51 protein-coding genes and 4 pseudogenes (1 of these 55 only partly in view) are annotated in these 56,124 nt (G+C 62.9%); 16 read left to right on the top strand and 39 right to left on the bottom strand.

Annotated elements, in window-relative coordinates; all coding sequences use genetic code 11:
• Positions 1 to 754: the 5' portion of a tetratricopeptide repeat protein gene (locus AC1DW0_RS25320; protein ID WP_477948746.1), read on the bottom strand. Its footprint begins 1,196 nt before the window's first position; only the first 754 of its 1,950 coding nucleotides appear in the window; its start codon is at positions 752 to 754; its stop codon lies off the left edge, out of view.
• A gap of 288 nt (positions 755 to 1,042) precedes the next feature.
• On the opposite strand from AC1DW0_RS25320, the gene AC1DW0_RS25315 reads away from it, so the two are divergent.
• On the top strand, positions 1,043 to 1,258 hold the full coding sequence (locus AC1DW0_RS25315; RefSeq protein ID WP_477948744.1) for a hypothetical protein: 216 nt from the start codon (positions 1,043 to 1,045) through the stop codon (positions 1,256 to 1,258).
• Between the two features lie 47 nt (positions 1,259 to 1,305).
• Here the strand turns inward: AC1DW0_RS25315 and AC1DW0_RS25310 are convergent, their stop codons facing one another.
• Positions 1,306 to 1,638: a hypothetical protein gene (locus AC1DW0_RS25310; protein WP_477948742.1), complete on the bottom strand. Its 333-nt coding sequence runs from the start codon at positions 1,636 to 1,638 to the stop codon at positions 1,306 to 1,308.
• 22 nt (positions 1,639 to 1,660) lie between these two features.
• Positions 1,661 to 1,930 carry a hypothetical protein gene (locus AC1DW0_RS25305; protein WP_477948740.1) on the bottom strand — a complete coding sequence of 90 codons (270 nt, stop codon included), beginning with the start codon at positions 1,928 to 1,930 and terminating at the stop codon, positions 1,661 to 1,663.
• 139 nt (positions 1,931 to 2,069) lie between these two features.
• Here AC1DW0_RS25305 and AC1DW0_RS25300 point away from each other — a divergent pair, with 139 nt between their 5' ends.
• The gene (locus AC1DW0_RS25300; RefSeq protein ID WP_477948738.1) at positions 2,070 to 3,383 is read left to right on the top strand and encodes a hypothetical protein; all 1,314 of its coding nucleotides are present in this window, start codon (positions 2,070 to 2,072) and stop codon (positions 3,381 to 3,383) included.
• Between the two features lies 1 nt (position 3,384).
• On the opposite strand, the pseudogene AC1DW0_RS25295 reads toward AC1DW0_RS25300, so the two are convergent.
• From AC1DW0_RS25295 to imuA, 4 genes and pseudogenes are all read right to left on the bottom strand, one after another.
• Positions 3,385 to 3,885: pseudogene (locus tag AC1DW0_RS25295) on the bottom strand (restriction endonuclease); the annotation flags it as partial.
• Positions 3,886 to 3,966: 81 nt separating this feature from the next.
• Positions 3,967 to 7,050 (bottom strand): error-prone DNA polymerase, encoded by a 3,084-nt coding sequence (locus AC1DW0_RS25290; protein ID WP_477948736.1) that lies wholly within the window; start codon positions 7,048 to 7,050, stop codon positions 3,967 to 3,969.
• A gap of 9 nt (positions 7,051 to 7,059) precedes the next feature.
• A complete protein-coding gene (locus AC1DW0_RS25285; protein WP_477948734.1) occupies positions 7,060 to 8,292 on the bottom strand; it encodes a Y-family DNA polymerase in 1,233 nt (410 codons plus the stop codon).
• 19 nt (positions 8,293 to 8,311) lie between these two features.
• Positions 8,312 to 9,148, bottom strand: coding sequence for a translesion DNA synthesis-associated protein ImuA (gene imuA, locus AC1DW0_RS25280; RefSeq protein ID WP_477948732.1), 837 nt, complete (start codon positions 9,146 to 9,148; stop codon positions 8,312 to 8,314).
• A gap of 163 nt (positions 9,149 to 9,311) precedes the next feature.
• On the opposite strand from imuA, the gene AC1DW0_RS25275 reads away from it, so the two are divergent.
• Both AC1DW0_RS25275 and AC1DW0_RS25270 read left to right on the top strand, forming a co-directional pair.
• Positions 9,312 to 9,602 carry a hypothetical protein gene (locus AC1DW0_RS25275; protein ID WP_477948730.1) on the top strand — a complete coding sequence of 97 codons (291 nt, stop codon included), beginning with the start codon at positions 9,312 to 9,314 and terminating at the stop codon, positions 9,600 to 9,602.
• A 2-nt stretch (positions 9,603 to 9,604) separates the two neighbouring features.
• Positions 9,605 to 10,585 (top strand): DUF72 domain-containing protein, encoded by a 981-nt coding sequence (locus tag AC1DW0_RS25270; protein WP_477948728.1) that lies wholly within the window; start codon positions 9,605 to 9,607, stop codon positions 10,583 to 10,585.
• Between the two features lie 59 nt (positions 10,586 to 10,644).
• Here AC1DW0_RS25270 and AC1DW0_RS25265 read toward each other — a convergent pair whose 3' ends face one another.
• The 8 genes and pseudogenes from AC1DW0_RS25265 to AC1DW0_RS25230 form a co-directional block, all read right to left on the bottom strand.
• A complete protein-coding gene (locus tag AC1DW0_RS25265; protein ID WP_477948827.1) occupies positions 10,645 to 10,986 on the bottom strand; it encodes a thermonuclease family protein in 342 nt (113 codons plus the stop codon).
• A 155-nt stretch (positions 10,987 to 11,141) separates the two neighbouring features.
• Positions 11,142 to 12,335: a hypothetical protein gene (locus AC1DW0_RS25260; protein ID WP_477948726.1), complete on the bottom strand. Its 1,194-nt coding sequence runs from the start codon at positions 12,333 to 12,335 to the stop codon at positions 11,142 to 11,144.
• 69 nt (positions 12,336 to 12,404) lie between these two features.
• Positions 12,405 to 14,198 carry a methyl-accepting chemotaxis protein gene (locus AC1DW0_RS25255; protein WP_477948725.1) on the bottom strand — a complete coding sequence of 598 codons (1,794 nt, stop codon included), beginning with the start codon at positions 14,196 to 14,198 and terminating at the stop codon, positions 12,405 to 12,407.
• A gap of 2 nt (positions 14,199 to 14,200) precedes the next feature.
• Complete coding sequence (locus AC1DW0_RS25250; RefSeq protein WP_477948724.1) at positions 14,201 to 15,007, bottom strand: hypothetical protein; 807 nt, start codon at positions 15,005 to 15,007, stop codon at positions 14,201 to 14,203.
• Entirely contained in the window at positions 15,007 to 16,503 is a 1,497-nt protein-coding gene (locus tag AC1DW0_RS25245; protein WP_477948722.1) for a hypothetical protein, read from the bottom strand. The genes AC1DW0_RS25250 and AC1DW0_RS25245 overlap by 1 nt, the downstream gene beginning before the upstream one ends.
• Positions 16,504 to 16,696: 193 nt before the next feature.
• Positions 16,697 to 16,933 (bottom strand): hypothetical protein, encoded by a 237-nt coding sequence (locus tag AC1DW0_RS25240; RefSeq protein ID WP_477948721.1) that lies wholly within the window; start codon positions 16,931 to 16,933, stop codon positions 16,697 to 16,699.
• A gap of 98 nt (positions 16,934 to 17,031) precedes the next feature.
• Positions 17,032 to 17,388 carry a hypothetical protein gene (locus tag AC1DW0_RS25235; protein ID WP_477948835.1) on the bottom strand — a complete coding sequence of 119 codons (357 nt, stop codon included), beginning with the start codon at positions 17,386 to 17,388 and terminating at the stop codon, positions 17,032 to 17,034.
• Positions 17,349 to 17,534 (bottom strand): annotated as a pseudogene (locus tag AC1DW0_RS25230) (transposase domain-containing protein); the annotation flags it as partial. The pseudogene AC1DW0_RS25230 and the gene AC1DW0_RS25235, both read right to left, overlap by 40 nt.
• Before the next feature lie 9 nt (positions 17,535 to 17,543).
• On the opposite strand from AC1DW0_RS25230, the pseudogene AC1DW0_RS25225 reads away from it, so the two are divergent.
• Positions 17,544 to 17,654 (top strand): annotated as a pseudogene (locus tag AC1DW0_RS25225) (transposase domain-containing protein); the annotation flags it as partial.
• 24 nt (positions 17,655 to 17,678) lie between these two features.
• On the opposite strand, the gene AC1DW0_RS25220 reads toward AC1DW0_RS25225, so the two are convergent.
• From AC1DW0_RS25220 to AC1DW0_RS25200, 5 genes are all read right to left on the bottom strand, one after another.
• On the bottom strand, positions 17,679 to 18,386 hold the full coding sequence (locus AC1DW0_RS25220; RefSeq protein ID WP_477948720.1) for a hypothetical protein: 708 nt from the start codon (positions 18,384 to 18,386) through the stop codon (positions 17,679 to 17,681).
• A gap of 390 nt (positions 18,387 to 18,776) precedes the next feature.
• Positions 18,777 to 19,499 (bottom strand): hypothetical protein, encoded by a 723-nt coding sequence (locus AC1DW0_RS25215; protein WP_477948719.1) that lies wholly within the window; start codon positions 19,497 to 19,499, stop codon positions 18,777 to 18,779.
• A gap of 298 nt (positions 19,500 to 19,797) precedes the next feature.
• Complete coding sequence (locus AC1DW0_RS25210) at positions 19,798 to 21,222, bottom strand: UvrD-helicase domain-containing protein (RefSeq protein ID WP_477948718.1); 1,425 nt, start codon at positions 21,220 to 21,222, stop codon at positions 19,798 to 19,800.
• The gene (locus AC1DW0_RS25205; protein WP_477948717.1) at positions 21,215 to 22,969 is read right to left on the bottom strand and encodes an ATP-dependent nuclease; all 1,755 of its coding nucleotides are present in this window, start codon (positions 22,967 to 22,969) and stop codon (positions 21,215 to 21,217) included. The genes AC1DW0_RS25210 and AC1DW0_RS25205 overlap by 8 nt, the downstream gene beginning before the upstream one ends.
• A gap of 558 nt (positions 22,970 to 23,527) precedes the next feature.
• Entirely contained in the window at positions 23,528 to 24,046 is a 519-nt protein-coding gene (locus AC1DW0_RS25200; RefSeq protein WP_477948716.1) for an H-NS histone family protein, read from the bottom strand.
• Between the two features lie 236 nt (positions 24,047 to 24,282).
• Between AC1DW0_RS25200 and AC1DW0_RS25195 the strand changes: the two genes are divergently transcribed.
• The gene (locus tag AC1DW0_RS25195; RefSeq protein ID WP_477948714.1) at positions 24,283 to 27,810 is read left to right on the top strand and encodes a DEAD/DEAH box helicase; all 3,528 of its coding nucleotides are present in this window, start codon (positions 24,283 to 24,285) and stop codon (positions 27,808 to 27,810) included.
• Between the two features lie 16 nt (positions 27,811 to 27,826).
• Here AC1DW0_RS25195 and AC1DW0_RS25190 read toward each other — a convergent pair whose 3' ends face one another.
• Positions 27,827 to 29,347, bottom strand: coding sequence for an ApeA N-terminal domain 1-containing protein (locus tag AC1DW0_RS25190; RefSeq protein ID WP_477948712.1), 1,521 nt, complete (start codon positions 29,345 to 29,347; stop codon positions 27,827 to 27,829).
• An 81-nt stretch (positions 29,348 to 29,428) separates the two neighbouring features.
• Here AC1DW0_RS25190 and AC1DW0_RS25185 point away from each other — a divergent pair, with 81 nt between their 5' ends.
• Entirely contained in the window at positions 29,429 to 30,067 is a 639-nt protein-coding gene (locus AC1DW0_RS25185) for a hypothetical protein (protein WP_477948710.1), read from the top strand.
• A gap of 84 nt (positions 30,068 to 30,151) precedes the next feature.
• Here the strand turns inward: AC1DW0_RS25185 and AC1DW0_RS25180 are convergent, their stop codons facing one another.
• The 3 genes from AC1DW0_RS25180 to AC1DW0_RS25170 are packed head-to-tail and all read right to left on the bottom strand — an operon-like array spanning position 30,152 to position 33,857.
• Entirely contained in the window at positions 30,152 to 31,573 is a 1,422-nt protein-coding gene (locus AC1DW0_RS25180; RefSeq protein ID WP_477948708.1) for a hypothetical protein, read from the bottom strand.
• A 9-nt stretch (positions 31,574 to 31,582) separates the two neighbouring features.
• A complete protein-coding gene (locus tag AC1DW0_RS25175; RefSeq protein ID WP_477948706.1) occupies positions 31,583 to 32,719 on the bottom strand; it encodes a caspase family protein in 1,137 nt (378 codons plus the stop codon).
• 25 nt (positions 32,720 to 32,744) lie between these two features.
• Positions 32,745 to 33,857 carry a ComEC/Rec2 family competence protein gene (locus tag AC1DW0_RS25170; RefSeq protein WP_477948704.1) on the bottom strand — a complete coding sequence of 371 codons (1,113 nt, stop codon included), beginning with the start codon at positions 33,855 to 33,857 and terminating at the stop codon, positions 32,745 to 32,747.
• A 395-nt stretch (positions 33,858 to 34,252) separates the two neighbouring features.
• On the opposite strand from AC1DW0_RS25170, the gene AC1DW0_RS25165 reads away from it, so the two are divergent.
• Positions 34,253 to 35,083 (top strand): hypothetical protein, encoded by an 831-nt coding sequence (locus AC1DW0_RS25165; protein ID WP_477948702.1) that lies wholly within the window; start codon positions 34,253 to 34,255, stop codon positions 35,081 to 35,083.
• A gap of 398 nt (positions 35,084 to 35,481) precedes the next feature.
• Here the strand turns inward: AC1DW0_RS25165 and AC1DW0_RS25160 are convergent.
• From AC1DW0_RS25160 to AC1DW0_RS25135, 6 genes and pseudogenes are all read right to left on the bottom strand, one after another.
• Positions 35,482 to 35,625, bottom strand: a pseudogene (locus AC1DW0_RS25160) (HAD family hydrolase); the annotation flags it as partial.
• 41 nt (positions 35,626 to 35,666) lie between these two features.
• Positions 35,667 to 36,071 carry a BPSL0761 family protein gene (locus AC1DW0_RS25155; RefSeq protein ID WP_477948700.1) on the bottom strand — a complete coding sequence of 135 codons (405 nt, stop codon included), beginning with the start codon at positions 36,069 to 36,071 and terminating at the stop codon, positions 35,667 to 35,669.
• A gap of 120 nt (positions 36,072 to 36,191) precedes the next feature.
• Positions 36,192 to 36,866, bottom strand: coding sequence for a HigA family addiction module antitoxin (locus AC1DW0_RS25150; RefSeq protein WP_477948698.1), 675 nt, complete (start codon positions 36,864 to 36,866; stop codon positions 36,192 to 36,194).
• Positions 36,863 to 37,492, bottom strand: a complete 630-nt coding sequence (locus tag AC1DW0_RS25145) for an HAD domain-containing protein (RefSeq protein ID WP_477948696.1) — start codon at positions 37,490 to 37,492, stop codon at positions 36,863 to 36,865. The genes AC1DW0_RS25150 and AC1DW0_RS25145 overlap by 4 nt, the downstream gene beginning before the upstream one ends.
• 169 nt (positions 37,493 to 37,661) lie before the next feature.
• Positions 37,662 to 38,507, bottom strand: a complete 846-nt coding sequence (locus tag AC1DW0_RS25140) for a metallophosphoesterase (RefSeq protein WP_477948694.1) — start codon at positions 38,505 to 38,507, stop codon at positions 37,662 to 37,664.
• A gap of 36 nt (positions 38,508 to 38,543) precedes the next feature.
• Positions 38,544 to 39,800 carry an AAA family ATPase gene (locus AC1DW0_RS25135; protein ID WP_477948692.1) on the bottom strand — a complete coding sequence of 419 codons (1,257 nt, stop codon included), beginning with the start codon at positions 39,798 to 39,800 and terminating at the stop codon, positions 38,544 to 38,546.
• Positions 39,801 to 40,689: 889 nt separating this feature from the next.
• Between AC1DW0_RS25135 and AC1DW0_RS25130 the strand changes: the two genes are divergently transcribed.
• On the top strand, positions 40,690 to 40,950 hold the full coding sequence (locus AC1DW0_RS25130; RefSeq protein WP_477948690.1) for a hypothetical protein: 261 nt from the start codon (positions 40,690 to 40,692) through the stop codon (positions 40,948 to 40,950).
• A 379-nt stretch (positions 40,951 to 41,329) separates the two neighbouring features.
• Here the strand turns inward: AC1DW0_RS25130 and AC1DW0_RS25125 are convergent, their stop codons facing one another.
• On the bottom strand, positions 41,330 to 41,812 hold the full coding sequence (locus tag AC1DW0_RS25125; protein ID WP_477948688.1) for a hypothetical protein: 483 nt from the start codon (positions 41,810 to 41,812) through the stop codon (positions 41,330 to 41,332).
• A gap of 179 nt (positions 41,813 to 41,991) precedes the next feature.
• Between AC1DW0_RS25125 and AC1DW0_RS25120 the strand changes: the two genes are divergently transcribed.
• Together AC1DW0_RS25120 and AC1DW0_RS25115 are read left to right on the top strand one after the other, a co-directional pair.
• Positions 41,992 to 42,246, top strand: a complete 255-nt coding sequence (locus AC1DW0_RS25120) for a helix-turn-helix domain-containing protein (RefSeq protein WP_477948687.1) — start codon at positions 41,992 to 41,994, stop codon at positions 42,244 to 42,246.
• 78 nt (positions 42,247 to 42,324) lie between these two features.
• Complete coding sequence (locus tag AC1DW0_RS25115; RefSeq protein ID WP_477948833.1) at positions 42,325 to 42,462, top strand: hypothetical protein; 138 nt, start codon at positions 42,325 to 42,327, stop codon at positions 42,460 to 42,462.
• Between the two features lie 396 nt (positions 42,463 to 42,858).
• Here the strand turns inward: AC1DW0_RS25115 and glmS are convergent, their stop codons facing one another.
• Complete coding sequence (glmS, locus tag AC1DW0_RS25110; protein ID WP_477948685.1) at positions 42,859 to 44,718, bottom strand: glutamine--fructose-6-phosphate transaminase (isomerizing); 1,860 nt, start codon at positions 44,716 to 44,718, stop codon at positions 42,859 to 42,861.
• 132 nt (positions 44,719 to 44,850) lie between these two features.
• On the opposite strand from glmS, the gene AC1DW0_RS25105 reads away from it, so the two are divergent.
• Together AC1DW0_RS25105 and AC1DW0_RS25100 are read left to right on the top strand one after the other, a co-directional pair.
• Positions 44,851 to 45,321 carry an Lrp/AsnC family transcriptional regulator gene (locus AC1DW0_RS25105; RefSeq protein WP_056205325.1) on the top strand — a complete coding sequence of 157 codons (471 nt, stop codon included), beginning with the start codon at positions 44,851 to 44,853 and terminating at the stop codon, positions 45,319 to 45,321.
• Between the two features lie 86 nt (positions 45,322 to 45,407).
• A complete protein-coding gene (locus AC1DW0_RS25100; protein ID WP_457356623.1) occupies positions 45,408 to 46,478 on the top strand; it encodes an NF038122 family metalloprotease in 1,071 nt (356 codons plus the stop codon).
• A gap of 55 nt (positions 46,479 to 46,533) precedes the next feature.
• Here the strand turns inward: AC1DW0_RS25100 and AC1DW0_RS25095 are convergent, their stop codons facing one another.
• From AC1DW0_RS25095 to AC1DW0_RS25065, 7 genes are all read right to left on the bottom strand, one after another.
• Positions 46,534 to 47,715 carry a class I SAM-dependent rRNA methyltransferase gene (locus AC1DW0_RS25095; protein ID WP_477948682.1) on the bottom strand — a complete coding sequence of 394 codons (1,182 nt, stop codon included), beginning with the start codon at positions 47,713 to 47,715 and terminating at the stop codon, positions 46,534 to 46,536.
• Positions 47,716 to 47,788: 73 nt separating this feature from the next.
• Positions 47,789 to 49,312 (bottom strand): hypothetical protein, encoded by a 1,524-nt coding sequence (locus tag AC1DW0_RS25090; RefSeq protein WP_477948680.1) that lies wholly within the window; start codon positions 49,310 to 49,312, stop codon positions 47,789 to 47,791.
• Complete coding sequence (locus tag AC1DW0_RS25085; RefSeq protein WP_477948678.1) at positions 49,309 to 50,232, bottom strand: tyrosine recombinase XerC; 924 nt, start codon at positions 50,230 to 50,232, stop codon at positions 49,309 to 49,311. The genes AC1DW0_RS25090 and AC1DW0_RS25085 overlap by 4 nt, the downstream gene beginning before the upstream one ends.
• Positions 50,229 to 50,939 carry a DUF484 family protein gene (locus AC1DW0_RS25080; RefSeq protein ID WP_056205335.1) on the bottom strand — a complete coding sequence of 237 codons (711 nt, stop codon included), beginning with the start codon at positions 50,937 to 50,939 and terminating at the stop codon, positions 50,229 to 50,231. The genes AC1DW0_RS25085 and AC1DW0_RS25080 overlap by 4 nt, the downstream gene beginning before the upstream one ends.
• Complete coding sequence (gene dapF, locus AC1DW0_RS25075) at positions 50,936 to 51,775, bottom strand: diaminopimelate epimerase (RefSeq protein WP_457321386.1); 840 nt, start codon at positions 51,773 to 51,775, stop codon at positions 50,936 to 50,938. The genes AC1DW0_RS25080 and dapF overlap by 4 nt, the downstream gene beginning before the upstream one ends.
• A 7-nt stretch (positions 51,776 to 51,782) precedes the next feature.
• On the bottom strand, positions 51,783 to 52,910 hold the full coding sequence (locus AC1DW0_RS25070) for a cytochrome c biogenesis protein/redoxin (protein ID WP_477948675.1): 1,128 nt from the start codon (positions 52,908 to 52,910) through the stop codon (positions 51,783 to 51,785).
• Positions 52,907 to 53,353, bottom strand: coding sequence for a DUF2147 domain-containing protein (locus AC1DW0_RS25065; protein ID WP_477948673.1), 447 nt, complete (start codon positions 53,351 to 53,353; stop codon positions 52,907 to 52,909). The genes AC1DW0_RS25070 and AC1DW0_RS25065 overlap by 4 nt, the downstream gene beginning before the upstream one ends.
• 146 nt (positions 53,354 to 53,499) lie before the next feature.
• Here AC1DW0_RS25065 and AC1DW0_RS25060 point away from each other — a divergent pair, with 146 nt between their 5' ends.
• The 3 genes from AC1DW0_RS25060 to AC1DW0_RS25050 all read left to right on the top strand — a co-directional run.
• On the top strand, positions 53,500 to 54,234 hold the full coding sequence (locus AC1DW0_RS25060; RefSeq protein ID WP_457321392.1) for a response regulator: 735 nt from the start codon (positions 53,500 to 53,502) through the stop codon (positions 54,232 to 54,234).
• Positions 54,231 to 55,511 (top strand): ATP-binding protein, encoded by a 1,281-nt coding sequence (locus AC1DW0_RS25055; RefSeq protein WP_477948671.1) that lies wholly within the window; start codon positions 54,231 to 54,233, stop codon positions 55,509 to 55,511. Before AC1DW0_RS25060 ends, AC1DW0_RS25055 begins: the two co-directional genes overlap by 4 nt.
• A gap of 52 nt (positions 55,512 to 55,563) precedes the next feature.
• The coding region (locus AC1DW0_RS25050) for an ATP-binding protein (RefSeq protein ID WP_477859367.1) at positions 55,564 to 56,124 on the top strand (561 nt) is incomplete at its 3' end.

Raw genomic sequence — 56,124 nt, 5'->3', positions numbered from 1 at the left:
CTGTAGAAAAATCACACGGCGGCATCTGTGTGCAGCGGTACCGCTCTGCAGTCAACTCGTGCCGGACCAGGGCTTGCGGGTTGACTTCATAGGCGACGAATCGAGCGACACCTTCGGCGAGACTGTCAGCAGACATGCCGGTCTCCACGCTGGCCTTGCCTTGAGAGCTACCGTCGACCCTGTTCACTTGGATCTTGACTCTCAGGCCTTCTGAAGTCTCCAGCACACTGCCTGACACTTCGAAGCGACGCCTTGCGAATCCAGCCTGCACGGCCCGAATCAGATCCTTGAAGCCAAAGCCGGCACCAGGAATCTGGATGTCTACGCTGTTGCCGCCGTTTACTAGTGCGAATGCAGCTGCCTGCATTTCTGGTTTCGCAGCCCGGCGCCCGTCGTGCACAGGACGAGACATCGCTCGCAGACTAGTCGCGACTTCCGCGGCTAATGCGGCGCCGGTAGCGCCTCGCTTGACCTGGTCTTCCCCCATTTCAAAAGGCAGGATTTCGACCACATCTGCATCAATCGCGCCTCGAATCTGCTGCCACCCCAGAAGGACGAACAGAAGCGCTGCCAGCGCTGCTGCGAAGTTCACAAGGAGCTTGCGAGCTTGTTCCGCCCAGGTGCCGCAGCGTTCCAGCGCGGTCTCCTTCTGAGCTCCTGACGGGTGGTACCCGACTCTCCCGGTCACGCCGTTTCGCCGAAGCGTTTTCGCATTCGGTAGGTTGGCTTTGCTACGCCTTCGTAGGATGGACATGTCGACTCCGCAAAGAGGCAGAGCGCTCGCCTCGCCGTGATGCGAGTCAAAGTGTCTTGGCCGACCGGTGACTTCGCATCCTCCTTTTTGGGGATTTACTCGATTCGAATGAAATTTCTCGATCTGTGGTCTACAACTTCGATGGGTTCAAGAGAAGTAACGTTTCTTTGCAGCTGACGACCCGTTGACGCGTCCGGTTCCGTTCCCCTCCTCAAGCTGCAGATCGCAATGGTGGAGTAGTGGCTCTCCGGCTTCTCAACGCTGTCTTTGATTGAAGGATGAAAGCCAATGATCCACCCATTGATCGCGCGCTTCGAAGCGGGCGCAGAAGTACTTGAGCTTCAAGGAGACAGATCAACTCCCGACGATGCCATGACTCGTTTGGCAGCTTGGATGAAGTTGGCTGCAGATCACCTGACCGAGGATGACGAAACGGTGTTGGTCGCGATCGGTGCCATGCTGTACCGAGACGGTCTAAAGCGTCGTATCGCTGGCGGAGTCTGAGCGATGAGACAGGCCTCCTATGGGTCTAGGCGCAACTGGGCCTGTGCCTACGTCGAGCCCTTTCGCATCGACCAGTCGTTGAAGCCGAACTCGTTCCAGCGCGCCTTGGCCTGACGACCGAGTAGAGACCAGAACTTGGTAAACGGTTCATCTCCCATCTCCGCGCGCAATTCATCCAGACGGCTCGCAGAAATGTCGTCGTCCCAAAGCACCCATCCCCAATTGCCTTCCTCGTCGATCTGCTCGAATTCGAAAAAGAAGCACAGGCCGCTGCGGTGCCAAGCTTGCGGCATGGGCTTGCTGTGCTCCTTAATCTCCCAGTCGTTGCGCCAATCAGCAGGCCATCTCTCGAGGTCTGCCAGCAGTTGAGTGTGCGACATGGTGTGACTTCAACCGTCGTAGTCAGGCGACTGCGAACTCTGCTCGCGTCACTTCTTGCCCTGGCAGATGTCCGTTCGTTGAGCCAGTTTCGGCCTGGCGGCGCTGATGCTCGGTCTGGACCAGGAGGTCGCGCAACTCAGGGTCATCGGCGATTCGCCGCTGCGCTTCCAGGATAGCGGGCGCGAACTCGGGGCTGGCGCGGAGCTTGTAGGTCAGAAAGCTGTCATGCCGTTCAGGAAGTACCTTCCACCACGCCAAGATGCTTGCGGGATCGTTCAGGTTCAACAGCATCTCTACCCTCCTTGATTCGGTGCGCCGCACATGGGATTGCGTGCAATTACTGTATGCGTGTACAGTATTGTTTGCAAGCTGGGTTTGAGCGCCGTTAGAGGCCTGCCTAGACTTCAACTGCACGCAGCAAGGTGGCCTCATGAACTCGCAAACATCCTGGCGTCAGGACTGGGAGATCGACGACACGGGCGACGACCTACCGACTGCATGGCACCGGTCCGGCCTGAGTTTCGAGCTCGAGTACGACGACATCTTGTGGGTCTCTTGGTCCGCCGAAGTGTCCAAAAGCCGAGAGAAGGAACTCCTTCTCGAGATGGGGGAAGCCGGCTTCGCCGAGTTCCAGGGCGAGTTGCGTCGTCAGCTTTTGCAGTTGTGGCGTGAGCTGGGCTACACAGACTTCTCTTCTTGCAAGAGCGACCTTAGAGCGCCATGGCGCGCAAACTGGGCCATGAATACCGATGAAGGCGCGTCGGCTCAGGCGGTGCACTCGTCCGGCCTAGGTCTGACTCTCCACCCCGACATCGACATGGGTTGCGTGCCCGTGTGGGAGGCGGTCGAGTCATCCAGCTTTGCTGACGAGTGCGCGCGCCTGAAGCGCGAGATGGGCGAACAGCACTACGCAGAGTTCCTGGCGGATCGGCGTCGCGAGGCACTGGAGATCTGGTACGGCCTCGGCCGCGGAAATGGCAACGCCTTGCGGCCGGCCGCTCGCACCGAACTCGCTGCACCGCGCTCGATGGAATCACCCACGCCGTACGCCCTTTGGTTTGAGCTAAGCCCCTTTAGTGTCGAGAACGAGGCTGCTGCTCGCGAGGTCGCAAGGAAGGTCTTGGACCGCCACTTCGGAGCGGACAACGTGGTCGCGGCCCACCAGGCCGCGCTGGCCACGGGGAAGCGTTACGTCTCCGATGCGGGCGCCATGCCTGCGGCCGTGCAAGCCTGGTTGGCCGCGATCGGCGAAGCCTACTGGACGGCATGGAAAGCAGCAGGTCTGCCTGCCTTGACGTCAGAGCTGTCTCGAGACAACCCACAGCTCGACGACAGCTGCGTCATGGTCGGTCCAAGCGGCTCTCCAGAGGCTGAGCAGAAGCCGTTTGGGCTGACCTTGAGGATCTTCGATGTCTGGATCGAATCGAGCATTTTCGAGCCGGACGAGGAACTCGCCGTCGCGGACCAGGTGCGTAGCTCGCTTTGGACCAGGTTTGGCAGCCAAGAGGCGGTGCTTGAGGCCAAGGCAGCGTGCGACGCCGCGGGCGGTATCCGGGCTCAAGAGCCCCAACCCGCTCCGGTCCTCGAGTGGCGATCAGCTGCGAGAGCGGCCTTGGCTGAAGCGATCGAGGACATCACGCAGTTTGACCACGAGGCAGCTGAACGCATCCGCGGCCACATGAACTTCGGGCGATGCCATATCGAAGTAAGTCGGCACCGTCCTCCGAAGTCCGTCGTCGCGTGATCTAGCTTTGCAGCCAGGCGCGTAGGCCCGCACTTCTGTCAAGGTCGACGCGCGTGAGCGTATAGCCTGTGTCAGTGGGCTGACAGAGCCAAGCCACGGCGTGACCAGGGGTCTGGTCCGGACGGCAGGCGTCCATGGAGCGCGTCATGTATCCACTGCCTGCGTCTGAAACCCAGAGCGTGGCGATTCCATGTGTCTTCGCGAATTCGAGCGCGCCTGACTGAAAGCTACTCGTCGCGGCCACGATTCCTTTGTGCGCCTTTGTATCTCTGAGCTTCGATTCCAAGACCTGGATGGCCTCACGCTTGATGGGGTTGCGGTGATGCTTGCATTCCACCAAAACCACAAACTCGGCGTCGTGGAGGGCCGAGAACCTGGCGACCACGTCCATCTCGTACTCGCCTCCGTCGCCTACGACGGTTTCAAGCCTCGTGACGCGAAGGTCGATCAGCCCAGCGCCAGCGTTAGACAACCAATCGCGAACATGTTGCTCGAACTCAGCAGGGGTAAGGTTGGCGGGGTATGCATGGTCAGCGTGGCGCTTCGAAGGAGATTGGGCTTGATGTTGCCTTAAGGTTTCCGGTCATTTGAAATCTCGGCTCTCTATCGGCAGTTCGCCAAGCATCTTTGACAGGTCAACCACATCGTCAGCGATCAAGCTGCAGGCGTCGCCTTTGCGCTGCCACCTGCCAGTGACGCCGAGGAATCGTGACTTCAACAGGACTTCGCGATATTCATCTCTCACGCTGGGCCACACAATGATTTGCACCATGCCGGTCTCGTCTTCTAGGCTGACGAAGAGAACTCCCTTGGCGGTCGGCGGGCTCTGGCGCAGCGTCACCAAGCCGCAATAGCGAATGCGTGTGCCGTCGGGTACCTTGTCCAGCTTGCCTGCCGTGGCATATTTCTTGAGTTTGTGGCGCATCAGCGCCAGGGGATGACTGCGCAGCGTCAGGCCCGTCGTACGGTAATCCCACAGCACGGCTTCCTCTTCGGTAGCTTCGCGAAGCTCGATTTCGACCTCGTCGATTGCGGCGTCCTTCAGCAACTCGGGGGGCTTGCGCAACGCAGCGGCATCCCAGACCTGGTTCCGCCGATGGCCGGACAGGCTCAACAGCGCGTCCGCCGCTGCGAGTTGACGCACATCTAGCTGCTCCAGGTCGGCGCGTCTGGCCAACTCTTCCGCGTTGTTAAAGAACCCATTCGCGCGCGCCGCGACGATGCGCTCTGCTGACGCCTGCTTCAATCCGTCGACAAGCCGCATACCCAACCGCACGGCCGGCTGATGCGCGATGTCTTCCATCGTGCAGTCCCAATCGCTGTGCAGCACGTCGATGGGACGCACCTCCACCTCGTGGCGGCGCGCGTCCTGGACCAGCTGGCTAGGACTGTAGAAGCCCATTGGCTGAGAGTTCAGCAACGCGCACAGAAACTCCGCCGGGTAGTGGCGCTTGATCCAGCAAGACGCCCACACGATCAGCGCGAAGCTGGCTGCGTGGGACTCAGGAAACCCATAGGAGCTGAAGCCTTTCATCTGTTCGAAGACGCTTCGCGCAAACAGCTCCGTGTAGCCACGCTCCTGCATGCCGACGATGATCCGAGGTTCGAACTCGTCCAACGACCCGGTTCGCCGCCAGGCAGCCATACCGCGTCGCAGACGATCAGCCTCGCCGGGCGTGAATCCCGCGGCCAGGATGCTCAGCTGCATGGCCTGCTCCTGGAAGATGGGCACTCCATGCGTCCGGCCCAGTGCCAGCTTGATCTCTGGGGTCGGGTAGTCGACAGGCATGAGGCCGTTGCGGCGTTGGATATATCGCTTGGCCGTGCCGCCATCGATGGGCCCAGGCCGCACCAGCGCGACCTGCACGACCAGGTCGTAATAGCACCGCGGCAGGTGGATCGGCAGCATGGACATCTGCGCACGGCTCTCGATCTGGAAGACGCCGACCGTGTCTGCCTTGCAGATCATGTCGTAGGTCTCGGCGCAGTCAGCCGGGATGTCCTGCCATTCGAAGTCGTAGCCCAACCGATCGCCGATGCTCTTCAAAGCTTTGCGGACGGCGGTCAGCATGCCCAGAGCCAACACGTCAACCTTGAGAAGGTTCATCAGATCCAGGTCATCTTTGTCCCACTGGATCACGGTGCGGTCTTCCATCGCCGCGTTCTCGATGGGCACGATGCGGCTCAGTTGGCCGGCAGTCAGCACGAAGCCACCCGTGTGCTGCCCAAGATGCCGCGGAAAACCGAGCAGCTGCTCGGTGATCGTGCGGAGCTGCCTGACCAGCAGGCTGCCCGGATCCAGCCCGGCCTCCACCAGGACGTCGTCGGTCAACTCGAATTCCCAGCCACCGGCGCCCGCACTCAGGATCTTCAGCGTGGCCTCATCAAGTCCAAGCGCCTTGCCCACGTCGCGAAGCGCGCTGCGGGGGCGGTAGCTCGCGACGACAGCCGTCAGCGCAGCCCGGTCTCGGCCGTACTTTCGATACAAGTACTGGATGACCTCTTCACGCCTCTCATGCTCGAAGTCGACGTCGATATCCGGCGGCTCCCCACGCTCACGGGAGATGAACCGCTCAAAGAGCATCGAGCTGCGCAGCGGATCGACCTCCGTCACCCCGGTGCAGTAGCAGACCACGCTGTTGGCCGCAGAGCCGCGCCCCTGGCACAAGATGCCCTGCGACTTCGCAAAGGCCACGATGTCGTAGACGGTGAGGAAGTAGTGCTCGTAGCGAAGCTCCTCGATCAGAGCGAGCTCGTGCTCGATTTGGGCCTGCGCCTCCGCGGGGACGCCGCGTTTCCAGCGCCGGCCGGCGCCTTCGTAGACGATCTGGCGCAGGTAGCTAATCGGCGTGTGGCCCTCGGGCACGACTTCGTCTGGGTACTGGTACTTGATCTCGTCCAGGCTGAAATTGCACCGGTCAGCCACCCGTACTGTCTCTTCCATCAGTTCGGGCGGGCAGCGCTCGGCGATCACGCGACGCGTACGGAGGTACTGCTGAGCGTTCTGCCGGAGCTTCAGGCCGCATCCGGTGACAGGCATCCTGAGCCGAGTGGCGGTCAGCACGTCCTGCAGCGCTTTGCGCGAGCGCACATGCATGTGGACATCACCCACGGCAACGATGGGCACCGCCGTCAACTCGCTGCACTGCCGCAGCCTGTACAGCTGGACTTCATCGTCAATGCGACGAAGTTGCTCCCATCCCAACCAGCAATTGCCGGTCCAGTGCATCAACAGCCAGCGAGCGATGTTCTCCATCTGCGCCTGCGTGCATTTGCGATCCGGAACGGCAATGACGACGCAGTCGGCCAGCGTGCTGCTGTCGATCTCGGCCAGGTCCAGGTGATACGTGCCCTTCTCCGACCGACGGCGCAGGTGGGTGATGAATTCGCAGAGGTTGCCGTAGCCGTTCCGATTGGCGGCCAGCACAACGAAGCTGAAAGGCGTGTCGGAGCGCACCTCGAACTGACTGCCGACAAGCAGCTTGATGCCGGCTTCCTTCGCCGCGGTGTGGGCGCGGACGATGCCGGCCATGCTGCACTCGTCTGCGATGGCAACGGCCTCGTAGTCCAGCTCTTTGGCGCGCCGGACTAATTCTTCACCTGTGCTGGCTCCGCGCAGGAACGTGAAGTTCGAGATGCAGCGCAGTTCGGCGTATTTCGGAATCACCGCTGCACCTCAACCAAAAGCCCCATGCAGGTACCAGCCGATACCGTCGTCGAGCTGGGCTTTGAAGATCCAGAGCAGGCCGGCATGTTCGGATTCAGCCAACCAGTAGTCGCGCACGATGTTGCGGCCTTGGCCGGCCGCCTCGTCACGGTCCCACCATCCGCCTTCGACGCACTGCGGGCCGGCCAATAGCTGGAGTTCGCCCTGATAGCAGGGTCGCTCATTGCGCACAGTCAGCTTGAGTGGCTCTCGCAGCACCAAGGTGGGTTGTGGCAACGGGGTGGTCGGTGCGTTCTGTCGGGGTACCTCTTCATTCGCCGGCACCCAACGCGCCATCGATTCTTGCCGGTGATCCTCACGGATGACACACCGCTTCACTGCCTGCGGGCATAGCCGTGCCGCCACACGTTCCAGCACGATGTCCAGCGCTTCGCCGTCTTCCGCTGGGTCATGCAGCAACGATGCATTGACGCCCGCCTGGTCATGCACTTCGTCAGCGGTCAATTCCAGCTCGCCAGCAGGCGCGAGCAACGTCGTCTTGGCGAGGTGCTCTCCCAGCAGCTTGCACAGGTGTTGGACCGCGCGGCTCGGTTTGGCCGTCCCCACCGTCAACTCGCCGCCATCGCCGGCGTCGCGCGATCGCATGGCGTCATGCCGCCACTTCAATGTGAAGCGTGTCGTGCCGCTATGGCGGGCGCACAGCCAGCCGCACATTTGGATGATGAGCCGTTCAGCGCCATTCAGCAGCGCTGGCGCATGCTCGACCCGAAAGTCCAATTCGAGCCGTGCCTTGAAACTTTCCGGCAGAACCTCCCATGTGTAGGTCTCGTCGGCGTGACCTTGCCCATAGACCATGTCCAACGCGTGCAGCAGCTCCTTGCCGAACCGCCGGGTCAGGCCGCCTCGTGGCAAGCGGCGCACGTCGCCGAGCGTACGGCAGCCAGTCTGTGCGAGCGTGACTTCATGCGCGCGCACGGCACTGAGGCAACCCATCGGCCGTCGGTCCAACAGATCCTGCAGCGGCTTCTTGAAGCCGTTCTCTATACCGGACCGCGCCAGCACCAGCGCGCCCAGGCCGGTGACAGCCCAGGATACTTGGGCAACTCCGATTTGCTTGGCTTCGGCGACCACACGGTTCCTGAGGGCGCGCCGACCTCCGAAGAGTCGCACGCTGGCCTCCACCTCCATCAGGACGGCGTCTTCGAAGACGGTGACGCGAGGGCTGAACTGCAGTGCCCACACGGCGACGGCCCGGAGTGCGTCAATGCTCGGAGGCTTCGGGTGTTTCGGATCGCGCGTGCACGGCGGCAGCAGGAGTGCTGACCACAACATGGCTCGGCCTGTGGCGAAGGCGGCTGTAATGGCGCAGCCGCGGGGTCATGATGGCGCTGACACCACCGGGAAACGACTCCAGATGGAGTTGATCTTCGAGCGGGGGGCCTTTGCGCTTGAGGACCGTGACCGCAACTTGCCAGTCGGTCTCGTAGCGGGCCAACAGTCTCAATGGGGCGGCGGAAGCGTCACGTGCGGCAGATTCAGGGCGGCACAGAAAGACCGGCCCTGTGCACTGGCTCGCCAGCACCTGCAGCCGCCGGACGTTCTCAGCACGAACCAGGGGCAACCATGCCACTACAGCTCCGCACTTCTTTGACCTCACCAGTTGTTCGGTGGACCAGAGACGGTCCTTGGGCGTGTCGACGTCTAACCAAATCAGGTGTCGTTCGTTGATTCCATCGTGGCGCAAACCGGGAATGTGCGGATCCATCGCAGGCCCCACCAGTGCCGCGGTGCGGCCGGCGGTCGTCAACGAGCCCAACACCGGTAGTAGCAGCCGCAGTTCAACTACCGAAAATTGACTGACCAAGATCTCGGTCAGGGCGCCGCAGGGCCAGCCGCCGCCAGGCAGCACTGCATCCAGGGCCTCGAAGCCTGTCGAGATGGTCTGCGCGATTGCTCCGCCCAGCTCGTTGCCTCGCCAGAGAGCTGCTTCGACCTGTGCGGGCAGCGGCTCTTGAACGCCGCAAACGGCGTTCTGCAGGGGCGAGGACGGGCTGGACGACGGCGAAGCCGTATCCGACCCGGACGAAACGGGATGCATTGGGGGTAGGCGCATGTACTGTATGGCCATACAGTATAGGCAAGCCGGTTTGCTGTCCAGCAGGGAAGTGGCGCCGGCGCGCGGTAAGAGTTGGCGGCGAGGCCCAAGGCACCGCCATACTCAGGACCGCGTCCCCGACACCAACTTAATTGGGACTCGTCGCATGAATCCGATCGTCAACCGTGCTCTTGATCTAAGGCGAAAGCACCCCGACTGGAGCGGCCTGCAGATCTTGGATGTGGCCATGGATGGCCATGTCGAGACGCACCCCGATTTCGAAGTGCCGCCCAATGGCGGTGGCTATGCCGACTGGCTGAGCCCGCCGTCTCCATTCGCGCATATCCTCAAGAGCGCTTTCGGCCTCCAGCTCACTGTTGAGGAGTTCGAGCCCCGCTGCGCACACTGGCACGAGGTGATTGATGGCTTCGCGGCGCGATACCGCCTCTGTCAGTAGCCATGGACGACCTATTTGGAGAAGCGGAGGCAGCGCCGGCCATAGACGGAGCTGCTGTAAGGCCGACGGGCCCGCGCCAAAACATCATGGTTGGCATGGCTTCGTGGACGGACCCATCGCTCATCAAATCCAAGGCCTTCTATCCCAAGGGCCACTCGACGTCGGAAAAGATGCTGCGCTACTACTCAAGCCAGTTTCCGATGGTCGAGGTGGACAGCAGCTTCTTCGCGATGCCCAGCGCCAGCAATGCTGCGCTCTGGGCTGACCGCACGCCTAGCGACTTCAAGTTCAATATCAAAGCGTTCCGTCTTTTGACAGGGCACCAGACGCCACCCAACGTCTTCCCGCGCGACATCCAGGACGTGCTACCGCCTCTCACGGGTCGCAAGAAGAACTGGTACTACGCCGACGTGCCCCGGGAGGTCGTTGACGAGATCTGGCTGCGCTACAAAGCCGCCATCGAGCCTTTGAAGGCGGCCGGGAAGCTGCGCGCCGTGCACTTCCAGTTCGCACCTTGGGTGACCGGCGCGCCTGAGTGGCGGGCTCATGTCGAGGAATGTGTGGCTCGCATGGGCGACTACCGCCTGGCCGTCGAGTTCCGCAACAAGTCGTGGTTCGGTGATGGCCGTGCCGAGCAGACGCTGGCATGGGAACAAGCATTGGGAGTCACGCATGTCATCGTCGATGAGCCGCAAGGGGTGGGCAACTACGGCCATGGGGTGTGGGCGGTAACGACGCCCGATCTGGCCCTCGTGCGCCTGCACGGCAACAACGAAGACACGTGGAAGATCAATGCGGGCGCGGCGTCCGAGCGCTTCAACTATGAGTACAGCGACGCAGAGTTGGAGGAGATCGCGCGCCGTACTGCTGCAATCGCCGAGCAAGCTTTCGACGTCCAGGTGGTGGTGAACGTCAACTACGAGGATCAGGGAATCCGCGCTGGTCGGCGACTGGCGCAACACCTTCAACAAACAAGAATCTGACAACGTGTAGTTCAAATGGCGGCCCGTCGTGTAGCTCGCCGGGCACTCTTAGTCGTTTGCTACCTTCGTCGGTAGTCCCACGGCGCCGTTGGCGTGGCATCCCTCCACAAGCCCCGTCGAGCCCGGCGTGAGTCCACTTCCGCCGCCGCGTAGAGCCTTCGGTCCTCCGCCGATTGCTCGCTCGCGTAGCGACGGTAGTGCCAAGCCATTCCCCGCTTCACCTGCTCCAAGCAGACGTCTACATTCCCGACCGAGACTTTGCCAACGATCCTGCCGTACCGGTCGTGCTTGGTCCACTCCACGACAACCTGTCGTCTGAAAACCGCGGTAGCCAATGTGTCCTTCGATTGCGTCCCGAAAGGCTGACGCTTTTCCGGGGCATCGATGCCTGCGAGGCGCACTTTGTGCTGCACCCTGCCTTCGTCCAAAACAGTGATGGTGTCTCCGTCCGCTATGGCGACGACCTCTCCGCGAAGAGTTGAAGCATGCACATGGACGGAGGCGACGGAGATGCAAGCGAGCAACGCGACAGTGGCCGCCCATCTCGCAAGAGCTATCAACGCCGCACCTCAGACTTGTAGAAGTAGTCTTCCACCATCAGTCGAGCACGGTCCGACGATGTCGCGTCAGGAATGGAGTTGCGCAGAAACACATAGTGCCGGCATTGCGGATCGTGACGCCTGCTCCAATCGAATACCCCTTGAACCTTCGCTCTAAACTCCTGAAACGTCAGTGGAGCCGCCATCAGCTCGGAGAGCCCTGGCAACGACCTTGCATCGACATCCCTGACGGGCGGCCATGCCGCCGACACTGTGACCGAGTCCGGACGCAGATCCACATTGAACAAGAACTGGATAGTTCCTTGCTCGTCTGCCCAGCATGGGGGCCAATCTCGCCCCCCGCGCGCGTCGAGTCTGTTCTTTAGGTATGCGACTTGGCCGCGGAGGTCGGTGTTCTCCTTTTGGACGGAGTCGATCCCACGCCCTCCACGCCCAGCACCACCAAAGTCCTTCGCGACGCGAACGAGGTCTTTGATGATCTGCTCTTCGGTGCCAGGCTTGACGTCAACGCCAAGAAGCTCCTTGGCCTGTTGCACAAGAGTGGCTTGCGCCTTGAGCGCTTGTGGCACCTTGGTTGCGATTTCACGGTCAAGCCTTTCCTTGGCCTGAGTCGTCATAGGTCCGGAAGCGCCAGTCGCCGATGGCGCGGGCATCACTCGGCTCGCACTCGATGCCGCCCCGGCTGGCGCCGATGGTCGCGCATCCGTCGCGCCAAATTGACCTCCCTGTTCGGCCTTGGACGCAGCCGCAGACGCCGGCGGGGTAGGCCCGGCTGCAGCTTGACCGGCTTCTCGCGCTTCCTGAATTGCCTGACGGGCCCTTTGTTGCAAGACCAAAGCGCGCGCCACCTCTGACTTCATGCCTTCCTCTTTGGACCCGCCGCCTGCTGCGTTCGCCGCTTCTTGAAGCGCGGTGAGTGCGCGCAGCTGCTCGTCGAGGTTCTTCACCTCCTGCTTCAGCCGATCTCTCTCTGCCCTCGCGTCCTCACCGAGCAACATCGTCTTGATGACTTCGTCCGGGGCCTTCGCACCGCCGGCTCGCAGCGCGGCGTTGAACTCTCCCTTGGCTCTTTCGAAGGCTTCAGTCGCCCGGCCCATGCCCTGCAGCTGCTTGAGGGCCTCCTCTGCTTCCCTGCGGTCTGCCTGCTCCTTGAAAACCAGGTAACCCAGCAACAGCAGCAGGATGAACACAATGGTGAACGCAATCTCCGTTAGAGATAACTGAAAGACTTGGTCGTTTCGCTGCCCCACTCGAAGTCCTTAAGAAGTGCCGCCTTGACCAGGCTTGTCGCCGGCTTCGGGTGCGATCGAAGGCGCAGCACCTGTGCCTCGCCATACGGGAGCCGAGGCATCTGGCAACGGGAGAGAACTTGCCGAGCCCACAGCTCCCCCCGCACTCGGCTGAGGCGTCGCTGCCACAACGCGCGGAGCCGCCTGGAAGGCGCTGAGCAACGGCCCGCTACTCGGTACCGCTGCCGAGGTTTCTCCAGCTCGAAGGTTCGAATCGAGCGACGGGACGCGGGGGCCAGCGGGAATCTGGATGCCGGAAGGAGGCTGAGCGGCCCGCGGAAACTCTGCCCGCGCACGGCTCAACGTCTCAATCGACCGCAGCTGAGTTGCAACCGTTTGGAGTTGGCCGACGGCGGATTCCATGCGGTCGAAGAGCCGGCCGGCGCCACTTCCTAGGTCCTGCAGCAGAGCCGCCGAAGTACGCTCCGTCGCTGCCACCTCTTTCAACTGACTCGTCAGACTCTCTGTGGCGGCCGTACTGGCTTGCCAGCCTGCCACCATCGCCGCCGAAGTACCGGCACCCTGAGCAATCCTGTCTGCCACGAGCGCCGTTGCTTTGGCGTTGCTTTCCATCCGGTCGATCACCGCGCCAAGAGACGCGTGGAGTTCCTCACGAGTGGTCTGCGCTTCGCCTACCACCCGCTTTACTTGACCAAGAACGTCTGACGAAACAGTGGTGGACGCACGCAACTGAGCGGTCACGTGCTCGAGCAGCGCATCAAAGCGCGCCATGCTGTCTTCGATGCGCTCCAAGGTGGACAGCTGCCCCTTCGCAGCGTCGAGGACGGCGTACTGCTGAGCTGACAACCGCAGGACACTCTCCATTGCGCCATCGGTCGCCGCGGCCTTCTCGTTGAGCTTACGTAGGGCCGTCCCAAGCACCTTGGAGGCATCGCCGACTGCTCCTGATGCCTGCTTTACCTCTTCGGACAGCGCCGAAGCGTCGTGCCGAATTTGCTCCATGGGCGCGGCCAGATGCTGCACGAAGAAATCGTCCGGGAACGTGGTGTTGTTGAGCCGCTCCGACACGGCGGCGGCAAACGAATCGACCTTTGCATCAATGCTCGTCAGGTTCGCACGCATCCCCTCCGAATAGCCGTCCACCGCCTTCGAAAGTCGCATCGTTGCCGCTCTGACCTCGGTGAGCGCCTCCGTGAACGCCGCCTGATTTCGTGCTGTCAGGTCCGTGAAGAAATGCGTCAGCTTGTCCGCATGGTTCCTAGACATCGACTCGACCTGTGCATGAACGCGCTCGACCGTCTCCTTGGCGGCGGTATCGACTGCGGAGTGGAAGTCGCGAAGCCGCTCGTTGGCGATGACAAGATGCTCGCGGAATCGTTGCGAAGCCTCGATGACAGCTTCTTCGGCATCCTGAATAGCGTCCGCTCCATCCTTCTTAAAGCTCACCAGATAGACACGTACAACCAGACCGACCACTGTGCTCACCATTGCAGCACCGAAGCGAACCGCGATCTCCTGCAACTTCGTGCCGATGCTTGGGAGGTCGAACAGGCTGAAGATGATCGAGGTAATGGTGAAGATGAAGCCGAGGTAGTAGCAGGTGTCGGCAAACTTCTCATCCGTGACGTCCTGATCGCGCCGCTTCAGCCCCAGAAGGACATAGGCACCCATGATGGCCAACGGAATGCCGAATCCAAAGCTCCATTGGAGTTGAAAGTACCACCCTATGAATGAGGACGTCGCCTTGAGGACGATCGTGACCAGGAACAGCTTCTGGACTCGAATATCAAGCAAGCTGTTCATCGTCATCCCTCCAAAGGTCGAATGGCCACCACCCGCGCGCCGGCGGCGTTGAAATAGGCCTCCCAGAAGGCGGCCTGACGCCGCGTCTGCAGCTGAGGGCTGTTCATGAGCACGTTGAGTTCCACGTTGACTCGCGGCATCTGCAGCGCCACCTTCCGACCGTAGTCCGTGGCGGCAAAGGTGTCGTACTCGATCGGCCCCCTGTACATGGTGAACGGTGCAGTGTTGTGCAGCATGTCCGAAACAACGATAAGGGTCCGTTCACCATGGACGTCGTATCGGCGAAATCCGTTGATGCTGACCAGTTGCAGCATCTCGAAAATCGGCGAAAGCTTGGCTGGCTCCGTCGAGACCAACGTCTCCAATTGCTGGGTGAGCGGATGCAGGAAGCGTTCCTCGTACTGCCGGCGAAGTTTGCGCTTGTTCGATGTGTATTCGCTCTTGTCGTCGCCATTGCCCGGGTTGCAGAGCTCTATAACGGGACTCGCCGTCTCTTTAAAGTCTTCTCCTAGTACAAAGACGGACAGCAGGTAGCCCTCAGGAGTTCGTCTCTCAATGACTTCGCGAAGCAACTCGGAAAACGCCTGCTTCTGCGTGAAATTGAGCGGGTCGGTCTTGTCGACAAGCAAGACGTAATGCCCTGCGGGCCCGGTGGAAGGACACAGCGTCGTCGGATCGAGCCCACCCGTTTGATGCGCCTTGAAATAGAGCACAGCCGAAATCGCCGCGGCGACGACGAGCACGATCGCCGCGCCTCCGATCATCTGCATCGTGCGTCGTTGCGAAGCCCTGCGGCCGAGTCTTGGCATCAGGTAGCCCCTTCAGTAGGAAAGTGCGCGTCGAGGGGGTCGATGCGGTCGAACTGCTTATTGAAGGCCGCCTGGATGCGTGCACGGATGGTCTGGGCCTCTGTCAGTAAGGCCTCTACCAAGCCGCGCTGCTCAGCCAGCGCTTGCTCATCCGTTGTCGTATCGAAGCTCGGGATGGTCAGCGGGCGAAGCGACGGGTAGGTGTCGAAGTACCCAGGGCGCTTCAATCCGCCTCGGCTGACATCGTTCTCTGTGCGGAATCGCTTTAGCAGAGCCTCGAGCGAGTTGTCTGCGTCCGTGACTGCTTGTTGCAGCCGATGACCGGCGGATGATTTATCGCGAATGGTGGACTCGAATGCAGCGATGGCTGATTGCGACTGCTCAAGCACTCGGTCCAGCGTTTGCAGTTCGCCTTCCTTCAATTCCTCCAGCTCTTCGCGCACTTCGGTCAGCTTGTCTTCATAGTCGTCGATCGCGTCTTGAGTACGTCGAGAGACCGGGCCGTAGCCGGGATACAGGTCGTCGAAGAACACACCGTCGAACAGTGCGACGAGGCCGAAGCAGACACTGACGCCAAACAACACCCAAGACGAACCTGGCTTTAGGCCGAATGGGTTGGCAAGCAATGCCTGCTGGGCAACGCTCGCGGCGTTCGCAAGCTCGGACGTCAACGCGTCTCGATAGTGTGAGATGCCAAGGCCGACACCACAAATGATTGCCAGCGCTAGCACGGTACTTCCCAGGCCCACAACTTTCAGTGAAGGCCTCGCGTGAACCAGGTACGGGACGCATGTGCGCCCAAGGGTGAACGCGATAAGAACGTTGATGCTGGCGGCCATCCCTGCTTCAAAAAGCCCCCCGATCAAACCGCTGTCGAGTCCGGTCGCAAAGAACGACGCGTTGAAGGCGCCTTCGAACAGAATCAACAGGAGCAGGACGCTGATCCGGAAAAACCTGCCGGTCCCCGTCCGCTCGGCCGCTTCTCGCGTCAGGCCGTGACGACTCTTGAACGCGGAGAGTTCAGTTTTGCGAGCGCGGGCAACATCGGCCAGGCGGCGAACGACGGCTTCTTGTTCGCTGAGAAGCGAGCTGGCCTTGCGCTCGAACTCCTCATCAGCTTGGCGTGCTCGATTCACGTCTGCCGTGACGTTCCATCGGCTCAGGTCGGTGCTAAGGATGTTTATGCGCAGTACGGCCCATTCGACGTATTGCTGTCGTACTCGTTCGACCCGCTGAATTATCGACGCCTCCGGCCCCGAAAGTCCTTCCTGATCGGTCGCAGGCAGCCCTGCCTCTCCGAGACGCTTCGCGTCGCCGTCAACGTTGAGCTCCTTCGCGAGCTTGGCGACGTCGATCGGATTCAGGTCCGGGTGGGCCTTCCTGCGGCCTCCGCTATCTGAGGTGGTTAGCCACTGGAAAAACTTCGAAAAAACCCCCATGTCCTCACCGCTCCCCACGGCCGCGCCCAGTTGTAACGCATTGTGACCATTCTGCACCGTTCGGGCACCTTCCGCCTTTCGAATGCGATGAAGATTGCACCCCTCGCTCCGAGGGATTCCCCGCTATTCGACAGGACGCCGTGAGTCGATGCAGCCGCGCCGTAAGGCGGAATCGTGCCGCTATGGCACTGGTGCATCAGAGACGCGCGTGAAGGCTCAGCGTAAGCGTCCGGCGATCCCACCCGACCGCTCAGCTCAACGCCAAGTCGATCCTGATGCTCGTACGCGCCAGTTGTCCCGTCAGGATGTCGTCGTACTCCGCTGCGATTTTCATCAGCTCTTCGAGCTTACGCACGGTCGTTTGCAATACCGAAAGCTCCGCGCGGTCATCGAGGCTTCCGGTTCTTGAAGCCCTGTCGTGCAACGTTGCCATCATCGTCCGGGCCTGCCTTACCGACTCCGCGATGTCCGTTGGGGACCGATGCATAAGAGTCTCCTTCTGATCATTTGGGCCCACTGGGACTGAGTGTGCTCATCGTATGCGTCCGGCGTAAGCGTCCGGTGAACACCGACCGTGGGGCGTCATCAGCCTAGGTGCCAGTTCTTGCTGGCGAGGCGATAGGTGGCTTCGTAGTCGACCGGGCCGTCGTACGTTGCCTCGAAGTAGCTCAGCCGCAGGCCCGTCTCATTCATGCTTGCGGTCTCGATGTGATGCGGCGGCCATTCGCGGCCGAGCTTCTTCCAGACGCTGCGCCAGTTCACTTGCCACGACAGCAGTGAGAAGCTGTTTCCGCCGTCGGCGGAGAGGTATACGTTTGACCTGCCGGCAAGATGCTCCGCATCGCTGAAGTTCTCCACAACGACATGAATGGCGCCGAGCGATGCATGTAAGCGGGAGCGACCTACGTCGCGGGCTGCGGTGTACTCAGGCGTTGGTTGCACCGGCTCATGCTAAGCGACCTAGGCGCCCTCCAGTGATGAGGTAGCACCTCGTCGATCCGGCTGACCGGCAGCACGGGCAGTTGCGCCAGCACATCGCGCAGGTATGCGTAGGGGTCAAGCCCATTGAGCTTGGCCGAGTGAATGAGGCCAAGCTCAACGGGCTCGATCCGCACACCTACCTGCGCGGTGTGCTGGGTCGCTTGCCATCGCACCCCGCCAGCCGAATCGACGAGCTGCTGCCGCATCGCTGGTCACCAACAGCCTGACGCTGCCACCCTGGGCCGCGCCCTTCAATTTGGTTTCGGCAGCCGCTTACTTCGATGTGATCGCAATGTACGAATCGTCAGCAAGCCGAGCAACAGCAAAGGAAGGGAACCAAGCTCCGGCACGGCTGCCACATCGCCGTCAAAGACGAACCACGTGCCGTTAGCTATGGGATAAAACGCTACTTGTTGGACACCGCCACTAAAGCTGAATGTGTAAGCCATGTTGGGGTCGTTGCTAGTAACGCCGCCAGTCCAGACATTGTTGTACGGCACCGACTGGAAATTCCCGGTGTTTGGTGGAAAGCTGTCAGGCTGCTGAACACAACTGGTATAGCCCGGAGCACATAGCGCTTTGTTCCCGAGAGTGATGTAGTACAGATGGGCGAGTTCGCTGGAGGCAGGGTCGACGCTGTATCCGCAGTCTGTCCCGCCGAAATAGCTGAAGTCGCACCCATGAGGGCCGGTGTCATGGGCCGCGGACAGCCGCCAGCCATAGACCCCGAAGAGGGTAATGACGTAGCCGGGCTGCCAGCTCGACACCCCGATGTTGAAGTCCGCCCAAGTGATTTTTAGTGAAGTGTCGAAGAAGGCATCGGAAACGCCGTCCCCGTTCAAATCACGGGGCTTCAGAGTCGCTTCCCAAGTGCCTTGACCAGGAATCGGAATGGCGCTGGCGAGCGAGCAAGCCAACAATAGCAACAGGCTGCCGACGACCTTCCACAATCGCTGCATACGAACTCCTATCATGCTCAGGCAAGCCAACATAGCAGCGTTTGTTAGTCAGCGAAATCATCTGAATTGAGGAAGGCGCGAGCTGCGGCTCAACTCATTGCAACACCTTGGCCGTCCCATCCTCCATACGACTATGGCCGAGTACAGGCGGAGTTCCAAATGAGTAGTGGGGAGATAGTTCACCTGTTTTGTGGGCGCCATCCTGACGGCCAGCCACACGGCGCTCCAGACGAATTTGGCGGACGGTTACGGATCAGATGGGTTCCCGTTCGCTTACCGAGCAGGCCTCAGCCGAACAGGTCGCCCGTCTGCGGGCCGTCCGGCTCCGGCTTCGCGGGCGGCTCGATCTTCGGCTTCCCGCAGCTGATCGAGGAGCTGCCTAGCCGTCGATCAAGCCCCAGAAAGTGCCTTCAGCCCTTGAACACGCGGACGCCTCGCAGCCAAATGCAGCAGGCCTAGGCCGGAGAGCAGAAGCACCGTCACAGCAGGTTCCGGAACGATGCTCGCGCTCACGGTCAACACTTCAGGCTCCAGAAGGACGTAGGACAGATTGGTATACGTGTAGCCATTTTCCCAGTGCGAAATGCCGCCTCCACTGGTCCCCACCTGCGTGGGTCCCACCAAATAGACCCCTGGTGCCGGCAAGTCCATCCCATTTGGCAATGCATACGTGACGGGCATATTCAACGCAAAGTGACCGACGTCACCGGGAGGCCGTTGATCGAGATAAAACTGCAGCCCGAGTTGTTCAACTGACGTGCCCGTGTGCTTCTGCTCGATCCACGTCTGCCCGATTTCAGACGGCGAGTAGTAGATCGGGTAGCCGCCAATCGTCATCGCAAAGTCATACAAGTTCGGCGAAGGCGACCTTGGAGCCCCCACGGGGTCGATCGCACGATCTCCACCAAGCATGTACCGCCACCCACCATAGTCCGCGAAGCTCATTCCAGGGACGTCGGTGACGACGGTCATCGTGATCGTGAAAGGGAGCCCCGCGGCGGGAATACCGTACCAAAACTGCTCGTTGCTTGTTGCCGTCGTAACGTGCCCCGTCACGGTGATCGTGCCGCTTGCGCTGGTGGCCAGCGTCGGAGTCAGCATCGCCAAAGACATGGCTAGAACTAGGAGCGCACGAGGCATTTCAATTTCCCTCCATGACCGAAGTGGGTTGCGACGAGCTTTTGCGGTGGTCGTACCGTTCGATCGCCGGGAGCCACGCGAAGTTTTGACTTCTTCAAGCGCGGAGCGTACCTAGGCCTTAATCGGATGCATCCTCAACAGATAGGAAGATAAGAAAGATTCAATGGTTTGGTGGACACCATCCTGGCCTCCGCAGCCTGGCCGTTCAAGGCGGGTTGGCCGGACGCTTACGCTGCAGCGCCGTCTTTCGAAGATCGCCGCGTAAGGCAGGCTAGTCCTTTGGCGTCAGCACCGCCGTTGGTGAACAGATGACGAGCTTCTTGCTACCGCGGGTCATCGCCACGTATAGATGTCGCCGGTTCAGCCTTTGCGGGTCAAGGACAACAGCGACGTCGGCTTCGAGCCCTTTCAGCAGCAGCGTGCTTCCAACTGCGCGACGCGGAACCGAGCGGGGCAGATGACGATTTCGCTCTCGGGCCCGTATGGCCTCTTCCAAGAATGTCCCGCCCCGATGCGCGGACTCCAGGGCGTTGACGCAGAGCCTGAACACTTCTGGCCTGAAGATCCGAACGTCGGCGGCGGCTCGGAAGTCGTTCAAAGTGCGTGCCGCGCTCGAAAAGTCGCGCTTGTTGGAGAATGCCAGTGCTGCGGTCTCGATGGGCGTGGCCTCCGTCTTAGAGCGCTTAGTTGAATGGGATGCCACCCGCTTGAGCAGTTGCGCTGCGGACAATCCCGTCATCATTTCGGACGCAAATCCAACCAGCTGATCGAGAGACGCCGAATGGGCAGGATCGAAGCCCCGGGCAAATTCGATGAAGTCCTTGAGCTCAAGGGCTTCGACCATGAGAGCTCCCGGCGTCCTGATCGCGGTATCGAGTTGCGCCCGCTTGTTTGCACTGTCGACGATGATGACGACAGAGCCCTTGGAACCCGGCGCCTTGAACTGGGCAGCCTTCATCCGTTGCATATGCGCTTCGGCTTCGTTGCTGGATAGCTGAACCCAAACAACGTCCTCGGGCGCCTTGGCAAGGTCGATAGGATCCCGCCTCACCAACGACTTCCGCACGCTGAGTAACCATTCACCGAGGTGGGAGGCCTTGGCGTTGTGCCATCGCCAGGGCGTGGCGAGTCGGCCCAACGAAGGAAATGCAGGCAGCACGTCCGTCTTCCAATTAACGGTTGGTCCGCTGAAGTCGAAGATGGCCTGTAGGGGGTCGCCCAAGACCGTGACCGGAAGCACTCGCGAAAGTGCCGTCGCGAGCGCATGTTGATCCATGTCGCAGTCTTGGTATTCATCAATGAGCACCCGTGAGTACGTGGCTCGCAACGGAGCGTCGAGGTGCTTGGCCCGCAGAAGCTTTACTGTCGCCTTGCGGATGGCCGGATAGTCGCTGCTGGCACGCTCAACGCGGAGAACCTTGCTCGCCAAGCCGGTACGGGCCGGAAAGTGCTGACCCAGTCGGATCGCCCAGCTATCCAATGTCGCGACGCGAAATGCGGTCGCCGGCACCTTGGCACGCCGAAGGCGCTGCTCAAGCGCGGCGCGCCCCGCATTCGTGTGTGTGAGTACCAAGGCCGGCCGATCTGACTCCATGGCTCGCAGCGAGTCAGCGATCAGCTGCGTCTTGCCACACCCCGCCGGCGCTACGACGCTGCCCGATTGCGCAGTCAGGATGTCGATCTCGAGGTCAGCCATGGATCTTTGCGAACAAAGCCTCGAGAGTCCGCCTGAAATCGCCTTTGGCATATCTCAGCCGGGGCCCGATGACCTGATCGCCAGCGACCTCCATCCGGCTGATCGACTTGAACCAACCCTTTCGGGCAGCCTTGCCGCCCTTGGCCTTCGAGCTAAGTTTGGCCGCGGCCCCAAGGACTTGGCGAATGTTGGCCGTGTACACATCGGCAAGGGCGAACGACTCTCGTACCGACTTGAGAGTGAAATTTCCTTCTGACACCTGAGCGATGCTCGAGTCGATCTCCTCTCCCGAGTTGAGTTCGACGGCCAAATCCAGTAGCTCGTCGACTGCAGTGTCAGAGACGTCGTTGAACATCGCCTGCTCGAGTGCACACCCTTCCGCCCACAGGAACACCTGTACTCCGGCGTTGCGAGCCTTTTCGAGCTCGTTCTGATCGATCTTGAGGTCAGAGTCCAGAAAGGCCATCGTCTCGAAGCCAAGCTCTCGGAAGATCCGAGCTCGTTGAAGCGTGCGCTCGGGCGTGCCGCCGGACGAATCGAGAAATGAGCATGCCGCTGCGAAAGCCGAAGTCTCGCCCTTGGAAGTCCGATGGAGATCGATACCGCGCAGAAGCCCGATCTCGCTGGCCCCTTCGCAGACAACGACAGTTCTCGAAAGGAATGCTTCGGGATACGTCCGCAGGGCTCCCTGGATCGCGTCCTCAGTTCCGACCTTCGCGACGACGTGCGTCCGCGCCTTGCGCCGTACCACGTACACCTGGTCGCCATTCAGCTCACGGATGGCGACCGGCGAGTGCGTTGTCATGAAGACCTGCAGCGCGTCGCCCTTATCCTTTGCGCCTAGGGAGTGCAGAAGGCGAATCAGCCGGTGCGGCTCGAGTCCATATTCGATCTCATCGGCCAGGAGCATGCTGGTGTGTGCAGCGGCGCGCCGATGTAGGCCCGCAAGCAGCAGTCGAGCTGACCCCACGCCGAGTGCTCGCAGCGGGATCCCGTCTTCGGAGTGCAGGGAGATCGCGCCATCCGTGAACGAGACCGCATGAGCGTCCAGAAGCGCCTTGACCTCCGAGCCAACACTGATGCCCAGTTCCCTCGCCGTCTCCGTCACAGCATCGAGGACGTCGGACACGGTCTCACCAGCTTGCTCGCCGAACGAGACGCGGGCTTCGCGGGCTGCGTCGACCAACGCCGTTCCCACGTCGACGCGTCCGTCCGACAGCCTATTCAAAACCGATCCCCGTGACCAGGAAAGGTTCGAGCTCGAATGGCTTCCAAGCCTCGCAGGCGCGAGCGCCAACCGATCCTTCCAGGCAAGCGACTTGCGACGTTCGCTGCCCTCGGAACGTTCGGAGTAGAGGCGCCATTGGGGCTCTAGATCAGCCTCCACGCCTAGCTCGAGAGTCAGAACAGTCTCGTTCCCATGTTTAGGTTCATCGTCGATAGATCCGAGCTCGTCGTCATAGCTTCGGAGGTAATCTCCGTAGACGTCGAGATCCAGCAGGCCGTCGGGGAGCGCACCGATCGTCAGACGAACGTGCAGTCGCTTGGTCACGTCTTGGTTGTAGAAGTCCGAATCCGAGAAGCTCCAGCTTCGTCGGGCCGACAGGCATATGTCTATCGCGTCGAGGATCGTGGACTTTCCACTGTCCCCGGGTCCCACCAGGCAGTTCACGCCTGGGCCGGGGCACCAATCGAGTGACTTGATCGAGCGGAAGTTGCGGATTTCGATGCAGCGGATTTTCGGCACGCCCTTAGTCCTCCCAGACGACCCAGTCTAAGGTCTCTTCTCGACAACACGACCGATCCTGACCAGTTGGCGAATGGTCACTTGGTCAGATAGCCCCCAGGATTGAGAGGCTGCTTTGCCTGAAGCAGTCACCGCATTCACTGCAGTCGTCGCTGGACTGGGTGGTCAAGGCGTCGGCCACGCTCCCCTGAACAACACCTCCGGACAGGGTGCTCATCAGGCGCCGGATTTGGCGCTCAAAAGACGCTGGACTGGGTGCTCAGGTTACCTCGGAATATGCAGCCGCTAGGCCGGCGCCCCGTCTGTGCCGTTGCACGCAGCGCTTGGCGCTAGGTGTGGGCGCCGCGTCCGGGCGAACCTTTCCGCGTGCGCAGTAGCGCCGCTGAACCTCGGCGATGCAGAAGACCCGCTCATAGAGCAATAGGAGCTCGTCTACTACGCACTGGCGCATGCCGTCTCGCGGTATGCAATGGACGGCCTGAAATCTCTCCGCGACGGCAATTCCGGTCGACTTGCACGCGGCGTACGTTGTCCGCTCAAACGCCAGCGCGAAACCGATCAGTTCGCTGCGCTAGCTGCCTGTACAGGCTTGGCGGCAGACTTGCGAGTTTTCTTGGCGACTGGAGTCGATTTGGCTCGAGTTGCGCGCTTCCTCGCGGCGGCCTTTGGCTTCGCTTCGGCGGTCGCATTTTTCGTGGGAGCTTTCTTAGCTGCTGCCTTCTTCGGCGCCGGTGCAAGTGCGGGCTTCACGAGGCGGAAGTCCTCTAGCGCTTTGCCCGCAGCAAGTGCCTGATGCAGCCATGCCGGACGCTTGCCCACGCCACCCCAAGTGTTGCCCGTACCGTCAGCGTACTTCGCTGCCTTAGGCTTCACAGCCTTGGCCTTTGTGGGCTTGGCCTTTGTAGCTTTTTCCTTGGCCGCACGGGGGGGCGAAGATTGGCTGAAGAGCTGCTCGGCAGTCAGGCCGTATTTGGCGATCTCTTTCTGGATCCGATCAATGACTTCCGACTGAATGGCAGCAGCTTCCTTCTGCAGCCGTTCAATTTGACTCATGATGCTGGCGAGAGATTTGGCCATTGAAGAGGCTCCTAAGTTAGTCCGTGGAATGCATCGCGGCTCCGCCGCGGATATCACCATAACACTCGGGCGCCACCGGCGCCGATTTTGGCGCCTCACTTATGGTGGCGATCAGCGCTTTGATTTGCGCGACTGGCGCGTAGTTATTCTGGCGGCTTGCGAGTTCTCGTATCGGTCGCACCTCAGTGAGAATCCGAGGACGCAGAACGACACCCCAGGGAGGGGTACACGAGACCATGGCTGCCGTACGCCCGTACTTCAAGCTCGGCATCGCTGATCTTGAGTCCATCTTCGACGCCGCACCTTCAGACAAGGCCGTTTGCCAAGCGCTGATCGATGAGCTCGGCCATCGCAACACCGAACGCTCCGCTGCACTTCTTGATCGGATTCAGCATGCAGTTGGGCAATGGCGCAGCGCTGATCCACCCACAGCGCCCAATACAGCCATCAATCCGCCTAGTAATGCCGGCGCTGCCGCAGCACCAACAGCCCGCCCAGCTGACCGAAATCTCGGTCCTGCATTGCAAGCCACTCCCCCGCGGGTTCCGCCGACGGTGACCAACCAGCCGTCAGCAATCCTGGCGACGTGGACGGCCTTGGAGGCGCTGTCGCCACAAACCTATCGCCGCCCCGCCGACCTAGTGAACGGCGACAACCGCTGCGTCGCACAGTTTGATGGCGACGACCTACCGTGGTTTCGAGAGGAGAGATCCCGACCCAAGCAACAGCTTTACTACCAGGTAGTGCTGGGGAGCATCCCCGTCGATCGAGCCACCGACGAACTCATCAGAACCTTTGGCGATGATGAAGAACGGTCGCGAAAGGAGCGGGAGAAGGCCGCCCTGGCGGCAGTGCTGGTAGACCGAAATGGCTTCTTGCTTGAAGAGAACGCCGTTGCCGTTTCCAGCTTCGGCTGGGCGCTACCGATTGCACTTGCCGGAGACCTGGCAGGCCTTAGCGCTTGGACCGCTGCAGAGAAGGGGCTCGTTGACGGACTGACCAAACAGCTCTCTCGCACTGATCGTGAGGGCAGCGCTCTTCCGCTTGATGCTCCGACGCTGAACAAGGCCTTCAAGTGGTTGGTGACCGCGTTGAAGCTGCCGACGGGGCTGTACGAGGAGCCCAGCTTTGTGCTCCGCGTCTTCCACTACTTCAAGTCGAAGAATCCACCCGAGGTTGCGCTCCTCAACTCGTTCTTCCTGGCCGACCTCGCCCGCGCATCCAAGCTGATTGACCGAGGCCAGGAAGGTCAGGTACTCGCTCGATATCTGGGTGCCAAGCCCCATGCGCACAGTCCCAATCTCCTCCAATCGCCACAGCTGATGGAAGCGCTGGTCGCGCCCGCCAAGTTCCCGACAACCCGATGGCCAGCTCCAGGCGGACATCCGCTGGTAACCCTGCAACAGGCGGCGGTGAACGCCGCTCGAATTGAACTGGCCGCGGACGGCGCAGGCGTCGTCGCGGTGAACGGCCCCCCTGGTACTGGCAAGACCACCCTGCTGCGCGACGTGGTTGCCGCCTGCGTCGTCGACCGGGCGACCGCCATGGCACGCTTCGACGACCCTGTGTCTGCATTCAAGACCACCGGCCAGAAGGTCGCCGCTGGCGATCGTGCATTCTTCCACCTGTACAGCCTGGACACCTCCCTCAAGGGACATGAGGTCCTGGTCGCATCGAGCAACAACAAGGCGGTGGAGAACGTCAGTAGAGAGCTGCCGTCCTTAAAGGCCATCGGCCGCGACGTCAGCTACTTCAGGACGGTGTCCGACCGGCTGGCTGCAAAACGCGCGGAAGACGGAACGCTCATCGAAGGCGAGCCAACCTGGGGACTCATTGCGGCCGTTCTGGGCAATGCCCTCAACCGCGGCGCCTTTCAACAAGCGCTGTGGTGGGACGACGATCGCAGCCTGCGGCTGTATCTCAAGGCGGCCAGGGGCGACTCCGTCGTCAGGGAACGGACGGATGCGGCTGGCAGGGTCGTCAGTCGAGAGATTCCCCCCATCATCCAAGCCGAAGCCCCACCGTCGCCGGAAGAGGCCCGGGTGAACTGGCGCCAGGCGCGCATGGGCTTCACAGCGCTCAAAGACGAGCTCGATGCGGAACTGCGCTCGCTCGAGGCCGTGCGACAGATCTGCCAGAAGCTGCAGCCGACTCGCGCCGCTGCCCAAGCTGCTCGCGATGCCCTGGACGCCGCCGCATCAGTCAAAGCTCAGCGCGAAGCCGCTATCGCCCGTTCGCTGGCCATCTGCAAGGTGGCCAAGGACGATGCCGGTCGCGCGAGGAAGCTTGTGCAGCATGCGTTGGCCGAGCGTCCAGGCTGGTTGCATCGGCTCTTTCGCACCAAGCGAGACCGGAAATGGCGCGCTGTCTACTCGCCGCTGGAAGCTGCTCTCGCAAGCGCCGAAGCTCAGGTAGAAACAGCTGCCTCCGCTCAGCAGGCGGCCGAAAACTCACTGCAGCAGGCGGAGGCGGCACATCGACTCGAGCACGCCAAGTTGGCCGAGGCGCAGGCGGCCCTATCGGCTCTCGAGCGGTCCATCGACGTCCACCGTCAACGCCTCGGTCATCGCCTGGTCGATGAGAGCTTCTTCCAGCAGAACCATGAGCGCTGGAATCTTGCCTCTCCGTGGCTTCCCGACGAGGTGCATGGGAAGCGCGAGGACCTCTTCGCCGCCGCGTTGAATCTCCACCGAGCCTTTATTGACGTCGCGGCTCAGAAGATCACCCACAACCTAGGCGTATTGATGGGCGCCATGCACGCCGGGGCGCTCCAGGAGGAGCCCAAGAGAGCGCTGCTCGGTGACCTCTGGTCGACGCTCTTTCTCGTGTGCCCGGTGGTGTCCACGACGTTTGCGTCTGTCGATCGGATGCTGGGTGACCTTCCCCCGTCAAGCTTTGGCTGGGTGCTGGTGGATGAAGCCGGGCAAGCGACACCCCAGTCCGCGGTGGGCATGTTGATGAGAGCCAAGAAGGCCATCGTTGTCGGCGACCCGCTGCAGATTCCACCGGTCGTCTCGCTGCCTCAGCGCCTTGTAGTCGAGGTGGCAAAGTACTTCGGCGTAGACCCGGTTGTTTGGCTGGCACCCGAGGCGTCGGTCCAGACGCTTGCCGACCAGGCGTCAAGCCTGAAGGCTGAGTTCCGAGCCGACGCCGGCGTGCGTGAGGTCGGCATCCCTTTGCTGGTTCATCGTCGCTGCCAAGAGCCGATGTTCGGCATCTCCAACCGCATCGCCTACGACGGCCAGATGGTTCATGCAGCGGGCGATCCCGCGCCAGGCCCAGTAGCTCGAGCCCTCGGCGCTTCACGATGGCTGAACGTTGACGACGTTGCCGAAAGCAAGTGGTGCCCGGCGGAAGGCGAGGCGGTCGTGCAGCTGCTGGCCAAGCTGGCAGATGCAGGCGTGCGCGAGCCAGACGTGTATGTCATCACGCCCTTCCGGATCGTCGCGCAGGAGCTCCGACGCCGTATTGAAGCCGAGCCAGGGCTTCTCAGGCGTCTGAGCTCCGATCCGGACGACTGGCTGCGCAACAGGGTCGGGACGATTCACACCTTCCAGGGTAAGGAGGCCGAGGCCGTGATCGCAGTGCTGGGCGCCCCAATGGCGTCGCAGCAGGGTGCCAGGCGTTGGGCGGCTTCAACACCCAACATCTTCAATGTGATGGTCTCAAGGGCGAAGCAAGCGCTATACGTCGTGGGCTCACACGCAGCGTGGTCGACTGTGGGGCATGGGAAAGCGGTAGCCGCGGCTCTCGCCCGCACGTGACGCGCGGCCGCCTTCTCTAGACCACTCTAGAAAGAACGCTCGACTTTGAGGCCTCGGCGAGCGCCTCTTTCAAACCCTCAAGCTGGTCCGCATATGTCTTGCGGAAGCGGTCGAACGGGTGAGACATCGTCGTCCAACGCTGTGACCATAGAGCGATGTTCCAACCGCACTCCACAAGATCTGACGCCGCAAAGATGAACTCAAGTGCGTCAGTGAAAAAGGAGGTCAGATCGGAGTTGTTCGCGTAGTCTAGTTTTGCGACCGAACCATGCACGAAGTAGTTTCTGCAGTTCACTGCCTCATCGACAACCAGCTCAAGGTCGCTGAAGCAAGTGCCGGTGAATCGCAGAATCATGGCAGCACGCGCGCGAATTTTCCGCTTCAAACTTGCCTTGCCGATCCGCCCGAGCGCCCCCAGAACACTGTCGCGCTCGGGGCTTTTCGCCAGGGGCTTGAACAGCATGCGTGCCTTGTCTCTGGCTTCCTCAAGCTCAGCCGTTAATGGAATGTCTGTTGGCACCGCTGTGGCAGGGAGGATGTCGAACATGTTGGCCGCTCCCACCAAGCGATCGATGGTGTAGAGGTTTCCCTGCTCCATTCCGCTGGAAAACCGAACACGCGCCTGGATCCAGGCATCGTCTTTCGCCAGCCATTGCGCGAGGATCTTTCCGAACTTATCAGGCTCCTTCGCCGCCTGCACGGGCATGTCGGCGGGATGTGGCTCGTGCTTCGAGTCGACCTCCTCACTAGGAGGGGACATGCTCCAGTAGACGTTGAATACGCTGGGCCGACCAGTGCCCTCATCGGCCAAAAAGTAGAGACGTCGGACTTTTTGCGTCCGGCCGGCGACGATCTCCAGAAACCGTAGCAGTGCATGCACTGGCGCCATGGCTCCGTCAATCGTCTTCGGCTCGTCAAAAGCAACGTTGATGCGAATCTTGTTGTCTACTTTGATCCCTCGAGGACCGGGCATGCTCAACGACGGCGCATGAGTCGCCGAGACAACGCCCATGGCAGTCTTGGCCTTGAAGATCTCCTCCTTGCCTGTGAAGTAGTAGATCAACGGATATTTCCCGGCCACCAACTCCCGGCCTTCGGCCCTTTCAGCCTCTGCCAGCAGCTCCATGAAAGCACCCTTATCGCCCGTTACCGAGCCGAACGCAGGGAAGTCATAGAACAGCGCGTATGCGTCATTCACCTCAAAGCTCACTGCCGTGATCTTCTTGTCCGAAGCGGTGATGTGATCGGCAGCGAAGACAACGAAATGGGGGAAGACGGTTGAAAAGTGATACGACTCGCTGCCCCTATACCCACGTCCTGGACCTTGCACGGTGATGCACCCGATCAGGGATACCTTGGTCCGGTCGTGAAGCGACCCAAGAATGCAGCCCTCCGCCACATCACCGGAAGAAAAGGGCTCCTCCGCAAATAGATCGAGCGTGCTTGCCTCGCCCTTGAGGATCAGGTCACCGGCGATAGTCAGCCCGCCAACGCTAAACGTGCCCGACCCTCTGAATCCGTCGAAAGATGGAACCATTTGTCCCCTCCTTGCTCATGAACAGTCTGTTGGACCGATCGTAGCTAGCCACATTTCGTCGCCGCCGACTACGCTTGAGGCATGGAAGCCCACTCTGTCACTGAAATCGCTGAGGAGGCACTGTGTCGCCAGTTGTTCATCGATCCGACGTTCTCGCAACCCTTGTTGCGTGAGCTTCGTGTCGAGGCGACATCGCTTCTGGCGCTCAGCACGCCGACAACCCGAATCGCGCCGAACGCCAAAGGACCGGGCGACATCGACGTTCTCATATCGGCGACTCCTCACCACGAGAACGCACTCGCCATTGAAGTGAAGCGCGTCAAGGTGGGCGCTGAGGCGTTTCACACCGGGATGCCGGGGAAGCTTCAGAACCTGCGCCGCGGCGTCCAACAAGCGAACCTTCTTGCTCAACTGCAGTTCTCCAGAGCGATGCTGTTGATCGTCGTCGTTACCGATGGGCGTGAGCGAGATGGCTTGAACTTCGCTTTCCGTGGTGCCGAGACACGCGCCCTCCGACAAGCCATTGACGGCTTCCCCGGGCGAGAGAAACTCGCACCAAAGGTTGGTCTCGCCTTCGTCGAACTGACGCAGCCTATTGACAAGGACATCGCCGACGCCGGAGGTATTGGAATACGAATTGCAAGGCCACCCACAATGGTGACGCAGCCGGAATCCCTCAGTTCGGCTGTTAGGGCCCTCTTTAAGCAAGGCGCCTGCTGATTAGCTCATCGGCAAACGTCGGCACCATCTTGGCCGGCCTTGGCAAGCCGCTCAAGGTGTGTTGACCGGACGCATACTTGGTTCCTACAAGGAGCTCACGTCGAAGACACAGAGTGCCTGAGTGGGGTCGACGCGGGCTCGCCAATTGCCAACCACATTCAGCGCCAGCTTGACGCGCTGAATTTCGCCCTGCGGCAAGAAATCTGAATCAAGAAGGATGCAGAGGTTCTCGTGCAGCAACCGCAGACCTAACCGAAACATCGGCGGACCCATACCCACCGCATCCCGAATCGACCTCCAAGCCATCTCCGCCCGCGCTTTGACGCCCGCTGGTGGAAATTCCTCTCCCAAAACGACGAAAGCCTTGACCTTCCGCTGAAGCAACAGTGTCGCCAGCAGAATGCTGGGGTCAGGGATGTCTTTCACCTTGCGACTCAGATGCAGGATTCCAGCCTCCCAGCCTTCTTCCGCATCCGCATGTCGCGAGTAAACGAGCGCGTAGGCCTCCGCTACCTTCTCATACGGATTCGCGTCCCAACCAGGAATCTCCCAGTCGCTTCGCCCGACGGCCAAGGCACCGTTCAGATCACCGTTCTGAAGGAAGTTGAGCAATGAGGTGGCCAAGGGGTCAGACACGGTCAACCGAAGACCCACGGCGTCTCGGAGCCACATCGAGCCAGTGAATTGAAGCTGAAGCTCTTCTCTCGAGCCGTCCTTTTGCAGCCAATGCTGTGGAATCGGAACAACTTTCTGTACCTGCGCGCCATCCTTTCCGTTGGACACGAGCGCGCTGAAGTACCGACCGGTGGCAGCATCCTCGGGCTGCTTACCTCTCTGGGCCAACTTCCATTTCTGGACCTCGCTTCCGCCTGATCGCGTCACCTTGGCGGGTTGAACCGCTACCGCCGAACCAAAGCTCATTCGTGCGGCGGTCTCCGAGTCAAGCTGAGGCGCACCGATCGACCGGGTGTCAGCCAAGAAGTCCACGTGCATTGCCCTTACGCGATGAAGCGAAACCTCCTGGGTGGCGTCACCGAGTTGGTCAAAGTGAACTCGCCCCGTGGCTTGGCTACCCACCCAATTGATGACGGGCAACGGCAAGACATGCTTCGACCAAGATGGTTTTGGAACGTCGTCTTCGATTTGGACCTTAACGCGCGCCACCCGCTCACCGTAGTCGGCGGACCTTTTAAGCTTGTCCACCCGATACGGGTCGCTTCGCTCCATTGGCATGCCCGAACTCCGGACGATTAGTACAGCCGGCGCCAGATCGGAAGGAACCGAAACGGTCTCGGTGTGAAGCGCACCATCCGGCATTCGCACCCTTACTTGGTACTCGCCTTCACGAAGCGAGCCCTTGACCCTCTGAGGTACACCGTCCACGGGAATCACCACGTCGCGCTTTGCCGTCGACCCGTTTGCAGGGCGGATGTCCCCGACGGCGAAGGCGGCGGCTGCCTTGAAGCCGTCTGCTTCCTTTTGCGAAACCACAATGAGCTCGAGCATCTGCCCCACCTATTCGCATTTGATGGCGATGACCGCCTTCGGTGGATGGGGTTGACGTTTAATCAATCCCTTCTCTGTCGTACCGGCCTGGTCGTACGCACGGAACTCATAGATACCGAAGGGCAAGTTCTGATGCCAAGGTTCGTCGTTCGGCGGGTTCCGGCTGGTCTTGACGCCGGCGTCGTTAGTGTGCTCGAGCACGCAATCGCTCAATACGCCGTCTGGCTTGCAAGTAATCATCACGGGGACAATGGGTCCGCCAGGAAGCTGATGCAGCGTGATGCGACGAGCCGGCACCTCCATGGTCATCCATTGCTCGGTGACCTCTGGGTCCAAGTTGATAAGCCAATTCACGCCGCTTTGCAGTGAGACGGGTTCGACCGACCAACCGTTCTCGTCATCGGTTGAGCCAGCACCTGACATGGCTTCAATGAGAGCCTCAGTGAACCTAGAAGCTTTCCCGTTTGTTGAATAAGCCTGCATGCCAAGGTGAGTGGAGCGAAAGACTGCCTGGTCCTTGCCGCTCTTCGCGTCACTCGGAAGCGCTCTCAACAGCCCAGTCACACCAGCAAGCCCGGTAGCAGCGTTAGCCGCCTTAGGCTCCTCATTCCGGCAAGCGTCAAAGAAATAGATCTGTAGTGACGCACGGCAAGACTGCATTCCGGTCAGCAACGCCGAAGGATTGAAGGCCTCATTCAGGTGATCCCCCTGGCTAAGGTCGCCAAACCCTTCAAGCAGCAGCGCTTCGTCGTCACCGACGCTCAGCCCATGCCCACAGAAGAACAGGATGGCGACGTTGTCCTCGTTCGAGTTGGCATAGGTCTTCCAGTCGATGGCGGCCTTCTTGACGTTTGCCAACGTTGGCGCGTCGGTAAGAACCTCCTGCCCCTGATGGTCGATGACCTCATAGGCCGGACCGGCGAGCACATCCAGCCGGCGCAGTTCCTTCCCGTCCAACTTCAACCCGCTTTTCAACCACTGCGAGAAGGCTTCAGCGGACTTTGGCGGTGCGTCCAATTGACCCATTGAGCACTCGAACCTCGGCTTCTTAGATCCGCCTTTCAAGTATGGGTACGCACCGACACCGATCACCAGCGCATGAATGCCAGGCTCATCAAGGTCCGCGTCCAAGACGAGAACAGTCATTTTGATACCTCCCGTGTCGCATCCCTCATTCGCCCACCGCAGCCTTCAGTTGCATGACATCCACTTCGATTCCCGCCTCGCCAGCCCCGTAGCCAGCGCTGTACTTCCATTGATCTCGAAGGTCGTCGTCATCCCACATCTCGTTGAACTTGGTTCTGTAGTTGAAGAGTAAATTGGCACCGTCGCCGTGGGCCTGGATCACACGAGCCACGGCCTCCCGGTCCGGATGAAAGTAGCTGACACCGTTGGAGGAGAAGATGTAAGCCCTCGCCGAGACGAGCGACATGAGGGTCTTCGTCACATTCTTCTTGCTGCCATGGTGCGGCAACTTGAAAACGTCGACTTCGAGCTTCTGTTCTTTTGGCAACCCTCTCTCGGCAGCCAGCTTCTTGATGCCCGCTATGAGAACTTGTGGATGAGCGTCTGCCGCCAGCAGGACGGAGCAATCGTTGTATTCATGAAGCGTCGCGATCGATGTGCCGTTCGGCTCCTCGGGATCTGTCTTGGTCGCGGCGTTGGCAAGCGCGTTCACATCGAGGCCCCCTAAGGCCTGTTCCCCGACCCGTTCACGACGAACGTCTGGCGAAGCATCTAGATCCAGTCCAGCTCGCTTTACTTCGTCCTCCCAGCGGCCAAGCATCTTGCTCAGCTGCGGAATGCCAGGCGACAAGATAGTCACCTTCATGCCGCCATCCAGAGTGGCAGTCGGCAACGCTCCATCCTTCTCGAAATAGATGCCTTTGCCTCCAAATGCCTCATTCCAGGGCAGATCTTTCCCTACTAGCCAGTCCGTCAGCTTGTCCCCTTGGACCGCTCCCATCGCTTGCTGGTTAGACGCCGTGTACATATGGTGATAGGCGTTGAACCAGAGGTCCTTGAACTGCCCCCTACACGCTTCGTCAGCGACGACGGGCAGGATCCCGCCGATGTGGTCTCGGTCAACGTGGGTGACGATGAGAAGCTCGTGGCTCGGGAGTTTTGCTCGGACCGCGGCCAGCATCGGCATGAGCTTCTCGGCAGTCTTACCAGTGCCCGCATCAACGAGCACGCGGTGCGGTGCCTTCTCATCGCCGTACTCGAGCCAAAGGCAGTCGCCGAACTCGGCGGCCAGTGCTCGCAGGCGAAATATCGTCGCCATAGCTCCTCCCTGATGAGATCTGCCGCCGTTAGTCGGTCGGTCAGCTCTTGATTGGATCGTACGCGAGGTCTTCGTGCAATGGCCGAACCCTGGACACGGAGATGGTGAGGCCTACCAGGACGTCCTTGGACTTCGGGACTACTTGTTGGGCAATGGCGCCACTCTCCACATCCGCAATGGCTTCGTCGACCTCAGGGCTCGGGTTCGGGAACTGCGTCAGGTCATCCTGGGCTAGGCACCTCATTGGGACTTGGTGGGTACCGCCTGGCCGGCCAAGCCGTGTTCGCGCCTGGCACTATGCGACTGCTTCCAGTCAGCCATGGCTGGTATGCCCCCTAGTAGGAGAGGCCCCAGAGCCGCTTGATACTGCTCGGACAAAGCCGAGGGAGGCCAAGATGAGCATTTGGGTTGTGCTGGAGCGGATATTGAAGGTTGGGCAAGTACCTGAGCCCAACAGGCCTCCCGCGGTGAACCAGTTCACGATCAAGTTCCTCGTGGGCCTGATCGCGGTTCTATTGCCGTTTGCCGAGCTGGCGCTAACTGGAGGATGGGGCGCCGTCACGTCCATCAGTGAGTCCTACTGGTTCAACGACAAGGACTGGCCACGCACGATCGACTGGCTGAACATCAGCGACTGGCCGAGGACGGTCTTCACAGGCTTCCTATTCGCGATCACTGCACTGCTGCTCAGTTTCAACGGCGAGGCTCGGGCTCAGGGCATCCTCGCGCGGGTGGCATCGGCCGCCGCCGCGTGCATCGCATTGTTCCCCTGCGCCTGCCGATGCGGCACGGAGCTGATTGGCGGCCTGCACTACGTCGCCGCCGGCATCATGTATGCCGTGTTGGCCTGGTTCTGCTTGCACTTCATGGCTCGGGCACATCAGAAGGTGCAGGTGCACGGTGCCGCTGCAAAAGCGGCGACAGCATTGCCAATCGCGTCAGTTGCGCCTGGCTCTGAAGATTGGAAGATTGGAGTTCGTCATGGCAAGGCCAGTTCGAATGCCAAATGGCGCAGGAACATCTACGCAGGGTGCCTCGTCGGGATGATTGCGTCGATCTTCGTCCTTGCGCTTCAAAAGTACTTGAGCCGCTGGAGCCCAGCGCTGAACCCTGTGTTCGTCGGCGAGGCCGGTGGCCTGATTTCGTTCGGCATTTCCTGGATCACCGCGAGCCGTGTCGTTCCAGTCGTCACCACCAAGGGGATCGACCGAGAGACGCTTTTCTGACGCGCCGCCATCAAAGGCAGTCTGTTGGTGGCGATCTGCGGGAGCCCGGCGCTGATCGTCGCCCGGATACATTGCCGCGGAAAGTCGAACGAGCAGTACGTAAAGGGAGCTCGAGAGCCAGGTGACGACGATACGCAGTTCGCCGTGCGTGCACTTGGCCTGGTCATGTTGGAGATCGGCTGGGCTCAATAGGACGTGTCGGGCGCGTGGACGCGGCTCTAGGGATCGGGACTCGCAGTCGCAAAGTCACGGCATGCGGACCTCGCGCAATTTGCCGATTGGATCCGTGCAACGTCTGCGTTTAGCGGAAGACCGACACCGTATCGCTGCGAGGTAGCCGCCATCGCAGACTAGCCGCGTGACAGCCACCACCGCGCGAGTCGATTGCCTGTGAGTCACTCAACATCCCAACGGTCGACGGCCCAATACGCGCACCGGTCGCGTTCGCGAGGATAGAAGCCGAAGGCGCGCTGCCAAGCAGCGGCGTACGCGAGGTTGTAGTCGAGCAGCACGCCGTCGGCGTCAAGTGCAATCACAGGCATGGGGCCTTCCGGGCTACGTGGGCAAGGTCAGGATCGGTGGTTCATCCAGTTCCCCCTGCATCAAGCCGCTCCGGCCGGGCGCGCGGTCTAGGTAGAACGCCGCCCATCTTGCGGCGTCGGAATGGCTTTTTCACGTTGCGCGGAGCGTCGGTGCCAACTGGGGAATGACGCGCAATCCGCCGTGCTTGATCGGACCACAATTGATGGCTCTTAGCCACTCGAATGGTCATGGCGCCAACGTCTTGGATACGCTGTGCTGCCAGCAAGAGCGCGGGGTCCTCAAGGTCTTCGAGCCGGCTCTCAATTGATTCCGGTGTTGGGTACCCATCGAGCAGCTTTGCTGCGTGGGCGCGCATCTCTGCGGGCAACGCTTCATCTACAGCGAGATCTTGCAGCAGCTCACCTGCCCAAACCAACGCACGGATTCGTTCGTCAAATGTCGTCACTGCATCTCCTGTATGCCGCTGAGCCAAGCCAGGCCAAGTTTTGAGTCGCAAGCAATCACGAAGTCGCCCAGCTCTTCGAGCGACTCGGCCTGGCCATCGAGCACGGGTAGCGCAGCTGCATCAGGTGCCCTCAGCTCGCGCCAGCATGACAACCCTGGTGCCCTGTCCTTGCTCGACGGCCGTCCGTGGTGTACGGCCATCGAGGCCGCCCAGCGCCGTCTCGAGCCAGGCCAGGGCGCCCCAGGCGTCGAGGTCTAGCGCATCAAGGATCGCCGGCAGCTCTGAGCGCAGCGGCTCAACGATTTGCCAGGCGGGGATGCGCCAGGCCTCGCCAGGTGCCCGGACTCCAAGCAGACATCGAGTGCGGACCAAGTCGTCAATGACTTGACTGTTGACGTCTAGGATCCGTGCGGCCTCATCGACAGAGATCATGTCGGCGGCGTCGAGCCGAGCTCGGAACCGCCTGCGCGCCTCCTTCTCCAGTCCATCCCATGTTGGCGGCCGCATCGGGAATTGGCTCTGCGGACCACTGGTATTGGTCACCTCAGCGACGCGATGCTCGTAGGCAGCCTGCAGGTTGAGCCAGCCCTTTGCTTCGCTGCCGAATTGACGCTCCAGCCGCTCGGCGACTTCAGAGGTCACCGCTCGCTCACCGGTGGTGATCTCGAGTAGCTGCTCGTAGGACACATCGAGCGCTTTGGCCGCCTCGCGGACGCTTGTACCGCTTGGGCGAAGGTAATCCTGCAGCAAGATCTCGCCTGGGTGCACGGGGCGCATACCGTTCCAATGCTTCATCGAACGTGCTCCCTCACGATGCGAGCCTCTTCGAGCTTGGTCAGCGGCTTGATGCCTGGCTCCTTGCCTACCGCTGAAGGGTGGTCAACTGGTAGAGGTCGCACAAAGGCACGCTGGCTAGGGCTGAGCGGGGCGCCATTGGCGTCACGGCGCGTCCGTCGCTCCGGCTCTTCCTGTTCAAGCCGCTGGAGCAACTGCCAGGCGCGATCCAGCAAGGCCAGCGTGAGGCCGACGGCCGGGTCACAAAGGACGAGATTCGCGCGCGAGAAGCGATCGAAGAGCTCGGCCTGGTCATCGATGGCGACCCAGGCAGCGTAGTAGTGCCCCTGGTCAGCAAGCCAGTGTCGACATTCGGCCGAGCGTTCAAGCTTTTGGCGGTCCAGATTTGGGGTCGCCCCGACCACGCGCTCAGCCAGGTCAGGCTTGTCGTGGAAGAGGAGGTCGCGTAGCTGGCTCAGCGGGTGAACCTCTCTCCAACTGCTGCTGACTACAATCTGAACGGTTGGGTGCTCTCCCATCCAGCTGGCGAGCAGATCGGCGTGCTCGAAAAGTCGGTCGATGTTGGTGCCGACATGGGCGCGGTGCATGACACCGTCGAAGTCGAGGAAGAGAAACGCGGCTGACATCAGTACGTCAATCCGAGGATTTTGCAATTCCTCGCATACCCGCCAAGGAACCAAGATCCGTTGCCGCCGGTGGCGAGGAACTCCCTCTGCGGCCGATGTTTGGTTGCCCAAGTCGCGGAGGTCGTCGCACCAGAATGCCAAGCATGCCGACGACGGTGATCTCGCACGATCATGATGCGACCTCGACGACAAAGCCCCGATCGAAGTGCTGGTTCTCAAACCTTCCGTCGCGGACGCGGTAGCCACGTGGGTTGCTGACGACCCTGCAGGTGCCCTCCATGTAGTCGAACGAAGTGTGCGTGTGCCCATGCGTCCATAGGCAAGGCACCTTGAAGATCGTTGATGGCAGCTGACTAACGAAGGCCGGCGTCAACCAATCGGCGGCATAGCGCGCGGCGACGGAGGCAATTGCTGGAGCGTGGTGCGTGACCACGACTGTCGAACCCTGGAATGGCTGCGTCAGTTCGCACCGGAGCCAATCACGGTCGATCCAGTGCATCGCCATGGTGTCGGCAGGCCGGAGGACGCGTTGGAACGGCCTGCAACCCGCCGCCCCATTCGTGTTCGCTGTCGCCTCTGCATCGACCTCGATCAGCCTGAAATCATTCAGCTGGTCGCCTGCAGCACGCAGCGCGCGCTTGATGCTGGACTTGAGCTCGCCGCCAGGCATCCGCAGCGGCAGTTGGAAGTCGGTCCATAGCACGCAGCCAAGGAAGCGGACGCCGTCGATGACCACTCCAGAGCGGTTGAGGATGTGCACATTGCTGTCAGCAGCCGCGGCCTTCATCTTTTCGAGTTCGACACGCATCACACGGTTGTAGAACTCATGATTGCCAGCCACGAAGATCACCGGTCGGCCGCCGAAAGTCGATTCACGCTGCGCCCAGTGGATGGCATCGGTGCCCGGCGATGAGATGTCGCCAGCCAAGACCACGGCGTCGAAATCAAGGCCGGCCGGTACCGTGTATGGATCACCGAACTCTAGGTGCAGGTCGCTTACAACAAGGATCTTCACTCTGCGCCCTTCCTGGCTTCCGCTTCATGGTTGTCGTCAATGTGGCTTTGAGCAAAGGCTCTCGCAGAGCTGCGGTGCGATGCCAAGCGCTGCCTCCATGTCGCCGATGCTGACCGTGTGCCTTCCGCTGGCGACCGCCGCTCCGACCGCCTTCTCGATGGCTCGGTGAACGACCCGTGCTGAGAAATCGGCCAGCAAGGCCGCGCATCCGGGGCTCACTTTCACGGCGCCGTGGACGCCGAGCCTCCGTAGCGCGCTGTCGACAACACGTGCGGCCGCCTCCCGCCGCTCCGATGGTCTTGGGAGACCGACTTGTACAACTTCAAATCTGCTCAGAAGCGCAGCATCAAAAGATTTCAGCTGATTGGCGGTAGCAACGTACATGACGAGGCTCGCATCAAGTTCAACGTCCAATGACACATCGGCCAGGTGCCGCGCGGTTTCTGGCTCCAAAGCCGAGTACAGCTGCGCAAGCATGTCGATGCTCTGCGTGCCGGAACTTCGGGGAGCCTTGTCGATCTCGTCAAGAACGACGAGCGGATTCGCTGTGTCGCTGAGACCCAAGAGGTCGAATAGGGCCCCGTGCCGCGAAGTCGACCAGTGGCTGTCGGATCCTCGCAAATCAGCACCTGCCGTGTGTTGGTCCATCGCGATCCAAGCGGATCCCGACCCCAACGTCTGCGCAAGTCGCCGGCAGAAGTAGGACTTTCCGACGCCAGGTGCGCCAACGATCAGGATCGGAGTGATCGATGGCGTGGTTCCGGTGATCTCTGCCAACGCAAGTGCATTCGTGATGACTTGAAGCACAGCCCTGTAGGCCGGAAGTTCGGTGGCCAAATCTTCAAAGGCCGACCTCCAGTCCGGCCTTCGGACAACCGACCTCATCGGCCCCCTATCGAGGGCAGTGCTGAGCGCCTTGAGCTGTCGCATCGTGTGCTCTTGGTCACCGTAGAAGCCGTTCCCAAGTCTCGCAATGCGTTCCTTGACTACATCGATGCGCGGGAAAATTTGATGGCGGGCAACCTCGTGCATATGCGCCCGATGCATGGAGTCGTCGGCCTCGTGCGACGCGGTGATCGGTGCCGCGTCGTCGGCCACTGCTACGGCGTTGCGTTCCACCGTGCCGTGGTTCGATGCTGCTGCGAGCGCCGCCGCTCGTGCTTCCCGCTCGAGTTTCTGCCGCTCTGCCTCGATCTGCGACACAACAATAGGAGGCAGGTATAGCTTGTTGCACGCATAGTCGCTCCACCATAGGACCCAGTCTCCGTGACTGTCGGCATGCCTGTTGCTCATCGCCTCCCCCTTGAACTCTGTTGTCCGGTTGGCCCGGCTCCTGGTTGAAGCTTTGTCACCGCGACGCCTCCTCGCCTGGCCGCGAGCACCAGAGCCCTGCCTCATCTATCCATCCATCGACTCGAGCCTGCGCTTCGAAGGCATCAAGGCTCTGCTTCCTCGCTAGCTCTGAGACCAAGCCGTAGCGCCCCGGACGTCGATTCAATTCGTGAGCCGCCCACGTCCGAGCGTCCTCTGGCGTAGCTGCGTCGAGAGCGCGAACACGCGGGAAGTGCCAGGCGATCCGTTGAGCCCGTTCCGCCAGGGCAGGAGAGATCCCTACAGTCAGTCTCGTCACAAGCATCCTGGTTTGATGGATGCAAGACGCGGCGACCATCAAGTTGTGGCCGTCTAGGTCTTCGAGTTGGCCACTGATAGATCGGGTTGTGGGATACCCGACAAGCAACTCCGCCGCGAGATCGCGCTCGCTCGGATGTGCCAACGGGTCCGCCACCAAGTCCTCGAGAAGGTCCCTGCCCCAAGCCAAAGCGCGTGCAGCCTCACAGAAGGTTGTCATTCCGACACCTCCGCGCGGCTGCGCTGACGACATTCACTTCGAAGCGACGCTACGGCATTTGCCGAACACACCGATCTCTCTAGTGTGGGGCGCTCGACTGAGGAGCGTGCCGCATCTTGGTAGCTGCATTGCCTTTGAGAGGGGACGTTTGCTCTACGTGTTAGGTGCGACATGAGGCCAAGCGTGCCAGTTCAAAATTGCGATTGCAAATTTTCGTCCTGTAGGTCATCACATTTGGCGCTTCATTTCCTGTAGATCATCACAGATACATGCAATTGGCACGTTAGCAACTGGCTGCAAGTGCATCGGAGCTGCCGTTATGGATTGCAATCAATGGTCGTGGCGTCCAAATGGCTGGCGCTTGCCGAACGCGTGCGCAAGCCGGAGTCGGATCAGGATGAGCATGAGCTGCCAGAGGCGGACGTCGAACTTGCTGAGCGATGCGACTACGCAATGAGGTACTACGAACGAAGCCGCGTGAGATCTCCGACGGAAGAGGCCCTGACCAAGGTGCGAATTAGGATAGACGCCAAGGCCAAGGAGCTTGCAGGCAGGTACCCTCCGCAGGAGGGCGAGCAGGAGTTGCCACCATGAAGATGCGCGCGCGTCGCCATTCGCGCAATCGACGCCTCGAGGTCCCAGAGTTCCTTTCTCGTCGTCTTCTTCGCGACGGTAGGGAAGTCAGGAAGGGCCTCAGATCGGCGCGAAGCCTGTGGGCATTTCAGCCCGGGGCCCTCGCCGGATTCACGGTCACGTTCAACCCGGATTCCGAGTACGAGCAGGCGGGTACAGGCTGGTGAAGCCATGAAGCTCTGAGTATGCGGGCGTCAAACGCCGTGCAAGCCGGCAAGCTCCTCTGCGACGACTTCGCCGGCTGCAAGACCTGCTTCGAGCTGGGGGCTCCCAGGTCCGTTGCATGGCGCACTCCCGCCGCCACAGCAAGGGTCCCAACACGAGGCAGCTGTTAGAACGTTCAGGCGCCCGTGGGCAAGCGCTCGACTGCCTGGCGGATCTCTTCGCCGGGAGGGAAGAACTTGATGGAGGTCCATGACTTCCACAGCACTTGGATGTACAGCAGCCCAGGCACGACGAAGAACGCCAGTCCGATGGGAATCACCACGATGCCGGACAAACTGAGAAGGAGCGCCGATTTCGTAGCGTGGTCCCGGAGCTTGTACATCTCCTCGTTGGCGTAGAGGCGCTGATCGCCCTTGTCGTATGCACCGAGGACGATGGACTTCGACTTCGCGCCTTTGTCTATGTGGAGCACAACAAGGGCCACGTCCTTCTGAGGCTTGAGCGCGCGATGCACATCGTTGACCGCAGTGACCTCCTTCAGGTCGATCCGACCGTCGGGGGTTTGGATCTCGACGGCGCTGTACGTGTGATCGTGCTCATTCCTGGTCGAGGAGCCGACATGGGACACGCGTCCGACGATGGTTTTGAGGTTTGACATGCGAGATTCCCTGGGTTGCTCGTCGTCAGATCGAGCATCTGAGTCTTGGCGAATCTGGCGAGATGGCAGATCCGAAGCCATCAGATTAGTCGAATTTCGACTATTTGAACTTCGCATGCATGGTGCGCGTCGCTTCCCTGTGACGCATGCCACGTCTCCCTCAACCTCTAGAGCTCAAAGTGCTGCTGGACCTCCTCATCGAGGTCCGGGAGGAGTGCGCCATGTCACAGACCACGCTGGCGGAAGGCATGGGTTGGGCTCAAACAGACGTGAGCAAGGTGGAGCGAGGGGTCCGTCGGCTCGACGTGCTTGAACTTCGCACCTGGGTTGCAACTCTGGGGTCTGGTATCGAGGAATTCGTGCGCGAGCTGAACCTTCGCCTCGAGAGTGCGGAGCACCTCGACCAGCAAGCGCGGGGGCGAAAGGGCCGTTAGCCAGCTTCGGATCAACAATGCACTGAGCGCATCACCTAGCTGCATTGGCAACTGGTGCCGGACTCAAAGACATCTACCGTGTATGAAACGCCGGAGGCGTTACGAGAGCTGTCGAAGCAGACTCAGGTACTGTTCTTGAGCCACCACGACCATCTGTTGCCGCTGGTGCTGCAGGTCTTCGGCGCTGGCGTCAACGTATTGCAGTTGCAGCGGTGAGGGCGGGCTCGCATAGCCCGTAGCCGCGCGCTAGTCGGAAACCGGGACGGCCACTACCGGTCAGCGACTAGACCGCCCTGCTTGGACTGTCACGATTCCATTGGACTGGATCGGGATGCGCAGTTGGCCTCCGGGCTTAAGGTTGAGCTGACTGAGCAACTTCCGAGGGACGGTCAAGCGGCTACGCGCGCCCACGATGACTGAAATGTTCATGTCGCTACGCTGAACGCCGAACGGACCTCGACGCGCCTGCCATCCGCCCGTAGTTCTCAAGAACACAAGCGGGTGGCACCCATAGCGCATCCACTCTCACATTGCGGAATATCCCCGACGGACCTTATTTAATCCCGACGGACCTTATTTGCTGGAGTCATGGCGTCAACAGCACCAGCTCGCCTACTCGACAGTCACACTTTTTGCCAGGTTACGTGGCTTGTCGACGTCCGTTCCCCGCGCGCAGGCCGTGTGATATGCCAGCAGCTGCAGCGGCACGACGTGCAGGATGGGGCTGAGTTCGCCGTAATGCTCGGGCATGCGGATGACGTGCAGGCCGGCCTCGCTTTCGATGGCGGTGTCGCCGTCGGCGAAGACATAAAGCTGGCCGCCGCGGGCGCGCACTTCCTGCATGTTGCTCTTGAGCTTTTCCAGCAGCGCGTCGTTGGGCGCCACCGTCACCACCGGCATCTCGGCCGTCACCAGGGCCAGCGGGCCGTGCTTCAGTTCACCGGCCGGGTAGGCCTCGGCGTGGATGTAGCTGATTTCCTTGAGCTTGAGCGCACCTTCCAGCGCGATTGGGTAGTGCAGGCCGCGGCCGAGGAACAGCGCGTTCTCCTTGCGCGCGAATTCCTCGCTCCAGGCGATGACCTGCGGCTCCAGGGCCAGCACGGCCTGCACGGCGACGGGCAGGTGGCGCAGATCCTTCAGGTGCTCGGCCTCGTCGGCCTCGCTGAGGTGGCCCCGCGTCTGCGCCAGGGCCAGCGTCAGCAGGAAGAGGCCGACAAGCTGGGTCGTGAAGGCTTTGGTGGAGGCCACGCCGATCTCGGCGCCGGCACGGGTGATGTAGGCCAGCTCGCATTCGCGCACCATGGCGCTCGTGGACACATTGCAGATGGTCAGCGTGTGCTTCATGCCCAACGAACGGGCGTGCTTCAGTGCGGCGATGGTGTCGGCCGTCTCGCCGCTCTGGCTGATGGTGACGACCAGGGTGCGCGGGTTGGGCACGCTGCTGCGGTAGCGGTATTCGCTGGCGATCTCGACGCTGGTCGGGATCTTGGCGATGCTCTCCAGCCAGTACTTGGCCGTGGAACCCGAGTAGTAGCTGGTGCCACAGGCCAGGATGAGGACGTTGTCGACCTCCTTGAAGATGCCATAGGCGCCATCGCCGAAGAGCTCCGGGCTGATGCCGGTCACCGCGTCCAGCGTGTTGGCGATGGCCACGGGCTGCTCGAAGATTTCCTTCTGCATGTAGTGGCGATACGGCCCCAACTCGGCAGCGCCGCTGTGGGCGTGCACGGTCTTGACCTCCCGCTCCACCGACTGATAGCGGCCCGTCGTCTTGTCCAGGCGGCTGAGCCAGTAGCGGCCCAGCTGCAGGTCGACGACATCGCCCTCTTCCAGGTAGACGATCTGGTCGGTCACGCCGGCCAGGGCCATCGCGTCGGAGGCGACGAAGTTCTCCTGCTCGCCCACGCCCAGCACCAAAGGCGAACCTTCACGGGCCGCTACCACGCGGTGCGGTTCGTCGCGGCAGAACACGGCCACGGCATAGGCACCCTTCAGCCGCGGCAGGGCCTGCTGCACGGCGTCGAGCAGGTCGCCGCTGTAGAGATGGTCGATCAGGTGGGCGATGACCTCGGTGTCGGTCTGGCTCGTGAATTGATAGCCGCGCGACTTCAGCTCGGCGCGCAACTCGTCGTGGTTCTCGATGATGCCGTTGTGGACCAGCGCGATGCGGCCTGTGCTCTCGACGCCCGCATTGGGGCCGGGCGAAAAGTGCGGGTGGGCGTTGTGCACGGCCGGTGCGCCATGCGTGGCCCAGCGCGTGTGGGCGATGCCGGTGCCAGCGGAGATGCCGTCCTGGTCGGCCACGGCCTGAAGTTCGGCCACGCGGGACGTGCTGCGGGCGCGCTTCAGGCCGCCGTCCTGGTGCACGGCCACACCGCACGAGTCATAGCCGCGGTACTCGAGGCGCTTGAGGCCTTCAACGAGGATGGGAACGATGTTGCGCTGACTGACCGCGCCGACGATGCCGCACATGGAGGTCTCCGTTGGGGAATGCGTGCATCGTAGGGAGACCGCCGCGGCGAATGGGTGCGAAATTTCTCAAAAAATGAAGGAAAATTTCCCGATCCACCCACTGAGAAATATTCGTTCAAATATTCAACATTAATGACTGATTTAGACGCAATCGACCTGCGTCTGCTGGAGGCCCTGCAGACGGATTCATCGCTGAGCAACCAGGACTTGGCCGCGCGCGTCGCCGTGTCGCCTGCCACTTGCTTGCGGCGCGTCAAGCGCCTGGTCGAGGCCGGCATCGTCGAACGCCAGGTGGCCCTGCTGTCGCCTGACAAGCTCGGGGCCGGGCTGTCGGCCATCGTGGAGATCACGCTGGACCGCCAGGGCGCCGAGCACCTGGATGCCTTCGAGGCGCGGGCGGTGCAGGAGGCGGCCGTGCAACAGTGCTGGCGGGTGTCGCCCGGGCCGGACTTCGTGCTCGTCGTGCAGCTGGCCGATATGCCGGCCTACCAGGCGTTCACCCAACGGCTGCTGACCCAAGATGCCAATGTGCGCAACATCAAGGCCTTCTTCAGCGTGAAGCGGGCCAAGTTCGAGACGCGAATCGGACTGCCATCCCCCTAACTTCATATGACCCCCCGCGAGCCCGGGGGCAAACCACGCTCCCGGGCCGACAGAATCCTGGATCGCCCCCCAGACCGGAGCCTTCCATGCTTTCCCGCAAGTCTTTCCGCCCCGCCGCGTTCGCGCTGGCCTTGAGCCTCGCCGGCCTGGCCCCGAGCGCCCAGGCCCTCAACATCGTGCTGAACGACGTTGGCACGACCAAGATGTCTGCCGAGCAACTGGGCGCCTTCCAGACCGCGGCCAACTATTGGTCGGGCAAGCTCACCGACAACGTGACCGTCTACGTCAACATCGCCTTCAGCGACCTGGCCCCCAACGTCCTGGGGTCGACCGGCTCGTCTCGGGCGGTCCTTGACTACGGCTCGCTGCGCAGTGGCCTCGCGACCGATGCCAAGTCGGTGACCGATGCCCTCGCCGTCGCCAGCCTGCCGGCCGGTTCCAGCCTCAGCTTCTTGGCCACCCAGGGCGACCTGACGACCCGCCTCGACAACGACGGCTCGACAAACAACAAGCAGTTCGTCGTCAACACGGCCAACCTCAAGGCCCTGGGCCTGGATCCTGGCACCAACGCCAGCAATCCTGATGCACGCATTGAATTCGCCAATGGCTTCGCCAGCAGCTTCGCCTTCACCCGCGCCAACGGCGGTGTGCCATCCAACAAGGTCGACTTCATCACCGTGGCCGAGCATGAAATTGGCCACGCCCTCGGTTTCGCATCGGGCGTCGATTCCATCGACTTCTGCGTGGGCCATACCGCCCAATGCGGACTGTCCGGGGCACCCAACGAGTTCGAGGTGTCCCCCTGGTACACGCCCCTGGACATGTTCCGCTACTCCGCCGCCGGCCAGCGCGACGTGACGCTGGGCGGCTCGCCCTATTTCTCGGTGAATGGCGGCCTGTCGTCCGTCCAGCCTTTCTCGACCGGTCTCGAACATGGCAACGGTCAGCAGGCCAGCCATTTCGGCACCAGCGTCGTCACGCTGATGCGTCCCTTCGTCGGCAATGGCCAGTCGTATGACGCCACGGTCAGCGACTTGATGGCCTTCGACGCCATCGGCTGGGACCTTGCCGCTGCAGTGCCGGAGCCGAGCCAGTACGCCCTGCTGCTCGCCGGCCTGGCCCTCATCGGCATGGCGCGCCGCCGCAAGCGCGACTGAACCTGCGCGCTCAATGCAAAGCGGCCTCGCGAGGCCGCTTTTTCTTTGCCCGAGCTCAGCGCTTCAGCAGCCCCAGGCCCTTCAGATAGTCCCCTTCCGGGAAACACACCGTCTGCGGGTGGTCGGCCGCGGCCGACAGGCGTTCGATGATGTAGCCGTCCACGCCCGCGTCCAGCCCAGCGCCGGCCACGATCTTGTGGAAGAGGTCGGGCGAGATGCCGCCCGAGCAGGAGAAGGTGTAGAGCAGGCCGCCTTCACTCAACAGCATGAAGGCCAGGCGGTTGATGTCCTTGTAGGCGCGCGCGGCACGCTCGGCGTGGGCAACCGTGGGCGCGAACTTCGGCGGGTCGAGCACGATGGCGTCGAAGCGCCGGCCTTCGGCCAGGCAGCGCCGCAGCGTGGCGTTGACGTCGGCATCCCAGGCCTGGTGGCGGCTCGCGTCGAAGCCGTTCAGCTCGACATGGGCTTTGGCGCGTTCCAGCGCCGGGCCGGAGGAGTCGACGCTGACCACCTCGCTTGCCCCACCGGCGAGCGCCGCGACCGAAAAGCCGCCCGTGTAGCTGAAGCAGTTCAGCACGCTCTTGCAGCCGTATTGCTTCACCGCGTCGGCAAAGCGGCGGCGACTGTCGCGCTGGTCGAGGTAGTAGCCAGTCTTGTGGCCTTCGGCCACATCCAGCGTCAGCCGCCAGTCGTGCTCACGGATGGTCAGCGCCGTTTCGCCATCGCCACGCAGCCACCCGGTCTGCACCGGCAGGCCCTCCCACTCGCGGGCCTGGGCGTCGGAGCGCTCATACAGGCGTGTCAGGCCGGTCGCTGTCAGCAGCGCGTCGGCAATGACGGCCTTCCAGCGCTCGACGCCAGTGCTGCCGAACTGGGCCACCAGCGTGTCGCCATAGCGGTCCACGACCAGGCCCGGCAGGCCATCGGCCTCGCCATGCACCAGGCGCCAGGCGTCGGAGGCGATGGCCAGCCGTGCCCGCATCGCCACAGCCTGCTCGATGCGCCGCTTGAAGAAGACCGCATCGATGCGCTCGGCCTCGTCGAAGCTCCAGGCGCGCAGGCGGATCTGCGACTGCGGGCTGAAGGCCGCCCAGCACAGGAAGGCACCGTCGGCCGACTCGACGCGCACGGTCTCGCCAGCGTCGGCGCCGCCGCGAGCAATGGAACTTTCGAACACCCAGGGGTGGCGCTTCTGCAGCGAGCGCTCCTTGCCGGCGCGCAGGGTGATCTTTTTCATCGCCGGGCCGTCCCAAGATGAAAAGCGCCCCCTCGGGGGGCAGCGGCCACACGACGTGTGGGGGGGCAACTGTTCATCGCTGCAACGTCCCGAAGGCGTAGTTCAGGCCGACGTGGACCACGGGCGTTGACTGGCTGCTGCCGCGCATGGTGCGGAACTCGCCCAGGCCGGTGCGCAGCCGCAGCCGTTCGCCGATCCGCCATTGCGCCCACAGCTCGGCTTGCGTCACGGCGCCGCCGCCCACCCGCACGCCGCCGCCGCCGGCTGCGCCGACCAGCCATTCCGCGCCGACACGCAGCCCGCCCCACAGCGGGTCGCTTTGCAAGCCCAGGCCGACGAGCCCGAAGGAATAGGCTCCGGCGCTGCCCGCTGCCGCGCTGCCCGCCAACGCCGATCCATAGACATACGGCGTGAATTCGCGCGACATGTTGACGGCCAGATGGCTGACCGCCTCGCGTCGGCCGTCCTTGAAGCGCACACGCGGCAGATGCAGCACGCTGGCGCCGAGTTGCTGCACGCGCACGATGCCGTTGCTCGTGTCGTCGCCAAATGCGACCGGAGACCGGTCCAGCGGCATCGCCAACACCGCACGCACGTATGGCGCGCTGTAGGAACCGCTGGACGCATAGGTGAAACCGGCATCCAGGCGCACGCTGGGGCCCCAGGGCGTGAGCCAGCGCAGCGTCGGCCCGGCGCGCAGCAGCAGTCCACTGCCGGTGTCCAGCGTGCCGCCGCCACCCAGGCCCGTGCCGAGCTGGCCGCCCACGCGCAGCCGCGGCGTGCCGAACAGGGCCCAGTCCTGGCCGATGTTGCCCAGCACTTCCATATAGCCGTCGGCGCCGCCCTGGGCTGCGCCGGCGGCCTCGATACCCCACCAGCTGCCGTCGACGATGTATTGCCTCAGCTCCCCGCCGGCTTTGCCGATGCGGCGCGTCAGCGGGTTGCCGCTGCGGTCACGGCTGGCGGAGCGGGGCTTCTCGAAGCCGCCCGTCAAGGCAATCTCGTCGAAGCCCAGGCCCGTGCGTTGCGTCGCGCGCCCCGGGCGGCCGGCATCGTCCGGCGAAAAGCTGGGGAAGCCCAGCGATCGACCGAGGGAAAAGCTCAGGCCCACGCCGCTTTTCACATTGCCGCTCGGGAAGCGGATCTGCGAGATGCCGACGCCCGTGTACCAGGCGCCCACCTCGGTGCGCAGCGACAGCTCGGGCCTGAGCATCAGGCCGCCCCCGAAGCGCAGCTGCTGGTTGGACAGGCCGCCACCAGCGCCCACGTAGAGGCTGGCGGCCAGATGCGTGTCGCCGGAGAGCCGCCAGCGCCGCTGGCCCGTGAAGCCGACAGTGAAGATGCCACCGTAGTTGCCCTTGGCCGCGCCGTAGACGCCGGGGCCGAAACCCCAGTCCTCGTCCAAGGCCATCATGTAGCTGATCGAAGCGAAGGCCGTGCGGCCGCCGTCGGGCATCTTCATCTTGGTCCAATTGCCCTCGACCGCGGCCGGGCGCACCGTTTGCACGCGTGCGAACGGCGCGTCGTCGGGAAGGGCCCAGGTCGTGGCCGGCAACAGGGCCGCCAACGCGGCCAAAGCCGTGATTTGGAATCTCATTTCTTGGCTCGAGGGTGCGCGGCGTCGTAGATGCGCGCCAGATGCTGGTGGTCCAGCTGGGTGTAGACCTGGGTCGTCGTGATGTGGGCGTGGCCCAGCAGCTCCTGCACCGCGCGCAGGTCACCGCTGGACTGCAGCAGGTGCGAGGCAAAGCTGTGGCGCAGCATGTGCGGATGAACGTGGGCCGGGCTGCCGGCCGCGACGGCGCGTGCGCTCAGCATGGCGCGCAGCGTCGAGCCGGCGATGCGTTTGCCCCGAGAGCCGACGAAGAGCGCCGCCTCGCCAGCCGCCACGACCTGGGGCCGCACCGCCAGCCAGGTGCGCAGTGCCTCGGCCGCGGCACGGCCCAGCGGCGTGCTGCGGCGCTTGCCGCCCTTGCCGAGCACATGCACTTCATTGGCCTGCAGGTCGACCCAGCCAGCCGCCTGGCCGCTGGCCTGGGCATCCAGCCCTGTCAGCTCGGACGCCCGCAGGCCGGCGCCGTAGAGCAGCTCGACCATGGCGCGGTCGCGGGCCTCCAGCACCGGATCGGCCGCCACCTCGGGCGCGTAGGCGGCGAGCTGCACCGCGTCGTCCACACCCAGCGCCTTGGGTAGAGGCTTGGGCGCCTTGGGCGCGCGCAGGCCGTCGAAGGGATTGAGCGTGACGCGGCCCTGCAGGCCCAGCCAGCGGTAGGCGCTGCGCCAGACCGACAGCAGCAGCGCGATGGACTTCGGCGCCAGGCCTTCACGATGCAACAGGGCCGCGAGACGGCGCGCCTGGGCGATGTTCAGATTGCGTGCGTCGATCGCAGCTTCGACCAACATGGCCTGCAGGCGTTCGAGGCCATCGGTGTAGATGCGCAGCGTGCGCGGACTCAGGCGCTGCTGCACGCGGGCGTGCTGCAAGAACTCCGTGAAGTCCTGCGCCAACTCCATCATGCAGCGAGCAAGCCCGCCAGCCCGGCACTGGCGATCTCGCCAACGCGGGTCAGGAAGTCGGTGCCCATCTCGGCCGTGTAGCGCGTCGGATCGGGCGAACCCAGCACCAGCAGGCCGAAGGGCTTGTCCTCGTTGGCGCTGGGCTGGTGCAGCGGGATCAGGGCCAGCGAGGTCGCCGTGCCGCCGCTCTCGCTGAGGCCCAGCCAGCGTGCCGCCTCGAAGCCGGAGTTCACGCCGCAATAGGGCTGGCTCAGGCTGGAGGCGAAGCTGCGCACGTCGGGGCTGACCGAGGCGGCAAACTCCGAGGCCTCATGCTCGGGAGCGACGCCCCACAAGCGCAGGCCGGCTTGCGGGATCATGAACTGGTGGCGCAGCTCGGCCAGCAGCACATGGGGCAGCTCCGGCGTGCCCACCGCGCGCATGACGGCCAGCGTCCAGCGGTGCAGGCGGTCGGCGATGGTGACGTTGTCCTGGCCGTTGCGGATCATGTCGATGATGCGCATTTCCAGGCCCTTGATCTTGTCGCGCAGCATCTCGGCCTGGCGCTCCTGCAGCGACACGGCGCGTGCGCCATGCGGGTGCTGCAGCTGCACGCTGGCGAGCATCGCCGCGTGGCGTTCGAAGAAACCGGGGGTGGACGCCAGGTAGTTGGCGATGTCGGTTTCGGTGATGCCTTGCACCGCGTCAGCGGCCGGGTTGGAACTCACAGCGTGATCTCTCCGTCAAAAACTTTCACTGCGGGGCCGGTCATCAGCACCGGGTTCTGTCCACCCGCCCATTCGATGCGCAGCAGGCCGCCGCGCGTCTGCACTTCCACGGCCTCGTCCAGCCAGCCGGCGCGGATGCCGGCGACGACGGCCGCGCAGGCGCCCGTGCCACAGGCCAGCGTCTCGCCAGCGTCGCGCTCGAAAACGCGCAGCTTGATGCGGTCGCGGCTCAGGATCTGCATGAAGCCGGCGTTGACGCGTTTGGCAAAGCGCGCATGGTGTTCGATCAGCGGGCCCTGAGTCAGCACCGGCGCCGTCTCGACATCGTCAACGCGCTGCACCGCATGCGGGTTGCCCATCGACAGCACGGCCAGTTCCACGCCCTCGACGGGCCAGAGCTCGAAGCCGTTCACGAGATGGGGCTTGAGCCCGCTCGCATCGAATGGCAGGGCGGCGTGCTCGAACACCGGCGCGCCCATGTCCACCGTGACACGGCCATCGTCCTGCAGCTTCAGCAGCAGGCGGCGGTTCATGGTGTCGACGCGGATCTCGCGCTTGTCCGTCAGCCCGACATCGACGACGTAGCGCACGAAGCAGCGCGAGCCGTTGCCGCAATGCTCCACCTCGTTGCCGGTGTTGTTGAAGATGCGGTAGCGGAAGTCGGCGCCGGCGTCCTGGCTGGGTTCGATGACGAGGATCTGGTCGCAGCCGACGCCAAAGCGCCGGTCGCCGAGCAGGCGCATCTGCTCGGGGGTCAGCGCGAAGGGCTGCTTCGTTGCGTCGATGACGACGAAGTCATTGCCCGCGCCGTGCATCTTGGTGAAGCGCAATCTCATGAGGGGATTATCGCAAGGCCTTCTCTATGGCAGCTCCAAGCTCCGCCTCGCCCCCTTCCCCCTCGTGGCGATAGACGACACGGCCCGTGGCATCGATGAGCCAGGCGGCCGGCCAGTAGCGGTTCTCAAAGGCCTTCCAGACGCGGTAATCGTTGTCCTGCACCACCGGGTAATGCAGGCCCAGCCGCCGCACCGCCGCCTGCACGCTGTCCAGCGGCCGCTCATGGGCGAACTCGGGCGTGTGCACACCGATGACGACCAGGCCGCGCGCCGCATAGCGCTGGTGCAGGCGTTCGATGACCGGCACGCTGCGCAAGCAGTTCACACAGTCCCAGGTCCAGAAGTCGACGAGCACGGGCTTGCCGCGCAGGGCCTGCAGTGTCAGCGGCGGGCTGTTGATCCAGGCGCCCGTGGTGGCGATCTCGGACGCGGGCTTGCCAATCACCTGGCCCTGTGCCGACTCGGCCGGCCCGGCCAGAGCCGCGACCCAGGTGGAGCTGACATTGGCGAGGCTGGCCCCCGCCATCAGCATGACGAGCAGGCCCAACCCCCGGCGCAACCGGCCCGACCAGGCGCGCAGGCCCTGCGCGATGCGCTGGCCGCCATAGGCCACGGCCAGCATCGGCCCGCCGGCGCCGACGGCGTAGGCAATGAGCAGGGCCGCCGCCTGCTGCGAATCACCGGCGCTGGCGACCAAGGCCAGGATGCTGGCCAGGGCCGGGCCAGCGCAGGGCGTCCACAGCGCGCCCAGGCTGGCGCCGAGTGCCAGGGCGCCAAGCCGCCCGCCACCATGACCGAAGCGCTGGGCCCAGTCGGCCACACGGCCCAGCGGGCGCGACAACCGCTCCCAACCCGCCGGCCAGACCAGCAGCAGGCCAAAACCCAGCAGCAGCACGGCCGCGATATCGCGCAAGGCACCGGCCGACAGGCCCAGCACGCTGGCCGAGGCGCCAAAGGCCAGGGCCAGTGCGCTGAAGGACGCGACAAAGCCCAGCACGACCAGCAGCGGCCGCCACCGGTCGGCAGGCCCCAGGCTGCTGCCGAGCAGCGCCGGCAACAGCGGCAGCACACAGGGGCTGGCCACGGTCGCCAGGCCCGCACCGAACGCAGCCGCCACGGGCAGCACGGCGCTCATTGCGACGCTCCCGGCACACGCTGCCAGGCCTGGGTCCTGCCGAACAACGGCAGGCCGACATAGGCGCGCAGCTTCAGCTCGCCGGTCGGGCCGAGCGACATCAGGCAGTCGTAGGTCTTGCCGTTCTCGCGGTTGAAGATGCGGCCGCGCCATTCGGTGACGGCGCTGCGGCCATCGGGCTGGGTCTCGCGTTCGGAGGGCAGGAAATCGCTGAGGACGTCCATGCCCTCCTGGGCGGGCTGGGCATCGGCCGCCATCGCCTCGCCGGGCCGGCTCATGGACTGGTTGGCGATGACGCGCGCCACCTTGCCGCACAGGCCCGCGCCGCAGGGCGCGACGCGCACCTCCAGGTTGCCGCTGGCCGTCAGCCACAGGCCGCGCGGGTCGGCATCGGCGCGGGCCGCGCCGGCCGCGAGCAGGAGGATCAGGAGAAGGCTTCGCATGAGGCACCTCGTCAGCAGTGAAGGAGGTGCCATTGCAGACGGCAGCGGTATCACCGCGATGTCGATGTGTCGCCGGTGGACACGCGCCGGCCGCACAGACAAAGAGCGATACAAAACAGCGGGTCCCGTCCGCTATCGTGGCCGCCATGGACCCGCGCCCCGACCATCTGCTGCTCGTCGACGACGACCGCCAGCTGCTCACGCTGCTGGCCGACTACCTGCGCGCCGCGGGCTATCGCGTCAGCACGGCGACGCAGGGCCGGGAGATGCGCGCCGTGTTGGCCGCCGAGCCAATCGACCTCGTCGTGCTCGACCTGATGCTGCCCGGCGAGGACGGCCTGTCGCTGTGTCGCGACCTCCGCGCACGCGAGGTCGAGCCCCTGCCCGTGCTGATGCTGACCGCCCGCGGCGATGAGGCCGACCGCGTGCTCGGCCTGGAGATGGGCGCCGACGACTACCTCGCCAAGCCCTTTGCGACGCGCGAATTGCTGGCCCGCATCCGCGCCGTGCTGCGCCGTACCCGCCAGCTGCCACCGCGCACAAGCCCGCAGCGCCAGGCCAGGCGTCTGGCCTTCAACGACTGGGTGCTGGACACGGCGGCCCGCCATCTGCTGGACGGCGCCGGCACCCTGGTGCCGCTGACCGGCGGCGAGTACCGCCTGCTGCGCACGTTGCTGGACCACCCCCAGCGCATCCTCAGCCGCGACCAGCTGCTCAACCTCACGCAGGGGCGTGACGCCGACCCCTTCGACCGCTCCATCGACCTGCTCGTCAGCCGCCTGCGCCGCCGCCTGCGCGACGATGCCAAGGAGGCCCGGCTGTTGAAGACGGTGCGCAATGAGGGCTATGTGTTCTGCGCGGATGTCGAGGCCGTGGAATGAGTTTGGCCAGCCGCATCGCCGGCCTGCTGATCGCCGGCCTGCTGCTGGCTTATGGCCTGGCCAGCCTGGCCTGGCTGGCCGAGCGCGGCGAGGTGATGGGCCGCATGCTCAACGCCTACCTCGGCCGCGATGTGGCCACGGCCGTCGCCGTGCTGGACCGCTTGCCCGAGGCCGAGCGTGCCGCCTGGTTGCCGAGACTGGCGCGGCCCAACTACCGCTACGAACTCGGCGCGCCGCAGGACGCTCTGGCAGCTGACGAGCTGGCACTGTCTCTCACGCAAACGCTGGCCAGGGAGCTGGGTTCGGCGCGAATCGGCACGGCGGGTGCAAGGCCAGATGGCGAGCTGGTGTTCGCGCTGAAGCTGGCCGACGGCAGCGCACTGACCCTGCGCGCCCAGCCGCCACGGCTGAAGCTGTCCGGCGCAACGCTGGCCCTGCTGGTCGCGCAGATCGCCGTGCTGGCGCTGTGCGGCGCGGCGGCTGTCAGGCTGGCGACGCGGCCGCTGCGCCGCCTGGCCGATGCCGCCGATGACCTCGGCGCCGATCTCGCCGCCCAGCCGCTGCCCGAAGAAGGCCCGCGCGAGGTGGCCTCCGCAGCGCGCGCCTTCAATGCCATGCAGGCCCGCATCGCCGGGCACCTGCGCGAGCGCTCCGAAATCCTCGCCGCCGTCACACACGATCTGCAGACGCCGCTGACGCGCATGCGCCTGCGCAGCGAACTGCTGGCCGAGACCGACACGCGCGACAAGCTGCTGGCCGACATCGACGAGATGCGCGGCCTGGTTGCCGAGGGCCTGCACTACGCGGCCAGTGCGCATGCGGCCGAGGAAGCGCCGCAGGCGGTGGACCTCGTCGCGCTGCTGGACGGCCTGGTCTGCGACGGCCAGGACGCGGGCCAGCAAGTCAGCCTTGAAGCGCCCTCTTCCCTTGCGCCGGTGACGACGCGGCCACGCGCGCTGCGCCGCGTTGTCGGCAACCTGGTCGACAACGCCGTCAAGTTCACCGGCGCGGCGGAGGTGGTCGTCACGCTGGACAACAGCCAGCTGCGCATCGCCGTGCTGGACCGCGGCCCCGGCATCCCGGCCGACCAGCGCCAGGCCGCGCTGCAGCCCTTTGTGCGCCTGGAGGCCTCGCGCAACCGCGCCAGCGGCGGCACCGGCCTGGGCCTGGCGATTGCGCAGCGCCTCGCGCAGGCGCTGGGCGCGACGCTGGAACTGCTGCCGCGCGAGGGTGGTGGCCTGGAGGCGCGGCTGAGCCTGCCGGTTAAGGAGGGCTGACCCTGCATCTTGAGGAAGCGCGCGACCGCCAAATCGGCGCAAGCTTGGCGCCATGCCACTGCCCGAGCCGCCGCTGCTGGAGCGCGATGCCGCGCTCGCAGGCCTGCGCGCCGACCTGGCCGCCTTGGCCGACCCGACACAAGGCCAGGGCCGCTGCGTGCTGCTCGAAGGCGATGCCGGCATGGGCAAGACGCGGCTGCTGCGCGCCGCGGAACGCGCCGGCGGCAGCGCCATCGACTGGGCCTGGGGCGCCTGCGAGCCGCTGATCACGCCGCTGCCGCTCGGGCCGCTGCTGGACATGCTGCCGCGACTACCCGGTGAGATCGCGGCGCTGCTGCGGCGCAGCGCACCGGCCGCCGAGTTGTTTGCCGCCCTGCTGGAGGTGGCGCGCCTGACGCGCCGGCCGCGGGTCTGGGTGTTCGAGGACCTGCACTGGGCCGACGGCGCCACGCTGGACCTGCTGCGCTTCCTGGCCCGGCGCATCGCCGGCACCCGGGTGCTGTTGTGCCTGAGCTGGCGGGGCGGTGAACTGGGCCCGGCCCACCCGCTGCGCGCGGCGCTCGCGGGCTTGGCCGGCCAGGGCGCGCGCAGCCTCGGCCTGGCGCCGCTGAGC

The organism is Roseateles sp. P4_D2, assembly GCF_056401875.1.
Note: the sequence above shows the minus strand (reverse complement) of the source record. Positions and strands in the feature narration are given on the sequence as shown.

Excerpts from the sequence above, each read along its gene's own strand:
- AC1DW0_RS25090 (WP_477948680.1), bottom strand. The coding sequence starts at position 49,312 with ATGAGATTCCAAATCACGGCTTTGGCCGCGTTGGCGGCCCTGTTGCCG.
- AC1DW0_RS25130 (WP_477948690.1), top strand. The coding sequence starts at position 40,690 with ATGGTCGTGGCGTCCAAATGGCTGGCGCTTGCCGAACGCGTGCGCAAG.
- AC1DW0_RS25310 (WP_477948742.1), bottom strand. The coding sequence starts at position 1,638 with ATGTCGCACACTCAACTGCTGGCAGACCTCGAGAGATGGCCTGCTGAT.
- AC1DW0_RS25175 (WP_477948706.1), bottom strand. The coding sequence starts at position 32,719 with ATGACTGTTCTCGTCTTGGACGCGGACCTTGATGAGCCTGGCATTCAT.
- AC1DW0_RS25240 (WP_477948721.1), bottom strand. The coding sequence starts at position 16,933 with ATGCATCGGTCCCCAACGGACATCGCGGAGTCGGTAAGGCAGGCCCGG.
- AC1DW0_RS25215 (WP_477948719.1), bottom strand. The coding sequence starts at position 19,499 with ATGTCTTTGGCGATGCTGACTCCGACGCTGGCCACCAGCGCAAGCGGC.
- AC1DW0_RS25060 (WP_457321392.1), top strand. The coding sequence starts at position 53,500 with ATGGACCCGCGCCCCGACCATCTGCTGCTCGTCGACGACGACCGCCAG.
- AC1DW0_RS25070 (WP_477948675.1), bottom strand. The coding sequence starts at position 52,910 with ATGAGCGCCGTGCTGCCCGTGGCGGCTGCGTTCGGTGCGGGCCTGGCG.
- AC1DW0_RS25135 (WP_477948692.1), bottom strand. The coding sequence starts at position 39,800 with ATGAGCAACAGGCATGCCGACAGTCACGGAGACTGGGTCCTATGGTGG.
- AC1DW0_RS25185 (WP_477948710.1), top strand. The coding sequence starts at position 29,429 with ATGGAAGCCCACTCTGTCACTGAAATCGCTGAGGAGGCACTGTGTCGC.
- AC1DW0_RS25220 (WP_477948720.1), bottom strand. The coding sequence starts at position 18,386 with ATGCAGCGATTGTGGAAGGTCGTCGGCAGCCTGTTGCTATTGTTGGCT.
- AC1DW0_RS25065 (WP_477948673.1), bottom strand. The coding sequence starts at position 53,353 with ATGCGAAGCCTTCTCCTGATCCTCCTGCTCGCGGCCGGCGCGGCCCGC.
- AC1DW0_RS25095 (WP_477948682.1), bottom strand. The coding sequence starts at position 47,715 with ATGAAAAAGATCACCCTGCGCGCCGGCAAGGAGCGCTCGCTGCAGAAG.
- AC1DW0_RS25210 (WP_477948718.1), bottom strand. The coding sequence starts at position 21,222 with ATGGCTGACCTCGAGATCGACATCCTGACTGCGCAATCGGGCAGCGTC.
- AC1DW0_RS25165 (WP_477948702.1), top strand. The coding sequence starts at position 34,253 with ATGAGCATTTGGGTTGTGCTGGAGCGGATATTGAAGGTTGGGCAAGTA.
- AC1DW0_RS25255 (WP_477948725.1), bottom strand. The coding sequence starts at position 14,198 with ATGAACAGCTTGCTTGATATTCGAGTCCAGAAGCTGTTCCTGGTCACG.
- glmS (WP_477948685.1), bottom strand. The coding sequence starts at position 44,718 with ATGTGCGGCATCGTCGGCGCGGTCAGTCAGCGCAACATCGTTCCCATC.
- AC1DW0_RS25315 (WP_477948744.1), top strand. The coding sequence starts at position 1,043 with ATGATCCACCCATTGATCGCGCGCTTCGAAGCGGGCGCAGAAGTACTT.
- AC1DW0_RS25100 (WP_457356623.1), top strand. The coding sequence starts at position 45,408 with ATGCTTTCCCGCAAGTCTTTCCGCCCCGCCGCGTTCGCGCTGGCCTTG.
- AC1DW0_RS25270 (WP_477948728.1), top strand. The coding sequence starts at position 9,605 with ATGGACGACCTATTTGGAGAAGCGGAGGCAGCGCCGGCCATAGACGGA.
- AC1DW0_RS25145 (WP_477948696.1), bottom strand. The coding sequence starts at position 37,492 with ATGTCAGCCGCGTTTCTCTTCCTCGACTTCGACGGTGTCATGCACCGC.
- AC1DW0_RS25170 (WP_477948704.1), bottom strand. The coding sequence starts at position 33,857 with ATGGCGACGATATTTCGCCTGCGAGCACTGGCCGCCGAGTTCGGCGAC.
- dapF (WP_457321386.1), bottom strand. The coding sequence starts at position 51,775 with ATGAGATTGCGCTTCACCAAGATGCACGGCGCGGGCAATGACTTCGTC.
- AC1DW0_RS25125 (WP_477948688.1), bottom strand. The coding sequence starts at position 41,812 with ATGTCAAACCTCAAAACCATCGTCGGACGCGTGTCCCATGTCGGCTCC.
- AC1DW0_RS25105 (WP_056205325.1), top strand. The coding sequence starts at position 44,851 with ATGACTGATTTAGACGCAATCGACCTGCGTCTGCTGGAGGCCCTGCAG.
- AC1DW0_RS25195 (WP_477948714.1), top strand. The coding sequence starts at position 24,283 with ATGGCTGCCGTACGCCCGTACTTCAAGCTCGGCATCGCTGATCTTGAG.
- AC1DW0_RS25300 (WP_477948738.1), top strand. The coding sequence starts at position 2,070 with ATGAACTCGCAAACATCCTGGCGTCAGGACTGGGAGATCGACGACACG.
- AC1DW0_RS25055 (WP_477948671.1), top strand. The coding sequence starts at position 54,231 with ATGAGTTTGGCCAGCCGCATCGCCGGCCTGCTGATCGCCGGCCTGCTG.
- AC1DW0_RS25150 (WP_477948698.1), bottom strand. The coding sequence starts at position 36,866 with ATGAAGCATTGGAACGGTATGCGCCCCGTGCACCCAGGCGAGATCTTG.
- AC1DW0_RS25305 (WP_477948740.1), bottom strand. The coding sequence starts at position 1,930 with ATGCTGTTGAACCTGAACGATCCCGCAAGCATCTTGGCGTGGTGGAAG.
- imuA (WP_477948732.1), bottom strand. The coding sequence starts at position 9,148 with ATGCATCCCGTTTCGTCCGGGTCGGATACGGCTTCGCCGTCGTCCAGC.
- AC1DW0_RS25190 (WP_477948712.1), bottom strand. The coding sequence starts at position 29,347 with ATGGTTCCATCTTTCGACGGATTCAGAGGGTCGGGCACGTTTAGCGTT.
- AC1DW0_RS25180 (WP_477948708.1), bottom strand. The coding sequence starts at position 31,573 with ATGCTCGAGCTCATTGTGGTTTCGCAAAAGGAAGCAGACGGCTTCAAG.
- AC1DW0_RS25200 (WP_477948716.1), bottom strand. The coding sequence starts at position 24,046 with ATGGCCAAATCTCTCGCCAGCATCATGAGTCAAATTGAACGGCTGCAG.
- AC1DW0_RS25085 (WP_477948678.1), bottom strand. The coding sequence starts at position 50,232 with ATGATGGAGTTGGCGCAGGACTTCACGGAGTTCTTGCAGCACGCCCGC.
- AC1DW0_RS25250 (WP_477948724.1), bottom strand. The coding sequence starts at position 15,007 with ATGCCAAGACTCGGCCGCAGGGCTTCGCAACGACGCACGATGCAGATG.
- AC1DW0_RS25275 (WP_477948730.1), top strand. The coding sequence starts at position 9,312 with ATGAATCCGATCGTCAACCGTGCTCTTGATCTAAGGCGAAAGCACCCC.